This is a genomic window from Salsuginibacillus kocurii DSM 18087, assembly GCF_000377705.1.
GTDB classification, from domain to species: Bacteria; Bacillota; Bacilli; order Bacillales; family Marinococcaceae; genus Salsuginibacillus; species Salsuginibacillus kocurii.
In genome coordinates, this window is sequence record NZ_KB898624.1 from 1 (window position 1) to 57,671 (window position 57,671).

Consider the following 57,671-nt stretch of genomic DNA (forward strand, 5'->3'; position numbering starts at 1 on the left):
GTGGATTTTGTTTTAGAAACGTTGCGCGAGGCATGTAATGGGAGAGATACGTATGGGGTCATATTGCACAGTGATCAAGGAGCTCAATATACGTCCTATGCCTTTCAGGCATTAGCAAAAGAAAACGGCATCATCACAAGCATGTCCCGCAAAGGCAATTGCTTTGATAATGCCGTCATAGAATCCTTCCATTCCTCGCTAAAGTCGGAAGAATTCGCCACTCAATTAAGAGCGACCCTTACATCTACTATTGTAATAGAAAAAGTAGTAAATTACATGTATTATTACAATTATATACGACCGTTTTCCAAATTAAACTGCCACACCCCTGTGGAGTACAGGACCGTGGCAGCATAGGTGTTTTTTCTTGTCTCATTTCCCTGGGCCAGTTCATGTTTGCTTACGGGCTTTTTTTGTTCGTTACCAGAGCCATTTTAATAGTGACGACCTTTTTAAGAGAAGCGGTATTTAAAAGCTTGGATAGACGTAAGGGACGTCTGGTTCCTCGGCTGGTTCAAGGTTGGTTACCTTTAATACAGGCATGTCATGACCGTTATATTCTGTTTCCTCGATTACACCGGTGGCTTGCACCCAGTCGTCTACTTCAAATTGTTCTGCTTCCTCTGACTCAATTAAAAGGCCCTGAACAGAAGCGTCAGCAATACAGCATGTCATCGAAAACCGAGCAACAACAAGTTGATCTTCTGTGAATCCTTCTTCGCGATAGACAAATCCTTTGATTTCGGCTTCTTTGCCTTCAAAAGGGCCAATATTTTGGTCGAGCATCGTCATCATATCTAAGAAGATGTCTTCATCAATATCGAGAAAATCCACATCTTCATATTCTTCAGCCATCTCGGCGTAATAACTATCAAATTGTTCATCTTCATAGTATTCTTCGACTGTGTAATGTTCCTCTGCACCCGCATCAGCTGAGCCTTCGCCTACATTCTCCATGTACCCGTCCGGGTCTTCCATATACTCTTCAGCTCGTGAGGTGTCTTCACCAAAGTTTTCGCCTTCTTCAGCCTGAATAACACCTGTATCATCCGGTTCTCCCTGGGGTTCGCTTGCTTCAGCTGCGCCGAATTGAACGCCGCGGTTTTCAGCAACTGAACTGTTCAAGGTTTGGTCTGGCAACACAAACCCAAGCGCAATAGGGAGTAAGAAAATGCTGTAGATTCCTATTTGTACGTACCTAGGCCCTGACATTCCATGATCAGCACCACAATCACAAGCAGCTTCATCAGTATCATCGCCAGCTGTGCTGCGCAAGATCTGAATTACACCTAACAAAAAAAGAATGGCAGTGGAACCATATATAAATGGCATCATGGTTGGGGCGATATAGAGCTGAATGCTGCCGGATATAATCATTCCGAGTTTAAGCAAAGCAAATCCTAACAAAATAATGCCACGTAAATAAGCGTGAAAGCTGTAGTCTTTTCTTTCTTCCATCATTACGCCTCCTTAGAGAAATACAATGAATTGCGTGATCATCACGGCTGCATAGACAATTACGGTTACAGAGATCATAAAATAAATAACAAACTTTGCTTTGAAGAATGCAAAAAGCATGATTGTGTTCTTCAAATCGAGCATAGGCCCGTAGACAAGAAAACCTACCAGTGATCCGGAACTGAATGTGTTGCTAAAGGAAGAAGCAACAAAGGCATCCGCCTCGGAACAAAGAGAAAGTATGTAGGCAAATACCATCATAACCGCTGTGGAAGTCCAGGCATCAGTACCGATCGCAAGGAGAGTGCTTCGGTCTAGGAAGGTCTGAAACATAGCGGCAATTAAAGCACCTGCAATTAAATACTTACCCATTAAGAAAAACTCATCAGAAGCGTGATAAAAGGTTTGCTTTAAGCGGTTTTGTTTATTTACTGGCACTTGCGCCAAATTATTGCTTTCTTTTCCTCGCAGTTCTTCGGTACGCCACTTCAATTGATCGCTGTTTTTAAAGAGAATATACATTAGCCCACCGATTATGATAGCAAGGACAAAGGCTAGCCCAAATCTAGTATAAAAAATAGATAAGTCATTACGGAACGCAAAATAGGTAGAACCGGCAACCACAGGATTTAAAATCGGCGCCCCAACTAGAAAGACAACTCCTACATGAAGCGGCATCCCTTTTTTAATCAAGCGTCGCACTACTGGTACAATGGCGCATTCGCAAATCGGAAAAATAGCGCCCAGAACAGCTGCAGGAAATAACGCGGCATATGCATTTTTTGGCAGGAAACGCTGAAGCGTATCTTCTGCCACAAATACTTGGATAAGTGAGGAGACAAATACCCCAAGCAATAAGAAGGGGATTGCTTCGATTACAATTCCAAGAAAAATTGTGTTAACCGTCAACCATTCCGGTGAAAGTGAGAAAAACTCATCTTCTTGTAACGTATCAATATTAAAAAAAGCAAGAATAAACAAAAGGAGTAATACAATACCAAATCCATCTTTTAACCAAGAAGGTAGCTTAGAACTTCTAGACATTTAAATGCCTCTTTCCTATGATAAAATATATACGGGAGAAACTACTACTATTAGAAAAAAGTAAATGCATAATCTACCCTCAATTTTCCTGTTGGCTACAGGTATTCTATCATAGAACGTCTCTTTGGGAAGCGGTAAATTCAATAGGAAAAAGCAGTGTAAACGCTTCATCTCAATAGTGAGGCAATCATTGCGTTCAGAGTGAAATATATTTTTAAAACCATTAATATAATTGTAATAATAGGAGGTCTATGATGACAGATTTACGTATTCCTGCTCATATTGTTACCGGCTTTTTAGGGAGCGGTAAAACAACATTTTTGAAAACTTGGCTCCGTGAAATGAAACAGGAAGGGAAGACACCTGGTGTAGTTATGAATGAATGGGGAGACCTTAATATTGACCGCGAGGACTTCGCTGATGAACCACTTTTGGAAATGCTTGATGGCTGTATTTGTTGTACGATTCAAGATGATTTAAAAGAAGATCTCAGCCGCTTTCTTAATCAAACAAAAGAGCGTCCAGATGTGCTGTTCATTGAAGCTACAGGGATAGCTGACCCTTATGAAATTGTAGCAGCCGTTTCAGATATTGAACTGATTGACCGCTTAAAACCAGAGTCAGTGATAGGGGTAATTGACGCAAAACATTTTTTGTCCTACCTCAGCCTTTTTCAAAGCTCCAAAGAAGTGCGAACAACACTTAAACATCAAATTCAGGCGAGTTCGTTAGTAGTTCTTAATAAAATAGACCTTATTGATGAGAAAACGAAAGAAAAAGTTCATAAAAAAATAGCAGCTGAAAAATCAGTATCTGTTCCAGTTATCGAAGCGGAACACGGGGACATTTCATTTGCTCAGGTGCTAGCCACTCAGCGCCAGTCAGTAAATAGTGATTTCCCGACTACTGACGAGCTGCAGTCGGAGCACCACCACGATCATGACCATTCCTTTCATGTCGTTTCAATTGATATTGACCATAAAGTCTCTGCTGCTGAAATAACAAAGTGGATTAAGCAGCTTCCTGCCGAAGTCATTCGCATGAAAGGGGTCGTTCAATTAGAAGATGGTTCCTTTACAAGAATTCAATGGGCAGGCGAGAAAATAGAATATAAACAAACAGAACTAGAAAAATCGCGAGTTATTTTGATTGGCTACCATGTATCCCCAGAATTAATGCGCAAATCTTTACTGCAAGGTATGAATTATTCGTAGCGCAAATATACATCAATAACTTCTTGCCCGGAAAAACCAAAAAGAACAATTAGAGCTAAGATAAAACAGTAAACAGAAAAAATGGTCAAGCGGAATGAACGAATCCAGTAGAGTAACCAGTGTATGCATATTAAGGAGCAGAAAAAGGCCATTATCATGGCTGCCAATAAGGAGACTTCAAAAAAGTGATACCAGGAGAGACCCTGTAATTCATCAAAAGCTAACACGGATGTGCCCAGCATAATGGGGATAGCTAATAAAAATGAAAATTTCACGGCTGTTTCTCGATCGATCCCGAGCGAAAGCCCAGCTAATAGGGTTGCACCGGAGCGTGAGATGCCGGGAATGACTGCTAACGCTTGAGCAAAGCCGACACATATAGCATCTTTCATATTCATCGTTTCAATCGTTCTGGTGCCAGCGGCAAAACGTTCAATAACCCAAAGAGCAATAGCTGTAACTAAAAGGGCCCCTCCAATAAATTCGGGAGTCTTCATCGACGTCTCCACATATGGCTTTACGGAGAAACCAACAACTGCGGTTACTAGCGTAGCTGCAAACAAGTATAGTAAATAAATGAAACTAGACTTATCCTGTCGTTGGCTCAAGAGCAGGTAACGAACCCCGCCGCTCACTAGTTGGATGAGCTCTTTCCGAAAATAAAATATGATCGCTAAACAAGAGGCAAAATGCAGCATAAGTTCAAAGCTCAGCCCCGGCAAGGTATAGCCAAAAGCCATTTGCAAAAGAATGAGGTGTGCCGTGCTTGAAATAGGAAGAAATTCAGTGAAACCTTGAACGATTCCATAGATTAGTGCTTCAAACCAGCCCATAACTATTTCATCTCCTTGTGGTTGGTGGTTGAACTCATTCATATAATAGATAAAAAGCATGGATAAAAGAGGGGAGATTGAAACCGCAAATGAAAAAAGTACAAGTTACAACTCTTGTATTAGCACTTGCTGCTATTGCAGTGGCGTATGTTTTATACACCAACTTAAGTAATGTGGAGCCAGGCGTAAACGAAGGCGACCGAGCACTCGACTTTACGCTCCCGATGAGAGAACAAGAAGCTCAAAGTTTATCTGGTTATGAAGGCGATGTCGTCATTTTGAATATGTGGGCGTCATGGTGTGAGCCTTGTAAAGATGAAATGCCGGAATTAAATGATTTGCACGATGATTACCAAGATGAAGGGCTAACAGTAATAGCTCTAAACATGGCTTCGTATGAACGTTCCACTGATGACGCCATTGAATTTTTAGACGAATTTGATATTGATCTGCCTGTCATGTTTGATGAAGAGGGAGAAGTAGCAGACAACTATAGAGCTCAGCGTTTCCCTACCACCTATGTGATTAATCGCGACCAAGTTATTGAACAAGTAATCATAGGAGAAGTTACGTATGAGCAGTTGGACCGCCTGATTGCTCCGCTTTTATAATACGGATGAGTGGCTTCGTGTAGTGTAACGAGGCAACTCTCATCTTTTTTAATCTATGAGACAAGCAATGGCTGATATGATAAAAGGAGTAGAGATTTTATGAATTTAGAGGAAAAAACTAAACATACCACTTCTATTTATGAAGGGAAAATTATTGATTTGGATGTCGTTGATGTAGAGCTTCCAGATGGGCGGGCCGGCAAAAGAGAAGTGGTGCGCCATCCTGGAGCGGTTGCCATCATAGCAGTAACCGAAGAAGAAAAACTTGTTTTAGTCAAACAATATCGCAAACCTTTAGGTAAAGAAATTTATGAAATACCGGCAGGGAAAAAAGAAGCTGGTGAGGAGCCCAAGCTAACTGCTTCACGAGAATTGGCAGAAGAAACAGGTTATGTTGCTAACGAGATGGAGCTGTTATTTTCTACCTATACTTCTCCAGGCTTTGCCGATGAATTGATTGAATTGTACGAAGCAAAAGGGTTATCTCAAGGGGAGCGTTCCTTGGATGAGGATGAGTTTGTAGAAGTTATCGAGGTAAGCTTGGCAGAAGCTGAAGGTTTAATTAAAGAAGGGCTTATCCACGATGCAAAAACCGTACTGGCAGTTCAGCATTTGCGGCTGCAGACATTTAGGTGAAAAACGTACAGAACCAAGGGTTTTTTAAGGGATTTACACAGGCATTAAGATGCCGTTCTATCTGCAATTTTTATTTCATAGATTTCAAAGGAGGTGTTGTTTGAACAGGAGGGGTGGCTGTTGAAAGAGGATTTATTGGAAGCGGTACGAGCCCATATTGGAGCGAATAGAACGACTTATGTATTTACAACCGTCCTTTTCTTAATGGGAGTGGTATTTGGGAGTGTAATGGTTAACAGCTTAGGCTTGTCCCATAAACATGATCTATTAATGTATGTACAGCAATTTTTTACACAAATGTCTGAACAACGGGTAGCAAGCAGTACTGATATCTTCTATCAAAGCCTCTCACAGAATGTCATATATACTGGCTTCATGGCTTTATTAGGCTTATCAGTTGTCGGAGCCCCTTTTATATTGCTTATATTATTTATTAAAGGAATGGTAATTGGATTTACGGTAGGTTTTCTCGTGCAGCAAATGGAAGTAGATGGATTTTTGCTGGCTATGGTTTCAATTTTCCCGCAGAATATGATTACCGTTCCTTTCTTCTTATTCATTTCAGTCTGGTCGTTATCGTTGTCGATTAAATTAGTCAAACGCCTGTTTTATAATGATCAATCGGACATGCTCGGTTCTTTTATAAAAAAATATGTAGCAGCGGTGTTGGTAACATGGATAATGATTGCAGTAGCTGCCTTGGTGGAAGCTAACTTGGCGCCGATCATGATCAGGGTTGTCTCTTAATAATAATTATCATATAATAATAATTATTATTAATTATTGATAACTATTATTATTTGACACACCTGACACACAAATTTATAATTAAAAAAGCGTGAAAGGTGCAAGGAGGGTGCGGTATGGAACAGTGGATTGATCGGATAAAGAACCAGCTCCATGCCCAAAGCTACAAGCTGACACCACAGCGGGAAGCCACAGTTCGGGTACTTATCGAGCATGAAGAAGATCATTTGAGTGCCGAAGATGTATATTTGCTTGTAAAGGAAAAAGCTCCTGAAATTGGGTTAGCTACGGTTTACCGAACGCTTGAGCTTTTAAACGAACTTGAAGTTGTTGATAAAATTAACTTTGGGGATGGCGTTTCCAGGTATGACCTTCGAAAAGAGGGCGCTGATCATTTTCACCATCATTTAGTTTGCATGGAATGCGGGTCGGTTGATGAGATACAGGAAGACCTGCTAGGAGATGTGGAACGCATTGTAGAGAAAGATTTTTCGTTTCAGATCAAAGATCACCGCCTGACGTTTCATGGGGTATGCCACCGCTGTCAAGCCAATGATACACAACAAGAGGATGAGAACGTGGGGCAAGAGCTCGAACAAAAAGCTAAAAATGCGTAACCTGACCTTTTCAGTACTAGTCTGAAAAGGTTTTTTGGTATAGGGAAGGGGGGGATGGAGTCAGGGACCAATTCTTACATATCCAAGCTCGCAGGTATATTCTTTTCAAAGCTTGTCATATGATAGATGTATGTTTTCTTATATTTCTTTTTACCTTCATTGACAAGTGAGTAAAGGAGTTCATGCAATGATAAAAAAAGCTTGGGAGACTTTAAAAGTGATTGTTATCTTTACGTGTTCCACCCTTTTCTTTTATTATGGTATCCTATGGTTACATGAAGAATATAGAGGAGATGAACGACTAGAACATCCCGAAGAAGTGTGGGTAGAAGTTTCTGAGTCAGATGATTCCATGCTTGCAGGGTGGGACCGTTTTCTATATTTGTTACGCCATGGAGAATGAGGGAGACGTTTGAGATGAGAGAGACGTTGGAAGACTTTATCCATTATATTCATGTGGAGCGTGGTTTAAGTGAGGAGACTGTACGTTCCTATGAGAGAGACTTAAAAAAATACCTTGCCTATTTAAAAACCAAACAAATCACCAACTGGGAAGAAGTAAAACGAGCCGAGATTTTATCTTATTTACATACTTTAAAAGATGAAGGGAAGTCACAAGCTACTTTAGCGCGCACGACCTCCTCGATTCGCGCTTTTCATCAGTTTCTTACACGGGAAAACCTTTCTTCTTTTGACCCTAGTCATTTGATAGAGCAGCCGAAAACGACGAAAAAACTTCCCCAAGTCCTTACCCCATTAGAAGTAGAAACGCTATTAATGGCTGCTGACGGCACTACTCCACTCTCAAAACGGAATAAGGCCATGCTTGAACTGATGTATGCGACGGGGCTGCGTGTCTCTGAACTTTGCAATTTAAAAGTAGAAGATATTCATGGGCGAATGGGCTTTGTTCGTTGTATCGGCAAAGGAGATAAAGAACGGATTATCCCAATTGGTAAAACAGCTATTGATGCGGTTGAGCGCTACGTGGCTCAAGCTCGGCCAAAATTGTTAAAAGGAAAAAAACAGCAGGTGTTATTTGTGAATCGCTTGGGAAACTCCTTAAGTAGACAAGGGTTTTTCAAGATTATACGTCAGATTGCCGTGGAAGCAGGTATTGAAAAAGAGCTGACGCCTCATACGCTTCGGCATTCCTTTGCTACTCATTTATTAGAAAATGGGGCAGACTTAAGAGCAGTTCAGGAAATGCTGGGACATGCTGATATCTCTACGACCCAACTCTATACTCATCTTTCTACCTCACGGCTGCGAGATATTTATAGCGACCATCATCCACGCGCATAAACGTAATCTTCATTGTAACCCTTTACCTACTCTTAGAAAGGATGATCCAGATGAAACGCTACCCGTATGAACGCATTTTTCTCGTTGTCATGGATTCAGTGGGAATTGGCGAAGCCAAAGATGCTGAAGCTTATGGTGATAAAGGAGCGGATACGTTAGGTCATATTGCTGAGCATGTCGGAGGCCTGCATTTGCCAACGCTAGAACGTCTCGGGCTTGGCTGGATAAAGCAAGCGCCCGGCATTGAGAAAGTTGGCAAACCTGAAGCTTATACAGGTATTATGCATGAAAAATCGAGAAGTAAAGATACGATGACAGGCCACTGGGAGTTAATGGGCCTTTATATTGACGAGCCATTTCGGACGTTCCCAGATGGCTTCCCAGATGAACTCATTAACAAGCTGGAAGAAATTTCAGGCCGTTCGATTATTGGCAACAAAGTAGCTTCCGGAACAGAAATCATTGAGGAATTGGGCGAACAGCATATGAAAGATGGAAGCTTGATTGTGTATACCTCTGCAGACTCTGTTCTACAAATTGCTGCCCATGAAGAGGTCGTACCAATAGCTGAACTGCATGATATTTGTGAAAAAGCACGAGCCTTAACGTATGAAGCCCCTTATATGATCGGTAGAGTAATTGCCAGGCCTTTTGTAGGAAGTGGAGCAGGTCAATTTGAGCGGACTGCGAACCGTCATGACTATGCACTTAAGCCGTTTGGCCGTACGGTTATGAATGATTTAGAAGATGAAGGCTTTGATTCCTTGGCCATTGGAAAAATTACTGACATATATGATGGCGAAGGGGTGACTAATGCGATACGCACTTCCTCCAATAAAGATGGAATGGACAAGCTTTTAGAAACCGTAAAACATTCTTTTACCGGCCTCAGTTTCCTTAATCTTGTCGATTTCGATGCGAAATTCGGGCACCGTCGCGACCCGGAAGGCTATGCAAAAGCACTAGAAGAATTCGATCAGCAGCTGCCAAGTGTACTTGAAGAGCTTAACGATGATGACTTGCTTCTTATTACGGCTGATCACGGGAATGACCCTCTTCACCATGGTACTGACCATACGCGTGAAATTGTTCCGTTGTTAGCTTATTCGCCTGGCCATGAGCAAGGAGGAGTAATAGGAGAACGAGAGACCTTCGCAGATGTGGGGGCCACAATTGCCGACAATTTTAGACTAAGTGCTCCAGCAAATGGAACAAGTTTCTTGTCAGAAATCAGAAATCAAGGGTAAAGGAGGCGGTTGCAGTGACAACGTCTTTACAGGAAGCAGTTACTGTTATCCAGGATAAATTAACAGATCAGCCCTCGCTCGGCTTAATTCTGGGCTCAGGTCTTGGTATCTTAGCAGATGAAATAGAAGACCCGATCTATATTCAGTATAAAGATATCCCAGGCTTTTCAACCTCGACTGTAGCTGGCCATAAAGGCCAGCTTGTCTTTGGGACATTAGAAGGGAAAACAGTGATCGCTATGCAGGGCCGTTTTCATTATTACGAAGGCTACAGCATGCAAAAAGTGACCTTCCCGGTCCGGGTGATGGCGGCTCTTGGCATTGAAAAGCTTATTGTTACGAACGCTGCTGGCGGGATTAATGAAGCTTTTCAGGCTGGAGATCTAATGATTATTGAAGACCATATTAACTTTATGAACGACAATCCATTGATTGGACCGAATGATGAACAGTTAGGCCCTCGTTTTCCAGATATGTCCAGTGCATATGATCAAGAGTTGCAAACTGTAGCTGAACAGGCTGGCAAGAAGCTAGAGCTTTCTCTACAAAAAGGTGTATATGTTGGAAATACAGGACCAGCATATGAAACCCCGGCCGAAGTAAAAATGCTGCGGGAACTAGGTGGAGACGCGGTTGGCATGTCCACCGTACCTGAAGTGGTAGTGGCTAATCATATGGGACTTCAAGTCCTCGGTTTATCCTGTATTTCAAACTTGGCGGCAGGTATACTAGATCAACCGCTTAGTCACGATGAAGTTATAGAGACAACCGAACGAGTAAAAGTAGATTTTCTACGTTTGATGAAAACAATTATTCAAGAACTGTGAACGGAGGAGAAACATGGATCATTTACATTCAAAAGTTAAAGAAGCAGCTTCATCTTTACAAGATAAACTAGAGCAAAAACCTGAAATTGGTTTAATCTTAGGCTCAGGCCTGGGCGACCTTGCGGAAGAAATTGAAGGCGATGTACGGATCAAGTATGAAAACGTTCCTCATTTTCCGGTGTCTACAGTGGAAGGCCATGCCGGCCAGTTAGTAACCGGCTCATTGCAAGGAAAACAAGTCATTGCGATGCAAGGGCGTTTCCACTTTTATGAAGGCTATTCAATGCAAGATGTTACATTCCCAGTCCGGGTAATGAAAGAACTAGGGGTAAGTAAGCTGATCGTAACTAATGCTTGTGGTGGTATGAACCCTTCCTTTAATCCTGGAGATTTAATGGTCATAACTGATCATTTAAATATGACTGGAGCTAACCCGCTTATTGGCCCAAATGATGAAGAGCTAGGACCTCGCTTTCCAGATATGAGCCAGGCATATTCTCGACAATTGCAAGACGTAGCCCATGCTGCCGGCAAAAAGCTTGATCTTTCATTACAAGAAGGTGTGTATGCCGGGATTTCTGGTCCTAATTTTATGTCTGCGGCTGAATTAAAAATGCTGCGAAAATTAGGCGGTGACGTGGTTGGTATGTCTACGGTGCCTGAAGTAATTGTTGCAAATCATGCCGGCTTGGAAGTGTTAGGAATTTCCTGTGTGACAGATATGGCTGTTGGTGAAGAAATCGAAGGTGTCAGTCATGATGAAGTAATTGAGGTAGCTACCAAGACGAAGCCTCGTTTCATTCAACTCGTAAAAGAAATTCTGACTGAAATGTAAAGGTCTTTAGGGCCCATATGTTCTTATTAAAAAGTTGTCTAATAGAAAGGAGGATACAAGATGCGAATGGTAGATTTGATTGAAAAAAAACGAGATGGCGCTGCCCTTACAAGTGAAGAAATCAATTGGTTTGTAGCAGAATACAGCCAGGATTTAATCCCTGATTATCAAGCCTCTGCATTAGCAATGGCTGTTTATTTTCAAGGGATGAGCCAAGAAGAAGCAGCTTCTCTTACCTTTGCAATGGCTGAATCGGGTGACCAATTAGATCTTTCCGACATAGCCGGGGTAAAAGTAGATAAACATTCAACCGGCGGGGTCGGGGACAAAACCACCTTCGTGCTTGGCCCGCTCGTCGCTGCCCTGGGAGCACCGGTTGCTAAAATGAGCGGACGCGGCCTTGGGCATACAGGGGGAACGATCGATAAGCTTGAAGCTTTTTCAGGCTTTGAGACTGAAGTATCACAAGCCGAATTTATACGTTTGGTCAATAAAAATAAACTGGCGGTAGCAGGCCAATCTGGGAATTTAACCCCGGCTGACAAAAAACTTTATGCTTTACGGGATGTAACGGCCACTGTAAATTCAATTCCATTAATTGCAAGTTCGGTTATGAGTAAGAAAATTGCAGCCGGTGCAGATGCGATCGTATTAGATGTAAAATGTGGCAGTGGGGCATTTATGACTGATGTGGAGTCTGCCAGGGAGCTTGCAGATGCCATGGTCCGTATTGGTAAATCTCTAGATCGTAATACCATTGCTGTGTTATCAGATATGAATCAGCCACTTGGCCAAATGGTTGGAAATGCGTTAGAAGTTAAAGAAGCCATTGATATATTAAGTGGGAATGGCCCTGAAGACGTACATGAGTTAAGTGTCACCTTAGCCTCTCATATGGCAGTATTAGCTGGGGTAGCAAAGAACCTTGATGAAGCGAAGGTAAAAATAGAAGAGGTTATCCAAAACGGTCAAGCACTTGAAGTCATGAAGACTTTTATTGCTGACCAAGGCGGGGATCCTCAAAGTGTGGATGACCCAGAACGGTTTGCCTCAGCCTCTTACCGCCATCAAGTTGTCTCCACTGAAGGAGGCTGGGTGCAGGGTATGCACGCAGCCAAAATCGGACAAGCAGCGATGATGCTAGGGGCAGGAAGAGCTACACTGGAGGATACAATTGATCATGCAGTTGGTATAGAGTTAGTGAAAAAAATTGGCGATCCAGTTGAGCCAGGAGAACCTGTTGCTATTCTCCATGCCAATAAAGAAGAAACTGCCTCGGTGAAAGAAATGGTCAAGAATGCGTACCAAATTGGAACTGAAGCAGTTGCTTCTCCTCCATTAATCTATAATGTCATTCAATAGAGGAAATGTTTCCTTATTATTGTAAACTTCGTTCAAAAGCACGTAAGTCTTAAAAGACTTGCGTGCTTTTTGTATGGTTTAGGCAAAGCTTGGCGATACTGGTGCTAAAAACTGGAGGTTTACAAATATGCTTAAGACACTGCTTTCCTTTATTGTATTACTTGCAAGTATTCTCTCATCAGACTATGCATCGGCAGAGACAGATGAGGTTTCTTATATCTTGATGGAAAAAGATACAGGAATGATCTTAAATGCTGAGAATGAAGATGAACAGCGGGCTCCCGCTTCAATGACAAAAATGATGACGATGCTGTTACTGATGGAAGCGATTGAAGAGGAAGAAGTTTCGTTTGATGATAAAGTTACAACAAGTGAACAAGCCGCTTCTATGGGTGGTTCACAAATTTTTTTGGAACCTGGTGAAGAAATGACTGTTCGCGATCTGTTAAAAGCTATAGCCGTTGCATCTGGTAATGATGCTTCAGTTGCAATCAGTGAGCATCTAGAAGGCAGTGAAGAGGCCTTTGTGGAAAGAATGAATGAACGCGCCGAGGAATTAGGCATGAAGAACACTCATTTTAAAAATTCAAATGGCTTGCCTGCAGATGGTCATTATTCTACGGCAAAGGACCTTGCAATGTTAGCGAGTAAACTGTTGGATCATGAAGAGATTACGTCATTCACAAATATTTACGAAGATTATTTGCGCCAGGGAACTGATGACGAGTTTTGGCTCGTAAATACGAACCGGCTTGTCAAAACATATGAAGGAATGGACGGGTTGAAAACAGGATTTACACGTGAATCAATGTATGGTTTAACAGCCACCGCCAAACGTGAAGATATGCGGTTAATTGCTGTAGTGATGGGTGCTGAGACCCCAAATGACCGCAATGATCAAATCACAGGCTTATTGGATGAAGGATTTGGGGCCTATAAAGTTGAAAATCTATTTGACCGTGGCCAAGTCATCACATCTTCGCCAGTTGAAAAAGGGATGAAAGAAAATATTCCGGTCAGAACAAGCGATAGAACGAGCCTCTTGCTTCAAAAAGATGAATCTCGAGAAGGCATAGAAGAAAAGATTCAATTAAAAACCAATCTTGAAGCCCCGATTGAAGAGGGAGAAATTATTGGAGAATTACGTTTAGAACGTGAGGGAGAAGTGCTCTCAAGTACTGAATTAGAAGCAGCTGAATCTGTTGAAAGTGCCAGCTGGTTGCGTTTATTTGCACGCTCACTGTTAAAACTTGGCGGGAAGTCACCATCTGAATCACCAGAACAGCTTGTAGAATAACAAAGAAATAAGGCTAATTATTACTACTTTTGTAAAACGTGAAGGGGAAAGGCAGGAACTCTCGAATCCTAAAGAGGCAAGCTACTGTAAAAAAGGGAGGGTGAGGTTTACGTGGAACTACTATCTGAACTCACTAAGGAAAAAAACGTATTATGTGTTCGGCTGACTGGAGAACTCGACCACCATACGGCGTTAGAACTTCGCACTGAACTAGACGAAGCGTTAAAAGATGAAGACGTTCATCATATGTTATTAAACCTTGAAGATCTACGGTTTATGGACAGTTCTGGGATTGGCGTGATTTTAGGACGTTATAAAACCATTGCTGCCCGTGAAGGAGAAGTTGTCGTTTGTGCGATTTCGGAAGAAGTCAATCGTATTTTTGAGATGGCTGGAATGTATAAGGTCTTGCGTTTAGAAGAAGGAGAAAAATCGGCGTTACGCACGTTGGGGGTGGCATAAGTGAAAAATGAAATGGAATTAAGCATTGCTGCATTGAGCCAGAATGAATCCTTTGCCAGAAGTACAGTGGCCGCTTTTGTTAGCCAAATAGATCCAACCATGGAAGAGCTAACTGAATTAAAAACAGTGGTTTCTGAAGCAGTAACCAATGCCATAATTCATGGTTATGACGAGAATCCAAATGGCAGAATCTTTATTCAAACAAGCATTGAAGAAGATGTGGTGACTCTCACAATAACGGACCAAGGGAAAGGGATACCAAACATTCAAACTGCTATGGAACCTCTCTATACATCCAAACCTGAGCTTGAACGTTCCGGGATGGGCTTTACGATAATGGAGAATTTTATGGATGAAGTCTCAATTCAATCAACCGAAACCACCGGTACCACCGTCTTCTTAAAAAAGTGGCTCACTAAAAGTACGTTGCCAAGCAATTAGAAGGGGAGATCTTATGAATAACAATACGAAATCACCTCCTTCTCAAGCTAAAGTGAGACAATGGATCGAAGAATCACAAGCTGGCAGAACAGAAGCTAGAGAAGCATTAGTACATGCGAATACAAGGTTGGTCTGGTCAGTTGTGCAACGGTTTATCAACCGAGGATATGACCCTGAAGATTTGTTTCAGATCGGTTGTATTGGGTTAATGAAATCTATAGACAAATTTGACCTTACCTATGAGGTGAAATTTTCTACGTATGCCGTACCTATGATCATCGGTGAAATCCAGCGCTTTATCCGAGATGATGGCACGATGAAAGTTAGTCGTTCGCTGAAAGAATTAAATCAGCGTGTGCGCAAAGAAAAAGATGAACAAACAAAAGCGCTCGGACGTGAACCGACGATTAAAGAATTAGCTGAAGCGTTGGATATACCTGCTGAAGACATTGTTTTTGCTAGTGAAGCTGGCCGCCACTTATCTTCGCTTCATGAAACAGTTTATGAAAATGACGGAGACCCGATTACGTTAATGGATCAGCTCTCAGACCAAGAAGAAGCAAAGTGGTTTGACCAACTGGCAATCCGAGAAGCTATTCAAAAACTGGAAAAACGAGAGCGTCTTATTGTCTATCTCAGATATTTTCGAGATCAAACCCAGGATGAAGTAGCTGAAAGACTGGGAATTTCTCAAGTCCAAGTATCAAGACTTGAAAAGAAAATATTAACTAAAATGAAAACCCGGATGGCCGAATGAAGGTCACTTCCGGGTTTTTTAGTGAGGCGCTTTCCCCGAAGAATCTAAATTCCTTGCCGCAGGCAAGAAGACACCCCGAGGGCAAACAAAGTAACGAACAAGCCGCCATTGCCTTGTAAATGTGATGAAAGCGACCGTCTGCAGCAGTTTCCAAGAAGATCATCTTCTGTTGAAAATGTTCCGGTTATAGCTGATGGAAGTTTCCCGAGTAAATCTCATGTGTTGATGCATGATAATAAGAGAGCACGCACACGCTAACTTTAAAGTGACAACGAGTCAGTTCCAGCTTGTAAAAGAGAAAGGGGGTCTTCACGATAAATAAGCAGCTGATCTTTGTAACGGATGGTGACTCAAAAGCCATTCAAGCGGTAAAAAATGCAGCGCGCCACCTTCAACTAGGAGTGGTGGTTTCCAGTCCGCCGTTAGCTAAGATGACCGGCCAGATAAACCGCCAGCCATTTTCTCGCGTTGTTGTATTGTTTGACGATTATGGATCACACGAAATCGGTGTCGGGGAAGAACTCATGCAACAGTTAAGTGAAGACCCTCGCTATGAAATTATTGGAGCGCTGGCGGTTGCGTCTACAGCACACCAATACGATTGGACGCATGTGGATGTTTCTATAGACCGTTTTGGCGAAATCACGCAGTACGGGGTAGATAAAGAAGGATGGACAGAACTTGAAGTTCAGCGCATTAAAGGGGATACAACTTCCGTTTTAGACCAACTATCCATTCCTCTAATCGTTGGCATCGGAGATTTAGGCAAAATGGGGCGACGGGATGACCCAGTCTTTGGCTCCGAGATTACATTAAAAGCATTGCAATTCGTTTTGGAACGGGAGGGTATAAGAAGTGAGCAATCAGGAAGATAAACAACCACTCTATTCCGACATAAAAAAGAACGAAGAAGAATTTAAAAAAAGACTAGGAATGGATAAAAGTTTTGATGTAGGGATCCGTAAGCTGGAAGTGTTCGATAAAGAAATCCAATTATACTTTGTTCAAGGTTTAAGCGAAGACCAGCCCGTCATGGAACTATTAAAAGAGATTATGAAGCTTGAATCGCGCGGCCGCAAAGTACCCAATGTCCGGAAAGCAGTCGAAAATCATCTGGTAAATTTGCAAGTTGAATATAAGGATACATTTGAAGATTGTATTACGGAAATGTTGTCTGGTCTTATTTTCATTCTTATGGAAGGTGAGAGCGAAGCGTTTATCGTAGACGTTCGTTTTTACCCGGGAAGAGGGCCAGAAGAGCCGGACACAGAAAAAGTAGTGCGTGGGGCAAGGGATGGCTATACGGAAAATATCATTGAAAACACCGCTTTAACCAGGCGGCGTATACGTGATGAACGACTGCGCCATGAAATTATCAAAGTTGGAAAACGTTCGAAGACAGATATTTGTATTTCCTATATTGAAGATGTGGCCGATCATGATTTGGTGGAAATTATAAAAAAGGAATTAGAAACTGTAAATATTGACGGTTTTCCTATGGGTGATAAATCGATAGAAGAGTATTTAGTAAAACAAGGGTATAATCCATTTCCGCTCGTTAGATATACAGAACGCCCCGATGTTGCTGCTACCCATTTATTCGAGGGTCATGTCATCATTCTCGTGGACGCTTCACCAAGTGTGATCATTACACCGACCACTTTTTTCCATCATGTCCAACATGCTGAGGAACACCGGCAAGCTCCTTCAATAGGTACCTTTTTGCGTTGGATCCGCTTTTTCGGCATGGTAGCCGGTTTGTTCATTGCACCGTTATGGCTTCTATTCGTGTTATCCCCGGATATGCTGCCGCCTTGGCTGGATTACATTGGCCCACAAGACGAGCATAATATACCGATATTCACACAAATATTTCTAGCAGAAATCGGAATTGAACTGTTGAGGATGGCTGCCATACACACCCCTGATCCATTAGCTACAGCATTAGGTTTAGTAGCTGCGCTCCTTATCGGGGAGATTGCGATGGAAGTCGGCTTATTCAGCGCTGAAGTTATTCTTTATGTAGCTGTGGGGGCAGTCGGTAGTTTTGCCACGCCAAGCTATGAACTGAGTTTAGCTTTAAAAATGATGAGGCTGTTATTTATTTTAGCGATAGGTTTTTGGGGCGCGCTCGGATTTGTCGTTTCTGCGATGTGCATCTTTCTTTTCATGTGCGGTATCAGATCGTTAAATAAACCATATATGTGGCCGCTTTTGCCATTTGACCCTCTTGCTTTATGGCAGATCTTTGTCCGACAAACGGTGCCAGCTATGAAAGTACGCTTGCGGATTGTTAATCCAAAAGATGAGATTCGCCAAACGAAAGGGTAAGCAAATACCTGTTCTATGGAATCGCTCATTCTTTTCCTTTGCTCTCACGACTCGACGTGTTAAAATATGAGCTATGATTGAAGGAAGAAAGGGCGTAAGTGAAATGAAATTGCAAGGCTCAAGCCACATAAATGAACAGGGGCGTTTGGAAATCGGAGGCGTAGACACGATCGCGTTAACGAAACAATATGGAACGCCTGTTTATGCCTATGATCTGGCACTGATTCGTGAACGAGCAGCTGCCTTTCATGAGGCTTTTCAAGAAGCAGAAGTCTCTTACCAAATCGCCTATGCTTCGAAAGCATTTAGTTGCATAGCAATGGTGCAATTAGCTCAGGAACTAGACCTCAGCCTGGACGTTGTCTCTGGCGGGGAGTTATATACAGCTAAAAAAGCAGGATTTCCCATGGAGCGCGTTCATATGCATGGCAATAATAAAAGCCCGGAAGAGATAAAAATGGGCGTGGAATATGGAGTGGGCTGCTTTGTCGTTGATAACTTTTATGAATTAGAACTATTGCAGCAGGAAGCACAAAAGTTGCAAAAGGAAGTGCGTATTTTATTACGTACGACCCCTGGAATTGAAGCTCACACACATGATTACATTTCTACAGGTCAGGAAGATTCTAAGTTTGGTTTTGATTTAGCCAGCGGTCAAGGAGCAGAAGCGGTAAACGCTGCGATAAGCATGGATCACCTCCATTTATTAGGGGTCCATTGCCATATAGGCTCACAAATTTTTGAAACGATTGGCTTTGTAATGGCTGTTGAAAAATTATACGAATCGCTCCGCAGCTGGAAAGAAAGCTTTGGTTTTGTCCCTGAAGTAGTTAACGTTGGGGGAGGTTTTGGGATCCGTTACACAGAAGAGGATCAGCCTTTGCACCCTGGCACGTATGTAGATGGGTTAGTACAAGCTATTAAGGAAGAAGCTAAAGCGAGCGGAATGCCTGTTCCAGAGGTATGGATAGAACCAGGACGGTCATTAGTCGGTGAAGCAGGTACCACGCTATATACGGTCGGTTCTTCAAAAGATGTCCCGGAAGTTAGAAGATATATCGCAGTGGATGGGGGCATGACCGATAACATCCGTCCTGCTCTTTATCAAGCAGAGTATGAGGGCATTCTTGCTAATCGGCCAAATGAAGAAAAGAGTGAACAATTCTCAGTAGCTGGTAAGTGTTGTGAAAGTGGAGATATGCTAATTTGGGACCTGCCCCTGCCTGAGGTGAAATCAGGCGATGTATTAGCCGTATTTTCCACGGGGGCATATGGCTATTCGATGGCAAACAATTACAACCGCATCACGCGCCCGCCCGTTATTTTTCTAGAAAATGGAGAAGCAAATGTGGTCGTGCGCGGCGAAACTTATGATGACATCATCATGCATGATGAACCATTATATAAAACTGAAAAAGTATAGAGCTGAGGAGCCTGTAGAGCAGGCTTCTTTTTTATGGACAAAAGAAGAGAGCTTTTCTAGAAACGGTAAATAAATTATTCGGCAAAGGTCGTTTTCTTTCACGTCCATTTACGTTTTGTGATATAATGTGAACAATCATTCAAAGTTGAATAGGAATGACGGTGACCTTCGGGGCTGGGTGAAAATCCCGACCGGCGGTGATGAAGTGTATACTTCTTAGTCCGTGACCCGAGCGAATGACTCGTTCGGTGGATCTGGTGCAACTCCAGAGCCGACAGTGAAAGTCTGGATGGGAGAAGGCAGGCCGTGTTCATAGAAATAGCATGCCTGGGATAAGTATGTCTTTTTAGCATAAACGGGAAGCAGGCGAGAATGGTGCAAATGCCTCCAGGGCAGTGAGACGATTTCTGCTAGTACACATTGGTTTCATTTTTGTGTTGTTTGTGTTTAAATGTACATTCAAACATTCCTATGCTGCTATAACAAGACTATTCATGTGGAGCTGTAGGCCCCACGTGTATTTCTTAAATGGTTTTTTTCCTATGACCACGATCTTCTCCCAGATCCTTCATTTTACGAAGGTCTGGGTTTTTTATATGTATAAGAACTTAACTGAATCGTTGAGCTCGTTACTGTAACAACTGAATTAATGCCGTTGATCAAGGGGGATAGGTAATGAATGATTCTATGTATATGACTAATGCCTTAGAACTAGCAGAAACAGTAGCAGGGCAGCAATCCCCTAATCCCGCAGTGGGAGCGGTTGTAGTGAAAGATGGTGAGGTGGTAGGCATTGGGGCTCATTTAAAAGTTGGAGAAGCTCATGCTGAAGTCCACGCTTTACAAATGGCAGGCAAGAAAGCAAAAGGGGCAACCATATATGTCACGTTAGAGCCTTGTAGTCACTACGGGAAGACACCTCCCTGCGCTGATTTAATTATTGAGTATGAAATTGCCCGTTGCGTGATCGCCACCCAAGACCCAGACGCCCGTGTTTCTGGGAAAGGTATTGCAAAACTTCAACACGCGGGGATAGAAGTGGAAACGGGCCTCCATCAAGTGCGGGCAGCTACTCTCTATCGTAAATTTTTTCGGTATGTGCGATCAAACCGGCCATACGTGACGATAAAATCTGCTTCTTCCTTGGATGGTAAAACAGCTACTGCCGCTGGTGAAAGCAAATGGATCACGTCTGCAGAAGCAAGAGAGGATGGTCATCAGTTACGGGCTGATCATGATGCCATTCTCACTGGTATTCAAACCGTCTTAGCCGATGATCCGTCACTAACTGTACGTTTGCCGGGGATCAATAGACAACCGAAACGAATTATTTTAGATTCAGGACTGCAAATGCGGCCCAATGCAAAAATGCTGACAGATAACTCAGCTCCGGTTTTCATTTATACAGGGGCTGATGCTTCTCATGAAAAACAAGCAGCATTGGAAAAGGCTGGTGCCAAGGTAGTCCGTTTAAAGAAAGGTCCCTATGATGTAACAAGTGTCTTAAAGGACCTGGCTTCGTTAGAAGTAACCTCTCTCCTCATTGAAGGAGGATCCACCGTAATTGGTTCGTTTATTCAATATGGATACGTGGATGAATGGGTGAGTTATACCGCACCGCTTCTGCTGGCTGGAAAAGAGGCAGTTCCTTCCGCCGGGGGAGAAGGGATTTCACAATTGGCCGATGCTTTACCAATGGAAGTGGTACACACAGGCATGGCAGGTCCTGATATAAAGATCGTAGCAAGACGAACGGAGGAGATATAATGTTTACTGGCATCATTGAAGAGATGGGAACCGTGAAAGCCTTAGAACGTACAGGGGAATCGTTTGTATTTGAAGTGTCAGCCCCTAAAATTCTTGAAGATGCAGCGATTGGAGATAGTATAGCGGTTAACGGTGTTTGCTTAACGGTGACATCGTTTAATGAGAACTCTTTTACGGTGGATGTAATGCCTGAGACGGTAAGAGCAACCAGTCTTGAACAATTACAAGCGGGGTCAGTTGTCAATTTAGAGCGTGCTATGTCAGCAGGAGATCGCTTTGGCGGTCATTTTGTCAGTGGACATGTGGACGCAAGAGCCAAGATCCAATCATTAAAAGAAGATGAAAATGCAGTTTACTTTTTAATTGACGTACCGCAGGAACTAACACCTTACTTAGTTGAAAAAGGGTCAGTTGCCGTGGATGGAATAAGTTTGACTGTGTTCGGCATTGAGCAGACGACACTGACGCTATCTATTATTCCACACACGATGAGTGAAACAGTGTTAGGACAAAAAGGTGCCGGTGATACTGTGAATCTAGAAGCGGATATGCTCTCAAAATATGTAGAGCGCCTGCTTGAAACGAGATTCGCTAATCAAGCTTAGTGAACGTATACCATAACCAAGGAGCGGGGGAGGAGACTAGAATGAATGAGAACATGTTTGACCCGATTGAAGAGGCGATTTATGAGTTAATGCAAGGCGAGGCAGTTATCGTGTGTGATGATGAGGACCGGGAGAATGAAGGAGATTTAGTGGCTTTAGCCGATAAGGTAACGCCAGAAACGATCAACTTTATGATTACAAGAGGCCGGGGATTGGTATGTGTGCCAATGGAGGAAAAACGAGCAAAAGAGCTTGAATTGACTCCCATGGTTGATCATAATACTGATCCTCATGGAACAGCCTTTACAGTGAGTGTGGACCATAAGACAAATCAAACCGGTATTTCAGCCCCTGAACGAGCTGACACTGTGCGCGCTTTAATCTCAGAAGAGGCTAAAAGTCAGGATTTTAAACGCCCGGGTCACATCTTCCCTTTAATTGCAAAAGAAGGGGGGGTTTTGCGCAGAGCAGGGCACACCGAGGCTGCGGTGGATTTGGCGCGTCTTTCAGGAGCGAAGCCGGCCGGGGTTATTTGTGAAATTATTAAAGACGATGGCACGATGGCTCGTGTACCAGATTTAAGACAAATCGCAGATGATTATGATTTAAAAATGATTACGATCAAAGATTTAATACAGTACCGCCATCGTAAGGATAAATTAGTCACTAGAGAAACGGAAATTACAATGCCAACCGACTTTGGGGACTTTAAAGCATTTGGCTTTACGTCCAATATCGATGGAAAAGAGCATGTAGCTCTAGTTAAAGGCCATATCACACCTGAAGAGCCCACTCTTGTAAGAGTTCACTCCGAATGTTTAACTGGAGATGTATTTGGCTCCCACCGGTGTGATTGTGGACCTCAGCTTCATGCGGCTCTGCAGCAGATCGAAAAAGAAGGCAAGGGCGTGCTTTTATATATGCGCCAAGAAGGCAGGGGCATCGGCTTAATTAACAAAATGCGGGCTTACAAATTACAAGAAGAAGGTTATGACACCGTAGAAGCGAATGAAAAATTAGGATTTGGTCCCGATTTACGGGATTATGGAATTGGAGCGCAAATTTTAAGGGATTTAGATGTGGCTCAAATGAAACTGTTAACGAATAACCCTCGTAAAATAACAGGTTTAAAAGGGTATGGCCTTGAAGTTACGGACCGTGTGCCACTGCAGCTTCCTTATAACCCGGACAATGAAAAATATATGCGCACAAAGCATGCAAAACTCGGACATATGCTGCATTTTTAAAATAAAGGCACTGTTAAAGGTGAAGGTTGATATTTTAGAATGATGTTGCTTGTAGAAAAGCGCGAGACGCCTTCGGGAATAGCATTAGCTGAAGATCCCACAGGGTGGTTTTCCCGAGGAAGCCAAAGCAATGCCCGAGGCAAGCGAGTGTCTTTTAGTGAAAATCAACAGCAAAATTTAACAAAGCCAAAATAAAAACGTGTAGTCTTCGTATAGATAAAGTTTAAATTTTAAGGATTGGAGTTAGTAATATGGGTAATACATTTGAAGGTAACTTGGTAGGTACAGATTTAAAAGTAGGAATTGTCGTGGCCCGCTTTAACGATTTCATTACCGAACGCTTGCTTGAAGGGGCGAAAGGGGCCTTAAGACAACATGGTGTGGCTTCAGAAAATATAGATGTCGCTTGGGTGCCGGGCGCGTTTGAAATTCCTTTTGCTGCTAAGAAGATGGCAGATACAGAAAAGTATGATACAATCATAACGCTCGGTACCGTAATTCGTGGTTCCACCCCGCATTTTGATTATGTATGTAATGAAGTAGCTAAGGGAGTAGGTAACCTGTCTTTAACTTCTGGAATTCCAGTTATTTTCGGTGTGCTTACGACTGAAACGATTGAGCAGGCTATTGAACGGGCCGGCACGAAAGCTGGCAATAAAGGAGCAGAAGTTTCTGTTGCTGCTATTGAGATGGCTAATTTAAACCGCAGCTTCTAGCTGAAATGAGTTATTAAGAAGTGAGATATTGAGGCAACCAGTTCTCATAAATTTTTTCTTTTACCTGCTTCCAGTAAACGGTATAATATTACCAGTACCGAGTTATCCTTGCAATAGAACAAGATGCTGGGAATGAGGGATTAGAGCATGTTAGCGAAGTATAAACCATCTCATCGTAAAATTGCGATGGGCCTCCTCTCCTACATGCCGGAGGAGAAGGACGTTAAAGTGTTACTTGAAACGATCCGGCGGTATGAAGAGGATGAAAGCTGGCGCTTGTATTTATGGAAACAAGACGATGATATTGTGGCCGTGGCTGGTCTCTTCTTTAAGGATGAGCAGCACGCAGAACTTCAACATTTATGCGTGAATCCTTCGTATCGGGAGGAAGGCATTGGCGGGCAACTTATTAATACGCTGTTAGAACGATTAGATGTAAAAATAACAGGAACGGATAATACGCAGACCTTTTTAGAACAATGTTTGTCCGACGGGACGAAGTCAGCTGATACTTCTTCTCAAGAAAATGAACAATAAAAAACGACAGGCTCAAGTGCTTACACGTACTGAGCCTGTCGTTCTTTTGCTTTTCGTTCTTTTTGATATTGACGCTCTTCAATGACTTCTTGTCGATCGGGGCGGAGAGTGTGTTTATGAATAAGCATTGGCTCTTCCATGTTACTAGAGCCTAACCAAGTAAAACCACTACGTTTAGCCTTTTGCTTGACGGCGTGCAGCAATTCAGGGTCAATTATGGGTAAATCGATATCTTGATAACTGGCACCAGCTTGGATACGCTTAATTTGTTCATCTAATAACTCAAATAAATGATCAGCGTTTAAGCCAAGTTTTTCTACCGTAAGTGAATGCTTGTGTAGAATTTGATAGCTGCTGCGGAGCATGCGCACGGCTCCGTCTTTATTTTCACGTCGCTCGTGATAAAGACCGACAGCAAGTTGTATAAGGCCGACCCAGTGGTGACCTTGTTTATTTTGAGATTTCCAGTGTTCTTCTAAAATCTCATGGCATTCGAAAAAGTCACGATCGCCATGGAAATGAATTAAATATTGCAAGTAAGCTTCAGGGTACATTGGCGATCCTCCTTAATCGATCAATAAACATTTTCAAGATCCAATTATAACACAGCGTACCCGTTAGGTGAAATTCCAACACATGATCGCCTTTTTTTATGGTATAATTCCCGGTGTTTCAACCATACCTTCAATGATTTAAACCTGGAGGCTCCTATATAACATGAACACTTATAATGTTAAAATTGATGCGTTCGAAGGGCCGCTAGACTTGTTACTCCATTTAATTCAACAAGCAGAAGTGGATATTTATGATATCCCGGTTGCTGAAATTACTGAACAATATGTTCATTATATTCATGCAATGCAGGAGCTTGAACTGGACATAGCAAGTGAGTATTTAGTGATGGCGGCTACACTACTCGAACTTAAAAGTAAAATGCTTCTGCCCGATCCGCAAGTGGAAATTGAAGATGAAGAAGAATTTTATTACGAAGAAGACCCGCGGCAAGAATTAATTGAACGACTAGAGGAATACAAGCAATTTAAAGAAGCAGCAGCTGTTCTTTCTGAACGTGAAAAGTCCAGAGCTGTGCTATTTACGAAGCCTCCTACAGCTGATGAATCTTTTGAGCCTTCGAGCGAAAACGAAACGGTGCCTGATATAGGAGAAGTTACTGTTTATGATATGTTACAAGCATTTGAACGTGCTAGGCACCGAGTTGACGTTAAGCGGCCGATCACAGCACGTGTTCAGAAAGAAGAAGTTACCATTGAAGAACGGATGGGAGAAGTTAAACATGTACTTAAAGAAAGAAAAACACCACTATCTTTTTTATCGTGGGTAGAACATGAAGAAAGAACTTCTCAAGTACTTACGTTCTTAGCCATACTAGAATTGATGAAAACACGAGCTGTTTACTGTGAGCAATCAAATAACTTTGAGGACATTTTAATTTATACGAATGAAGAAGGTGTCTCCCATGATTTCCATTAATTCAACGTTAGAAAGCCTTCTATTTGTATGTGGTGATGAAGGAGTATCTGTGCAAGAAGCAGCCCGGGTATTAGAGATTGAAAGCGAAGAAGCAAAAGATAGACTGGATTCTCTTGCTAGGCAGTATCGTGATCGAGACGCAGGCATTCAAATACGAAAATTCGGTGATGTTTACCAATTTACAACGATAAAAGAAGCAGCCCCATATATTACTGCGATGCTGCATCCTCCTGAACGGAAAACGTTGTCTCAAGCTGCTTTAGAAACATTGGCTATTGTTGCCTACCGCCAACCCATTACCCGGATTGCGATTGAAGAAGTACGGGGCGTAAAATCTGATCGTCCAATTCAAACGCTGGTCGGAAAAGGGCTTATTCAAGAGATGGGCCGGTCAGAAGGGGTTGGGAGACCGATTCTTTATGGAACAACCACGCAATTTTTGGATGCCTTTGAACTCAGTTCGTTAGAAGAGCTGCCGCCATTGCCAGAGCATGCAAAGACAGAATCAAGCAATGAAGCTGACTTGTTTTTTAAAGAGGTCGGTGTTGATGAAATAACAGAAACGTAAAGGTTTACGCTTTATCATCGTAGGGTTGAACATACAGGCCGTCATAGGGGTCCCAGTCCGCAAACAGAACATCCTCATGAGAATAAATATGCAAGTCTGCTAGCTCTTCATTTAATGCAGTCAAAGTGAGTCCTGCTTCTTTTATGTTATCACCAAGCAGCTCGCCGTCTGCAATCAAGGTGATCGGCAAGCTGGGCGGTGTTTGACTTACGACCTGTAAATCAGAAGCCGTGGGTGTTTTGGTTTCGTTGGTTTTAATGATGTTTAGTTTTCCATTAGCCTCGAGGATTCCATAGGCCACTTCACGCACAGAAAACACATCGTTATCCCGTAAGAGGTGTTGCATTTGATTAATATCGAGCCGCTGTTTTTTCATGGCCTGAAAATCTAATTCTCCGTTGCGGATAATGACTGTCGGTTCACCTTCTAATAGGAACCGACTTTTTTTAAATTTTTGTGTAACCCACTCTACGGTAGCAATTAACATCGTCCAGAGCGCGAGAGCATATAAAACATAATTGACTCCAATTTCTTTATCGTAAATAGCGTTACCTACTAATTCCCCTAACACAAGGGCTGAAATAAAGTCAAAGGGTGTTAGTTGAGTAATTTGCGTTTTCCCGAGCCATTTGGTCATTAAAAGCAAGGCAAAAAAACCGACAATTAACTCTACCGTTAAGGAGAGAACGTTCGTATCCACACAGATGACCCCCTTACTTCATGTAGGGTGGTTTTTTTGTGTGGAATTATCCGGTAATTAAGCGGAAAACTTAGACATTTGCGCATCAAGTTGAGCTAACGTTTGTTTGGAAGCTTGGACAACTTGATTCCATTCACTTTGAGGGTCATGCGGCTGTCCGGTAAAGACTGTTTTGTAACTACGGTCTTTAGTAAGCCAGTAAGTCTGAAGGTAGGATTGATACATATCCCAAAACTGTTCGATGGCGATCAGTTCATTTGCGTGAAAGCACTTGGCGAGCGTTTCTTTTTGAAAGCCGGGTTCAATAGGTGTTTGTTCAAAAGCAGTAGGAGTAAGTGTGTTTGTTTGTTTTTTAACAGCCCTTCGTACGGTTAAGGCGCGCTCTAATACAACCTCTCTTGTTTCCTCGCACAAGTTCTCACTTTTTAAGTGGTCTAATTGTTCTAAAGATTGTAACAGCTCAGACATCTTTTCTTGTGTAGAATGCAATTCTGTTCCGACGGTTTTAAACTGTTTTATTATCCTGGAAAGAAGCCATAGTACCAACATGATCAATAGCAGTAAAACACTGATCGCGCTCCATATAACAGGTTCCAAAGGTTACACCCTTTCATCTTTAATTAGTTGATAAGGTAATGGTGGCAAAGCCAAGGATATTAACCTGTCTGCACATGCTTCCTCTCTCTCGGTTCAGCTCAATAGAACAAAGCAGTGGTAAAGCGTGAAGCTTCGCGCATTTAATGCGACTTTCCACTTTCCTACTCATATCTTTTTTTGGTTTGGTCAAACTACAGTCAGGTTTGACTTTAATGGAGGTGAGGGTTAAGGATGTCTACCTGGAAAACATTAGTACCATTTTTCATTATCTTTTTGATAGTGGCGGGGTGTAATACGGATGACACGGGAGCAGCTCAAAAAAAGGGCACCCCGGATAACCCGTGTCAACAAGATGAAGCTGTAGAAGCAAAAGTCGTATTAAATCAAATGGATGCTTTCATTGAACCTCGAGCTGTCAGCTGTGATGAGGAAGTATTTGCGACTGCAAAAGTTAAGCAGATGAACCGATTGAAGATACCAGAACATACGAAAGAAGCTTTAGTCGAGTTAGATGAAAAACTGCCTCACTCAGAACTACATTTTTCCACAGATCAAAAAGTGTGGCAACTATTAGATGACTTAGAAACTGATACAGGCAGCGAAGAAATGCAAAAATCAGAAATTCGTACACGCCTTTTAGAAGTGGAAGACCATATAAGAGTGAAAGGATAGATTGGATGTCTCAGAATAACAAAACCCATTATCAACAATTATCCAGCCAAATGGAACCAAAGCGCCCGCTATTAATAAATTGCTTTAATGCTTTTTGGATAGGTGGGTTAATTTGTGTGGTGGGACAATGTTTGCAATGGTTTTTCATTCATTATTTTGATTTTAATGAGCAGACAGCTGGAGATCCCACTGTGGCTGTTTTAATCATCCTCGCTATATTGTTAACGGGGTTAGGTGTATATGATAAATTTGCTCAATTCGCAGGGGCCGGTACAGCGGTTCCGGTTACGGGGTTTGCCAATGCCATGTCTAGTGCGGCGATTGAACACCGGACGGAAGGATTCGTGTTAGGCGTAGGCGGTAATATGTTCAAACTCGCAGGTTCTGTTATTGTTTACGGGACCGTAGCTGCTTTCGTAATTGCCTTAATTCGTACGCTGTTAGCGCAAGGAGGGATTGCGCCTTGAAGCTAGGTAAACAAAGTTGGAGATTTGAAAATAGTCCGGTTATTTCCTCTGCTGGCACGTCAGCTGGTCCTTTTGAAGCCCAAGGTCCGTTGGCAACAGACTTTGATGTTTTATACGATGAGCTTTGGCTGGGCGAAACGTCATTTGAAAAAGCACAACAAATGTTGTTCGAGACGGCTTGTAATCAAGCAATGGAAAAAGGCCAACTGACAGAAGAAGATATTGATTTTATATTAGCAGGAGATTTATCAAACCAAATGACGTCAACAAATTTTGGCTGCCGGTCATTTACTCTTCCGTACATCGGTGTGTTTGGTGCTTGTTCCACCTCTATGGAAGCACTTGCTTTAGGAGCTTTTTTAGTAAATGGTGGAGGGGCGCAGCACGTTCTTGCTGGAACAACGAGCCATAACGCTGCGGTCGAAAAAATCTTCCGCTATCCGACAGAATATGGATCTCAAAAACCACCTACTGCTCAATGGACAGCAACGGCTGGCGGGGCAGCTATCGTTAGTGCACAAGGGAACGGTCCGCTCATCACTCATGCGACGATTGGTCGCGTAATCGATGAAGGCCTGACTGATCCTTTCAATATGGGAGCTGCGATGGCTCCAGCAGCGGTTGATACTCTTAAAGCTCACGTTAATGATACAGGCAGCGATCTTACTCAATATGATTTAGTGGTAACGGGAGACTTGGGGCGAGTAGGACGCCCGCTTGCATTGGAGCTTTTAAAAGAGGAAGGAATAGACATTCAGCCCCAGCAATTCGTTGACACAGGAATTCTAATGTATTCTGAACAGCAAAATGTAAGAGCGGGAGGAAGTGGGTGCGGCTGTGCTGCCGCTGTCACCTTTGGTCATTTATTGAAGCGACTCGAGAACGGAGAATGGAATCGAATTTTTGTTATTGCTACAGGGGCACTTCTCTCTCCCATTTCTTATCAACAGCATGAGACCATTCCTTGTATTGCCCATGGAGTAGTGATTGAGAGAGGGGGTAAGCAGTCATGATTTTTCTCTGGGCTTTTATCGTAGGGGGGCTGATTTGTGTCATTGGCCAATTGCTGATGGATGTCGGTAAATTAACACCAGCTCACACATTGGCAGCTTTGGTGGTATCTGGAGCTGTACTTGATGGCTTGGGTATTTATGAACGGTTAATTGATTTTGCCGGAGCAGGGGCTACTGTGCCAATTACTAGCTTCGGTAATCACCTCGTTCATGGAGCGATGCAAGAAGCAGAGGAGAACGGGATTATTGGTATATTAACTGGTATCTTTGAAGTGACCAGTTCTGGTATATCTGCAGCTATTATATTCAGCTTTATTGCTGCACTGATTTTTAAACCAAAAGGCTGATTTAAGCTAAGGTGTTGATGAATCCTTCCCGCATAATGGGGAGGATTTTCTATTAGAGAGACAAAACTGTCCACAAGTTCTTTGCCACCAATGGCATTTACCGGCTCCAGGGGGCCTTTACCCTACATCATTGGTTTTCACTTCGTTTGAACTCACTGTGTCTTCTATGCCGCGGTCTGTTTGGGCCCTCATCGAAGCTCTGGTCTGCGGATATTCAGTTGTGCCGTATTGCCCACAGGGGAGTCTTGCCTCTTTCGTTATTTTCTACACAGAGCAATTATTTAGGGGTTGGAAGTTCAGGGAGGCGTCCTTTTTCGGAAACGTAAAGGTTTTTCTGTTCATCCATCCAAACATAAAATGCTTGCGCGATTGTCGTTTGAAAGTTTCCCTCCAATTGTTCGGTAATGTCTTGTTCGGTCAATTGAAAAGAATCCAGTGTTTCTTGAACAAACTGACCGTCTTTATACACTGGAAAGGTTAGGAGCGTATGCTGGGGAAGTTGCCCCATATCTTCGGCAGTTAACGGACGTTTTTCATCAAAAGGATAAATAGATAACTTGCCGCTGCCTTCGATGAGGGCAAGTCGAATGTCACTTGGTTGAAAATATCCTTGTTCTCGCAGTAATTCGGTGACATCATCTATTGAATATTTTATCTTTTTCATATTTTCCGGCAGTAGTTTCCCGTATTCAATGACTGGTGTAGGAGGCAGGCTCAATTTTCTTCTGAAAGCTGGGTATTTAAGCATAAGAATAGTCGCTGTTTTTTGTAATAATCCAATCATGAGAATGGCAAAAGCCGTAAGCGTGTTTGAGACATTGGGGTCTGCTATATCTGCGCCAGTTACAGAAGCTAGGGTTATAATAATTAAAAAATCAAAAACAGGCATTTCTGCGACTGGTCTTTTTCCCATAAATAGAGTAACCATAGCTAACAAAGGAAGAATTGTAAGAATCCTCCCTAAGACGATTGCCATTTCACCCACCATTTAGATACCTCCTATTAACTCTCTCTTTCTTAAGTAACAAGGTCATGATATGTGTATTTGCTTAGAAAATGTTATCCTCCAAATCTTTACTAAGTAGTATAACCATGTTCTCTTTCTTTACCATGCTGCATAGCTTAGAAGGACATGCATACAGATTATTATAGACCAGTGGAGGGAGGAGCAAGGGGTGAAGGCAACCATTGTGCGAATCGTTCTCTGTCTTCTCTTTTTTGGGGTTGTAGCTATTAGCCCAGCAAATGCTGAGACGATTGAGGCAGAAATATCAGCAGAGACAGCCATATTAATTGATGAGGAAAGCGGGCGAATATTGTTTGAAAAAAATAAAGATCAGCCGATGAGAATTGCAAGTATTACAAAAATCATGACTGCAGTGCTTGCTCTAGAGCATGGGGATTTAGAAGAAGAGGTTAAGGTCAGTGAAGAAGCGGTAAGAGCAGAAGGGTCCTCTTTATATTTACAAGCAGGTACTAAAATACCGCTCGAAGATTTAGTGTATGGTTTAATGCTTCGTTCTGGAAATGATTCTGCTGTAGCTATCGCAGAACACGTGGGCGGCAGCTTAGAAGGTTTTTCTATTATGATGAATGAAAAAGCTGAACAGCTGGGGATGAATAATTCCTATTTTAATAATCCGCATGGGTTAGATGACCACGAACAGCATTATTCTAGTGCTCATGATATGGCCAGGCTCATGCAATACGCCATGAAAGATGAGCAGTTCCGGGCAATTTCAGCTACAGAGACCTATAAAACGGACAATCCAGCAGAAGACTGGAATTATGAGTGGAGAAATAAAAATAAGCTGTTAACTAGCTTGTACAGCTACACAACAGGTGGGAAAACAGGGTATACCAAACGGGCTAAACGTACATTAGTAACCACTGCCGAAAAAGAAGGTGACCGTTTCATTGCGGTTACCTTGAATGCTCCATCAGATTGGAATGACCATATCCGCATGTATGAAGAGGGTTTTGAAGCATTTGATACGATTACATTGGCTGAAGAGGGCAAACAGCCGCTTGTACAAGCGCCAGAAGGCAAAGACGTCTATTTGCATGAAGCGATTCGGTATCCGCTGACAGAAGAAGAAAGAAAAAGGGTAAGGCAAGCAGCTACGTTTCATTCTCCACGTGAACGGCGAAGTGAACATGAGGAGCGCGTAACACAGGAAGTGGGTCATTTAACGTTCGAATTGGATGACAGAACAATTGCAAGGTCTCCATTATTTGAAGAAAAGCAGCTAGACCAACAAGAAGGCTGGCGGGATCGGATTTGGCGTATGATTCGTTCGTTTATGGAGTGAGGAGCTATGATTAATGTTATTTGGGCAGGGCTACTCATTACAGGCATTCTATATGCAGCAATCAATGGAACGATGGATCAGGTAAATGAGGCAATTTTTACAGGGGCTGAGCAAGCGGTAACGTTGTGTCTTGGGTTGATTAGTATCTTAGTTTTCTGGCTGGGCATCATGAAAATCGCTGAGCGTGGGGGGCTTCTAGCTTTAATTAGAAAAGCACTCTCCCCGCTCGCAGCCAAGTTGTATCCAGAAGTACCCAGAGACCACCCCGCCTTAGGTTATATGATTTCAAACATGAGCGCGAATATGCTCGGGCTTGGTAATGCGGCTACACCACTTGGCATTAAAGCAATGGAAGAACTAAAGAAACTAAATGGAAACAAAGATGAACCAAGCCGAACGATGATTACATTTTTGGCTATGAACACAGCAGGTTTAACATTAGTTCCTACCACGGTAATTGCCATAAGAATGAATTATGGCTCGGTGAACCCAGGGGAGATTATTGGCACGACTTTAATTGCAACAGCCCTTTCTGCCTGTGCCGCGATAATGATTGACCGCTTTTTTTATCATTTACGAAGGCGAAAGGAACGAAGGACTAATGGTTGAAGTAGTAAATTTGATATCTGTCTGGCTCATTCCTGTTATGTTGTTGCTGATTATATCTACAGCCGTTTTTCGCAAAGTCCCGGTGTACGAGACCTTTGTAGATGGGGCTAAGGAAGGGTTTGGACTGGCCGTCTCTATTATTCCCTATTTAACAGCAATGATGGTAGCTATCGCTGTATTTCGTGCCTCTGGTGCTATGGAGGCCTTAATTGGTCTGATCCAGCCTCTATTAGCTATCTGGAATGTTCCTGGAGAAATTGTGCCTTTAGCTGTGATGCGGCCATTGTCAGGGACGGGGGCGCTCGGATTAACGAGTGATATTATTCAAACTCACGGTCCGGATTCATTTATAGGCCGTTTAGTCTCTACGATGCAAGGGAGTACAGACACTACTCTTTATGTACTGACTGTTTATTTTGGCGCTGTAGGGATCAAAAAAGCAGGGGATGCGTTGAAGGTAGGATTACTTGCTGACCTTTGTGGCATTATTGCAGCCATCGTTATTGTTATGATCGTATTTGGATAAAAAGTATAGGTGAGATGTCGGAATTTTCGGGCGAGATCCTAAAGAAAAAGCCTGAAGGTTTATCTTAAACCGTTCAGACGTTATAAAACGTATAGTAATTCGAAGCAGCTTTTTTCTGAATTAGTAGTAACCGTTCAGCAAGACTCATCTCTTTCCATTCTCGGACCGTAACAAGCATAGAAGAACCTCCTTTATAATGGGGTAAAACAGTGAGCTTGATTACGAATGGAACTGACGTGTTGTATTATCATAATTACCCCGAAAGCAACAAAGAGAAACGGATAATTCAAAATTTTAGAAAACATTAGTAATAAAGTAGGTATTTTACACGGAGGCAAGAGGGTTTTGTCCCGCTGTCATTTTAATGCAAAGTTTAAGCGAAGTATCGGCTACTAGCAGGTGTGAAAATAAAAACCTCGCTAGAAAAGCGAGGTTTTAATACTTATACACGTATATTTTGGTAAGAAACAGAAGAGTGTCGTTAAGCAACACCTACGTTAGCCATTAGCTGAGTGTAACTTTTTCTTTTCTTACCACAATTCGTTCATGGTCATCATCGTCTACAGGAACAAAATGTACATATTCAAGCACAAGTGTGCGTTCAAGCTCATTAATAACTGTCATTTCTTCTCCTTGATAATAGACAGTTTGACCAATTTCAAATTTCGATTCTTCTTCTTCAAAGTTCTCATCAACCATCAACTTACACCCCATCTTGAGTCGAATTGCTTTTTAATATACCGTTTGAACCCTTTGCTTGTCAACTGTATTCCCCTATTGAATAGTTCATCATCTATTCACGTCTTCTGTGTGTAAAAAAGCATATGCTACTCATACCTTACCGGAAGGCTGCTTGATTTATTAAGACGGAAGAAGGTCCAACTGCTTTTCAAAGGTAGCAAACGTTGCTGCTTCCCTTTTTTTTATACGTGAATGGCCATTGAACCATTGATATAAGCGTTCGCATTCTTCGCGCATTTGTTTTTTTCCCAGAGGATGTTTGAACCACTCAGCTTTACTAGTTTCGGTCGTGCTTTCCAACGGCAAAACATCAATGACATTTTTCTGCTGGAAAGGCAAGTAGGTATTGCTATACTCATACAAGCGGCGTAAGCGCATTGCTTCAGACACAAGCAATATGTTAAGTGGGGAGTGGATCCGCTGAAAAGAGGAAAACGCTTGGGAGGTGAGACTAAAAAGAGGGTCATCTTCTCCCGCTCCAAGTGCGATAGGGTAAAGCTGTTCTTTTGCAAAGTAACTTGCCAAGTGCTGTACTTGATTAGGGTCATGATTGTTTTCTCTATAGTAAATAAGCGGTTCATTTTTATCCAGTAAATAGTAGTATAGTTGTTCAACCAGAAGAGCGTCTTCTACACTGTCAAAAATGATAACATCAGGCATTAGAAAGCGATCAAACCGTTCCATAAACATATATTCACTCAACCAATCGACTGCTGTTTGTTTCATGGTATTCCTCCTTCTATTAGCCAACTGGAACCCCATACTACATAGCCTTAAAGGAAGAAGTTGAAACATGTTTTTTTATATCTGCTCTATGGGATAGCGTATTTTTTTAGCAGATGGTCTTTTGGTGCTGTTAGAGCAATGTTAATTAACTGACTAATGGCTCATTAAGAAGAAGTGATACGTAAAGCTGGAACGAACAAGCTATATTGAATAGGCTAGGGCGTGTCCTGGGCATGAAACGTTTGCCATAAGAAAAGCTACCCCGATTAGAGGCAGCTTCGCTCAAGAGTCAGCTCAGTTAGAAAATCATATGAGCAACTAAAACAATGACTGGCAGCGTAATGATTGTACGTTGGAGGAAAATAATAACCAAGTCAATAAAGCGTACTGGCAGTTTGGAAGCAAGCAATACGCCCCCGACTTCTGAAAGATAAATCAGCTGCGAAACAGAAAGACAGCCGATGATAAAACGTGTCATCTCGCTTTCTATATCTCCACCAATGATAGCTGGAAGCAGCATATCAGCAAAGCCGATTAGCATTGTTTCCGCTGCTGCAGATGCTTCAGGCACATTCATAAGCTGTAACAGTGGAATGAATGGTGCTCCAATTATTGAAAAGAATGGAGTGAATTCAGCCACGATCACGGCCGCAGTTCCAAAAGCCATAACAATGGGCAGAACACCTAGCCACATGCCAAGTACATTTTTAACTCCACCGGTAAACACGAAAGAAACACGGGACTGACTTGCTCGTTTCAGGGCCATAGTCCAGCCCGCTTTAAGAGCAGACTGGGAGTTCTCCACTTCTGAAACTTGAGTTTCTGGAGCTTCTTCATAATATGTGTCTTCCTTTAAAGACAACGGTGGGATGCGCGGCATAATTAATGCAGCTACAAAGCCAGCAAGCACAATCGTTAAATAATACGGAATAACGAGGTGCGTTAATTCCAAGGTAGTTAAAATGTAAATACTAAACGTTATCGACACAACTGAAAACGTAGTACCAATAACTGCAGCTTCTCGTTTTGTGTAAAAGCCTTGTTCGTATTGCTGATTGGTAAGCAAAACCCCGATCGTACCATCACCCAGCCAGGATGTCAGTGAATCGATGGATGAACGGCCAGGCAGTTTAAATAAAGGCCGCATAATAGGGTTTAACAAAGTGCCAAACAACTCGAGTAACCCAAAGTTTAAAAGGAGAGGCAAGAATAAACCAGCAAATAAAAAGATTGTAAATAAGAGAGTTAGTAGGTCATGTAGCATGAGGCCACCAGTAAACTCTGCAATAACAGCTTCTGGCCCTACTTCAAATAATACAAGAACGGCGAAGATTAAACCGATCAGTCGTACTGCCAGCCAAAACGGGGAGACGACAAATAATGATTGGATCGTTTCGCTGTTTTTCGCTTTTTCCGAAAAGCTAGGGAACACTTTAACGAGGATACTTCCTGCTACAGAAACAAATATAGTAAGAGTCACTAATTCTGGCAGAATAGGTGCTAAGAATCCACCAAGCATTTCAGCTAACAACGCTACCGGAATGGTAAGGTCACCTTCTATATTGATGGGAACCATAAAGAGAAAGACACCGAGCAGTGATAAGACTATGAATTTTAATGAAGCAGTGTTTCCTGATTGTTGTCGGGAATCCACCTTTCATCACCTCTTTTAATTAATAGTAGCCAATGAATCAGTAATAATTACACCTCAGAAAGAGTACCTTGTTTTGTCTCATTTTGCAATAATAAATATTAGAATTTATACATCTTTATACATTCTCTATCTGTCACTTGCTGTTAAGCGTAAGGCAGTCAACAAATGAACAAGCATGCATGAAAACAAGGATGGTAGTTTAATTTGAACATGTCTGTGCTTTTATTATAGTTTCACCTATCTTTATTCATTCTTGTTAAATTTGTATAATTTCATAAACCGAACCATTTTCATGAGTGGTCTTTTGAATAAAAAACACGAATAGTTCGTCTTTAGCGTAAGGTAGTGACTCCAACGGGATGAGCTTAAGGAAAAGATCCCGCAGGCAGTACATGTTGCTGCCGCTGAGGCTGATGCCAAACCTGTGAAAGGCGACCGCCTAAAGCAAAAAATCGAATGAAACTAATGATTTATATATTGTTCATGATTAAAAGCAAGGAGTTGAATGATGAAATTCATTCAATCAAAAACATTTATACAGATGGCTCTCTGGCTTCGATCCACTATTTTTTCGTGAATACGTAATGCATTCCGGCTTTCTAAAATAGCAAGAAGTTGTTAAAATGAGTGAATCCTTACTAACGATAGTATAAAAAAGAAGATAAGACGTCTGAAAGCATCCAACTTGTGAAAAGCTAAGAAGGTGTTTAAGATGGTCGATGAGGTGAAATAATGGAACGTTTACAAAAAGTCATTGCACAAGCAGGTATTACATCTCGTCGTAAAGCGGAAGAATATATTACCGCAGGACGAGTGCGAGTGAACAACAAGGTTGTTAAAGAACTAGGGACGAAGGTGAATCCAGAAAAAGATAAGGTAGAAGTGGATGATATCCCAATTGACCGGGAAGAGCCTGTATATTATTTGTTATATAAACCGAAACAAATCATATCTGCTGTTCAAGATGACAAGAACCGCAAAACAATTATGGATTTCTTCCCAGAGGAAGAACGCCGGATTTTCCCGGTTGGAAGGCTTGATTACGATACTTCGGGCTTAATTTTGCTGACCAATGATGGGGAGTTCGCCAATATGCTTATGCACCCTAAAAATAAAATTCATAAAACGTATGTCGCTAAAGTAAAAGGAAAGCCGACAAATGAGAAAATAAGGCTTTTATCGACCGGGGTTGAATTAGAAGATGGGAAAACGGCACCAGGTAAGGCTAAATTTATGTCAGGCGACAAAAAGAAGGATACTTCCATTGTCGAATTGACTATTACTGAAGGCAGAAATCATCAAGTGCGAAGAATGTTGGAAGCTGTAGGACATCCAGTGCTTAAATTAAAACGCGAAAAGTACGGATTTTTAACGTTAGAGAATTTACGTCCTGGAGAAAAAAGACCGTTAAAACCGATCGAAGTACAGCGCCTTCGGGAAATTGCTGTCACATAACCTTCATAAAAATCTTAGCCGGTATTGTTCTTTAAGGCGTTATAATAGAACTGATGAAACGATAAACTAGCCTTCCCTTCAATGATTGAGGGGAAGGCGATTTTAAGAATTAAAACATTGGTGCTATGCAACAATCGCCAGAGTTGGGGTGTTAAGTATGAGCAAAGTGTCTTGCGAATGTGGTCATATAAACCCAGAAGGCACTGAAATATGTGAATCATGTGGAAAACCGCTTCAACATGAGAACAAACAAGTATTGAATATGAGGTATGAAGGGGTAGCCCGCAGATCACAAACGTACAACAAATCAATAGTAGACAAAATCTGGAACTTTTTTTCTTCGGTTAAAGTAGGCGTGTGGATTATTGTATTAACCTTGCTGGCTTCTTCTTTAGGTACAATTTTTCCACAAGAACTATTCATCCCGCCAAATGTCGATCCTGCTGCGCACTATGCACAGGAATACGGTGTGGCCGGTAAAGTTTATTACACTCTTGGCTTTCATAATCTGTATGGTTCATGGTGGTACATGGGATTAATAGCTGCTCTTGGGACGTCGCTTATTATTGCAAGTATTGACCGGGTGGTCCCCCTGTACCGGGCTCTTAAAACCCAGCGCGTGACGCGCCATACTGGTTTTATGAAGCGTCAGCGTTTATATGGTACAAGCCAGCCGGAAAACGTAGACGAAACAATGGCTGAAGCTAAGGAGCTATTAAAATCCAAACGTTACAATATTCGCGAAGAAAATGGGAATTTGGTCGCTGAAAAAAATCGCTTCTCTCGCTGGGGTCCTTATGTGAATCACTTGGGCTTGATTATTTTCTTGCTCGGGGCGATGCTGCGCTTTTTCCCTGGTATGTATGTTGATGAAAATGTTTGGGTTCGTGATGGGGAGACAGTGGTCTTACCAGGCACGGACGGAGAGTACTACTTAGAAAACGAAGAATTCGTCCTCGAATTATACGACGAAGAGGATGAAAGATTTGTAGAGTCGATGGCTAGAACATCAGACCCAGTAGTAGAAACCTTTCAGACTAATGCGGTGTTATATGAGCGTGAACAAGGAGACACGATTGGTGTTGATGGTGAATTAACACGAATTGATGAACATCCAATTGAAGTGAACGATCCGCTGACTTTTGATAATTTCTCCGTCTACCAGGTGGATTACAAATTAAATGAATTTAGCGACATGAGTTTTGAACTTACCAACCGTGAAACAGATGAAGCGGTGGGGCAAATCGATATTGATTTGTTTGATCCTGAAGATACGTATGAATTGGATGATGGATATGCCGTAGATATTCATAGTTATTTTCCCGATTTCTTCTTCACCGATGACGGCGATCCTTCCACGCGCTCCAGTGTGCCGGATAATCCTGCTTTTATTTTTGAAATGAGCGGGCCAGACTTGGAAGAACCGGAAATCAGTTTTGTTGGTATTCAACAAAACATGGATGTAAATGGTGATAACCAATACGGGATGAACTTTGCTGATTTAGATACAAATCATGTTACTGCCTTAACGGTAAGAAAAGACCTGACACTTCCATTTTTAATTGTAGGTGGATCTATTTTCATGATTGGACTTATCCAAGGCTCTTACTGGGCTCATCGTAGAATCTGGCTGCAAAGAGGCGAGGATGGGAGCGTTCATTTAGCAGGTCATACGAATAAAAACTGGCAATCATTAAAACGTGATTTTGAAGCACTATCCAACCAAACCGAGCTACAGGTTCCTGCAGATCAAATTGAAGAAAAAGAGAAAAAAGAAGAAGCAGAGAAAGAAAACGAGACATCTTCTCGTAATGAGAAAGAGTAAAAAGGAGGTTCATCGATATGGCAGCTCTAAGTGAAACGTTGCTGCTCATTGCATTTTTTTCGTATTTCGCTTCCACTATTCTTTTTGCCGTTTCTTTAACAGGGAAGAAATGGCGCAACAAAGAAGGAGACATGTCCGGCAACCGCTGGGGCACGTTCGGCTATACTGTAGCGATTATTGGTTTTCTATTTGCGATGGGTTATTTCTTTACGCGCTGGGCGGCTGCCGGCCATCCGCCGGTTAGTAATATGTTTGAATATACAGCCTTTCTGGGCATTACGCTGACACTCGGTTTCATTGTGATTTACGCGATTTATAAATCCAATGTTCTCGGTTTGTTTACAATGCCGATCGCTATGCTGATTATTGCATACGCTTCGATTTTTCCGCGCGAAGTGGAACCGTTAATTCCAGCCCTTCAGTCGTATTGGCTTCATATTCATGTTATTACGACGGCGATTGGCCAGGGAATTTTGGCGGTAAGTTTTGTCGCTGGGCTTGTGTATTTAATCCGTGTGATCGATACATCGAAAGAACAAAAGAACAAGCAAACGTTCTTCCTTGAATTTATTATGTACTGCCTGGCAAGTGTCCTTGCATTTGTGGTGGTTTCAAATGCATTCAACCTGGCCGGCTTTGAATCAGAATTCAACTATGTTAATGAACTGGGAGAAGAGGCGGAAATTACCTATAACCTCCCTCCAGTCTTCGGTCCGCATGAAGGAGAAGTCGCTGATGAGAATCAAATGGACGCTCTAATTACCATGCCGGACTGGGTGGAAAGTGAAGATCTCAACACTGTTTTCTGGTCTCTTGCTTCAGGGCTTGTACTTTACGGTCTATTGCGCCTTATTTTTAGAAAGCGGCTCAGCTACGCGTTAAAGCCGGTGCTTAAAGGCGTAAGTCCGGATAAAGCAGATGAAGTAAGCTACCGGGCCATTGCAATCGGCTTCCCAATCTTCACCCTTGGCGGCCTGATATTTGCAATGATTTGGGCACAAATCGCCTGGACGCGCTTCTGGGGCTGGGACCCTAAAGAAGTATGGGCTTTGATTACGTTCTTATTCTATGCCGCTTATTTACATTTGCGGTTGTCAAGAGGATGGCATGGCGCTCCATCCGCCTGGTTAGCCGTGATAGGTTTTGCTATCATCATGTTTAACCTTATCTTTGTTAATCTCGTTATAGCAGGTTTGCATTCTTATGCATAAGAAAAGAAAGTCAGTCGCTTGCTGCGGCTGACTTTGTTACATAGTCCATGTTAAATAAGCAACAGTTTACGCGCTAAGCGTATGTTTTCACCACAGGCAAAGCACGTCATCCGCTAATTGGCTGTGAACGTTGCTTTCAGTAAGTTATGCTCATTTTATCCATTTTCGTTGTATTGCTGCGGCCAGGATTGGTTTATCACCGCTTGCTTCTAGACGGCGGCTGACCCAGTCTCCGGGCTGGATGATAAGTATGCTGTATCGTAAGGAAACGCTCTCCACTTTTCTTGCTGTTTATTGTAGGGCTCAGTTAGAATAAATAGTGGATGCTTGTTTTGTCGAACGTAGACGTAATAAGGAGGAAACTGCTAAATGGAAAAAGAAGCTCAAGTACTTGTTGTAGATGATGAAGAAAGAATTCGCAGGCTCCTGCGGATGTATTTAGAGCGTGAAAATTATGAAGTGACAGAGGCTGAAAATGGAGAAAGTGCATTAGCTAAGGCAATGGAAGAAGATTTTGATGTGATCTTGCTGGATGTAATGATGCCTGACATGGATGGTATTGAAGTCTGTAAAGAATTACGAACGGTAAAAGCGACGCCGGTCATCATGTTAACGGCCAAAGGAGAAGAAGCCAATCGGGTACAAGGCTTTGAAGTCGGGACAGATGATTATATTGTAAAGCCATTTAGCCCAAGAGAGGTCATCCTGCGGGTAAAAGCTCTATTGCGACGTTCCTCCAGCACGAAATTTTTAACAACTGAAACCGGAGCAAAAGATGTGCTCGTTTTCTCTCAGCTTATGATAGATAATGATGCTCACCGCGTTACAGTGGATAACGAAGAGATTAGTTTAACGCCAAAAGAATATGAACTGTTACATTACCTTGCCCAGGCTCCGGATAAAGTATTTTCGCGCGAACAGCTGCTAAAAGACGTCTGGAATTATGACTTTTTTGGGGATCTTAGAACTGTAGACACTCACATTAAACGCTTGCGGGAAAAGCTTAACCACGTTTCTGAGGATGCTGGAAACATGATCTCGACTGTCTGGGGTGTCGGTTACAAATTTGAAGCAGTGAATGAAGAGTAAATGATTTATTTCTTTCGCAGTATTGTTGGCAAGCTGTGGATGACAATCATCTTATTAGTACTTGTTGTATTAGCCATTCTATCGGTCTTGCTGCTTCAGTTTTTTGAACGTTTTTACATGAATGAAGCTGAAGAAGATTTAACAAACCGTTCAGAGCTTATGGCATCTGTCCTGGAAGGTTACGATGATTCAGAGGAAGCTTTGCAGACCATGCGGTATATGGCCAATGCATTTGATACTAAAGTGAGTATTTTTTCCGAGGAAGAAATCTATTGGATGTCTGCAGATAATAACGAAGAGACGATTCATTTACCACCGAGTGTGTTTTTGGAAGAAGATTCTTTTGACGAGGTGTTTGCTGGCGAAGAAGTAGTAACCTTGTACGGGGAGTACCCGGTTGGCAATGAAGGAGAACAGACAAATGAAATGTTGATTGTGGGTGTTCCGCTGGATCCGGAAGTGCTTGAAGGAGGAACGCTCTTTCTCTATCAATCTCTTGCAGTCATTGAAGATACTACAAGCGAAACACAGCGCATTATTCTCCTTTCAGGTGGTATTGCAATCATTATGACTACTGTATTTGCTTTTTTCTTGTCCACGCGAATTACAGCTCCACTTCGAAAAATGAGACAAGTCACGCTCGAAGTGGCTGAAGGAAAATTTGATACTAAAGTTCCGATTTTAACGAAAGACGAGATCGGCCAGCTGGCTAACGCCTTTAATCGAATGCGCCGAGAGTTAAATCGAAATATCAATGCCTTGAATCAAGAGAAAGAACAATTCTCCCGCATATTAACCAGTATGGCAGATGGAGTAATTACAATTGATCGTAAAGGAAAGATTGTAGTTACAAATCCGCCAGCAGACAGATTCTTGCAGGCGTATGCGTATGAAGTGGGAATTGACCACCGTGAGCAAATGACAGAACAAATGCCAAAGGATATAAAGAAACTGTTTCAACAAGTGGTGGCGCTTGAAAAAGAACAAGCGACTGAGTTTGATGTGCAAGGCAGAAGTTATGCCATTGTGATGACTCCCCTTTATGACGGAGAATTTGTGCGCGGGGTAGTAGCAGTCATTCGAGACATGACAGAAGAAAGACAGCATGATAAGTTGCGAAAAGACTTTATAGCTAATGTCTCACATGAACTACGCACTCCGATCTCAATGTTGCAAGGCTACAGTGAAGCGATTATCGATGATATGGCGCCAACAGAAGAAGAAAAGAAAGAAATTGGCCAGATTATATACGATGAGTCTAACCGCATGGGACGGCTTGTGAATGAACTGCTTGATTTAGCCCGAATGGAAGCGGGCCATATTCAATTGCAGCCGGAGTCAGTGAATGTAGGCGAGCTATTAAAGCGTATGGAAAGAAAATTTCAAGGGATGGCCAAAGAAAACAATCTATCAATGAAAGCTGAAGAAACGAGTGAATCACACGTTGTAGAAGCTGACCCTGATCGCTTAGAACAAGTATTAACTAATTTGATTTCCAATGCTATACGCCATACTGAGGACGAGGGCGAAGTGTTAGTCCGCAGCGTACTACAGCAGGATGAAGTTGTTATCGAAGTGGAAGATACAGGAGTTGGTATTCCTGAAGAAGATTTGCCTTTTGTGTTTGAACGTTTTTATAAAGCCGATAAAGCTCGAACGAGAGGCCGATCTGGCACTGGTTTAGGACTTGCCATCGCTAAAAATATTATCGAAGCTCATGAAGGGCGTATTAGTGTTCAGAGTAAAGAAGGCGAAGGTACACTATTTCAGGTGAATCTTTCTCTTTATGCTACAGACGAGCAGGATGAAAGGAACGAATAACATTGAAACCTTGGTATCAAGAACATTTTCAAGAAGATTATTTACGCATATACAAACATCGAGATGAGCAGCGGGCAGCACGAGAACTCGAGCAGATAATGACTTATGTTCCGGTGCAGGCTGGTTTACGCGGTCTTGATTTATGCTGCGGAGATGGCAGGCATTGTCGCTGGTTAGCTCGTTCAGGCGTCGCAATGACCGGAATTGATTTATCTCCAGCCCTTTTAAAACAGGCCCTTGATATGACGGGGGATTTACCGGTTCAGTATCGCCGTGCTGATGTGAGACATTTTTCATATCAGGAAGAGATGGATTTGGTGTTTAATTTGTTTACCAGTTTTGGTTATTTCACAGAGGATGAAGAAAATGAACAAGTGTTTGCTCATGCGGCCCATGCTTTGAAAACCGGGGGTTATTTTATTTTTGATTACTTGAATCCTCCCCATGTTAAATCACACTTAGTTCCTTATAATGAAGATTGTATTGATGATTTACGCGTAAAACAAAATAGAAAAATTGAAAATGGCTATGTTATTAAAGAGATCACCATCCAGGAAGGGAATTCAAAACGAGAATATATTGAACGTGTTAAGCTGTATAACCCCGATGAAATTGAAAACATGTTGCTGCGTAATCAGCTGGAGCCACTTTATACTTTTGGGGATTATGATGCGTCAACGTTACACAGAGAGCAATCCCCTCGTCAAATCTGGGTTTGTCGGAAAGTTTGATAAAAAAGAGACGCTAGCTACAAAAAGCTACCCTCTGCAACCAGAGTAAGATATAATCGAATAGTATATTAAACTCGTTCACACTTGGGTCATTTGCTAAGTCAGGCTTTTCAACTACCGAAAGCAAAAAGTGTATAAACACGCTGTTTTCGGTAGGTTGTGTGTCTACTTCGGTGAATGATAATAGGGAAGCCGGTGCAAATCCGGCACGGTCCCGCCACTGTAAGCGACAAAAAAGCACAGATGATGCCACTGCCTCAGAAGTTAAAGAGGCGGGAAGGTGGTGCTTGTCCAATCGTCGCAAGTCAGGAGACCTGCCTGAGTGTTTCGTATGCGACACCTTCGAGGAAAGGTCGAGCAGCCGCTTTTAGCAATCTATACTGGGGAGAATAACTCGGTGAGGTTGTGTAGGCAGTTATGTTCAACCGCCCCTCCAATGAAGGAGAGGGCTTTTTCTTTTGCTTTGTCAAGGAGAAGAACTGAAAGGTATGGGCCGGCTATTGGCTTAATTGAACATTTGAGCCATGAGTATCCACTGCATTTATAAGGTGAGCGTGCGCACGAACGAGGACCAATACATAGAAGGAGAGCCGATTAGTATGCGTAAACAATGGATAACGATAAGCTTTGCTGCTACATTGCTTGTTCTTGCAGCCTGTGGAGACGAAGAAGCACAAGAAGAGAATGGAGAAGAAGTGGAAGAAACAGAAGAGGAGACAGAATTGGATGAAGACCCAGCTGACGAAGAGCTAGCTGAAGAAGAGGAGGAAGAAAGTGAAGAGGATACGGTTCAGGATGCGCTTGGAGAGGAGATTGAAGGGCCAGAAGAGCCTGAACGCATTATAAGCTTAATGCCGAGTAATACCGAGACGGCTTTTGCGCTTGGCCTAGGTGATCAGCTAGTTGGGGTTACTGACTGGTGTGATTATCCGGAAGAAGCTCAGGATATTGAAAGCGTTGGCGATATGGAATTCGATGTAGAGACAGCACTTGCTCTAGAACCTGATGTCGTTTTAGCTCATGAATCAAACGTCCATAACGTTGAAGAAGGGTTGGATACATTGGGCGAAGAGGCAGAAGTGGTTGTAGTGAACGATGCTGATTCTTTAAACGGTGCTTATGAGGCCATGGAGATGATTGGAGAAGCTGCTGGTGCGCAAGAAGCAGCAGAAGATTTAATCACTGAAGTAGAAGAAGGGTTAAACGAAGTGGCTGCCCAAGCTGAAGAGGTCCCAGAAGAAGAACGGGTTTCAGTTTGGTATGAGGTGGACCCGGGCCCTGAAATATTCACAACCGGAAGCGGTACATTCGCTCATGAAATGATTGAATTGATCAATGCAGAGAATGCTGCTGCGGATGAAGAAGGTTGGATTTCCTTAACGGAAGAGGAAGCTGTTACGCTAAATCCCGATGTAATTATTACAACGTATGGAGATCATATAGACAATCCTGAAGCAGAAGTAAGTGAACGTACAGCCTGGGATGAGGTTGAAGCAGTTGCAAATGACCGCATTTATGATGTTGATGCAGATAAGCTCAACCGCCCAGGGCCTAGACTTGTAGAGGGAGCGGAAATGCTAGGTGAAAATGTCTACCCAGAAGTTTTCGGTGCTGAGTAAACACACAGCATGGGGATATCCACTGTTTGTAATTCTTTCATTACTGACTGTTTTACTAACGGTTGCTGTTGGCAGCGTGACCATACCTTTGCAGGATACAGCTGCTATCATACTGAATGAAGGCTTTCACATCCAAACAGGTGTTTATGAAAGCATGCATGCGAATATTGTGATGGAGATCCGCTTGCCGCGTACATTGTTAGCTTTTCTAGTAGGGGGGGCGCTTGCTATTGCGGGCGCTTCCTTTCAAGGTTTTTTGAAGAATCCATTAGCAGATCCTTATACATTAGGTGTGTCTTCCGGCTCGGCATTAGGGGCAGTGACTGTGCTCTACTTGGGCCTTAGTCTCCCGCTTCTAGGGAGTTTTACTTTACCAGTCATTAGTATTATCGCTGGTTTTATTACTCTTTTACTTGTCTTATTTTTTGCCCGCTTAATTCAAAAGTCCCTATCTACACAAACTATTATTTTAACAGGCATTATCTTCAGTTCTTTCCTTGGTTCACTCATTTCTTTGCTGATTGCGCTTACAGGTGATGAATTAAGACAGATTGTTCATTGGCTGATGGGGAGCGTGGCTATGCGAGGGTGGGACCATGTGCTATTAATGATCCCTTTTTTTATCGTTGGTTCTTTTATTTTATTTGCCAACGCAAGAGAATTAAACACGTTTGTGTTTGGAGAGGAAACGGCACGGACGCTAGGAGTAAATACAGAACGCAGAAAGTATTGGATATTGGGTGGAGCCTCGTTGTTAACGGGCTCAGCTGTTGCCGTTGCGGGAACGATTGGCTTTGTTGGGCTTGTCATTCCCCACCTTGTCAGGCTTTTGGTCGGGCCAGATCATCGTCATTTGCTCCCTCTCTCCATTTTAGCAGGAGGAAGTTTTTTAGCGCTCACAGATATGGTAGCACGTACTATCATAGCGCCAACGGAGTTACCGATTGGAGTTATAACTGCTATGATCGGAGCTCCGATCTTTGGAGTGCTTTTATATAAACAACGCCGCAAAGAGTAACGAGGAAAGGAGGGGCTTTAATGCTTCGTGTTGAACAGTTAAGTGGAGGATATGGCCAGAGAGACATTGTTTCGGATCTTACATTTTCAATTGAGAAGGGAACGTTTTTTGGGGTGCTTGGTCCAAATGGCAGTGGGAAAACGACGCTGCATAAGCTGTTAGCGGGCTTAATTCCCCCTCGGACCGGGAATGTTGAGATTAATGAGGTGTCTATGTCTGCTATGAATGCAAAGGACAGGGCGAGGAAAATGGCTGTCCTTCCGCAACAGCATCTTGCCTCTTTTTCCTATACGGTGCGTGAAGTCGTAGAGCTCGGCCGTTATTCTCATCAGCGCGGTTTATTTTCGTTTCAAAGCGCTGAAGATGAGAAGGTTGTTAATCAAGCGATGAACGATACGGGAGTGAGGGCCTTTGCTGATATGTCCATAGATCGATTAAGCGGGGGAGAACAGCAGCGGGTGTTCCTCGCCAGGGCTCTCGCTCAGCAACCTGACATTTTGCTGCTTGATGAACCAACGAATCATTTGGATGTTTCGTATCAATTACAGCTTTTAGACACATTAAAAAAGTGGAATGAGACAAAACAGCTGACTGTACTGGCTATTATTCATGATTTGAATTTAGCTTCAATGTATTGTGATGAACTGCTTTTATTAAGTAAGGGAAAAATAGCAGCAAAAGGCCGACCTGCTCATGTTTTAAAGGAAGCCAAACTTCAAGCAGTGTACGGAGCTGATATTCAACAAAAATACCATCCAACTGTGCCGAGTCCGCTGCTAACTCTGTCACCTTCTGCAGAAGAAACAAACTCAGACTCCCTTTTATCACGACTTACGATTCGTCAGGACAGCGACGCCCTCCGCATTGATGCGCCTAGCTACTTTAAAACGTTCTCCTCTGCGTTAATTGGGGCAGGTTTTGGCTGGGCGAATTGCTTTTACAACTTTCAGATTGCTAAGGAATATGATAGGTCGGAGGCTGAGGAACACGTTTATAAGCAGACAGCAGACGACGGAATTGATTCAAGCGATCTTGTCGGAATGATCACTGCTACCCTTGAGAATCGATCTATGAAGCGCCTGCAGGTTGAAAATGTGGATGTGTTTATCCTCACAACTGCAGATCCGTCGAGCGCTGTCGATGCCTCAACTGGCTGGGCGACAAAACCAGGCCAACAAAGGAGCGGTACAATTAACACATTTATTTTTATAGAAGGGACATTAAGCGAACTTGCCTTTGCCCAAGCGATAGTAACGGCTACAGAAGCAAAGTCGAAAGCCTTTCAGGATGGCGAGGTGGTTGCTGCTTCCAGCCAATCTATTGCCACTGGTACTCCTATGGATGGCCTGGCGATAGCGGCCAGTCAGCAGGAACCAAACCATATATATGCTGATACGTCTACACCGCTCGGACGCTTGATTGGAAAAGGGGTTTACGAAACGTTAAGTGAAGCTTTGAAATATAGCTGTAGCCGGAACCATTCATAACTCAATTTCTTCATTTAGTTCGCGGCAGCGACAAAATACAATGATGATAAGAAGGGAAAAGGTTCACTAGTAAAGCAATACACATCAAAATTGATGAAGAATGAAGGGAGAGAAGAACATGAAGCTATATACAAAAAAAGGTGATCAAGGCAAAACATCTATTATTGGGGGTCGTCGTGATAAAGACGATATTCGTATAGAGGCCTACGGAACCTGTGATGAATTAAATGCTTTTGTTGGGCAGGCCGTTTCCTCACTTTCCGTAGAGACGTTTCCTGATCTAGTGCAAGAGCTTGTCAATATTCAGCATGAATTATTTGACTGCGGAAGCGATCTGGCTACGGTCAAAGAAAATCCCGAATATAAAGTTACTGAAGATATGACCACCTTTCTCGAAAAACGCATCGATGCGTATACGGAGGAATGTTCTGAATTAAAACGTTTTATCCTCCCAGGAGGTTCCCAGTCGGCTGCGCTTATTCATGTCTGCCGCACTGTAGCAAGAAGGGCAGAACGAGAAACAGCCCGGCTTAATAAAGAAGAGGAAATTAATCTGGAAGTACTGAAATATTTAAATCGCCTCTCTGACTATTTCTTTGCGGCGGCGCGGGTTGCGAATCACCGCTTACAGGTGGCGGATGTAGAATACGAACGTAGTGCGATTGTATTTAAACCGGATAATGAGAAATAAGGAGTTTAAAACAGCGTCTAATACTCTCTATTCATACCTTAGTCTTCACTGACTTTTGGTGTGAAAGGGAGTTTTTTTATGCCGTAATAATGTCTAAATAGTTGAATGGAACGGTATACGTGCAACTAAGGATCAGCCTACGGAGAAGGCCTTAGCCAAGTTTTCTTTATTACTTTTTTGTTGGGGAGAATGGTGAAAGGAGGGTCATAATGAAAGTGGGTGTTAACGAATCTTTTTAATACCCAGCTACATGTTCTACCGTGAATAGTTCTTTTGACGTTGTTTCATAATAACAGCAGTCAACAGTGAAAGCAGGGGGTGAGAAGGTGTTTAAGAAAAGGTACCAACAACATCAGCTAAATGACAATGAAACGATTGAAGAAATGCTCTCTAGACTTAATGAGAGCGATGATTTTGAGCGGATGGAGATACGCTCTGACACCAAGCCCTTATTTATTAGTTTTTTTGACCCTATGGTTGATATGGCGTCTATGCAAGAATATGTCATCACCCCTCTCAAACTGCGAAAGGTTACGTCAAAAGAAGATATTATTAAAACAATCTGGAATATAGAAGCTACTTGGTCGACAAATACGAATGAGGTTTATGAAAACTTAGGTCGAGGCCATGTATTTATACAACTTGAGCGCAGAGCAAATGAAGGATTACTTATTGATGTGAAAAATGTCATTAAGCGAGAAGTAACTATGCCAGAAATTGAATTTAGTGTCACGGGGCCACAAGAAGCGTTCGTTGAGACGCTAAGTGACAATATTCACCTGCTGCGCAAACGAATTCCACATTCCAATCTTATTGTGAAAGACAAAGTAGTTGGTACAGAATCGAATACAAAATTTGCTATCTTGTATATTGATGGACTGGCTGACGAGGTTAACGTGAACACGGTAATGCAGCGCATTGAAGAAATTGACTTTGATCATATCCAAGATGCAACGACAGTAGCGCAAATGATTGAAGACCATACATTTACGATTTTTCCGCAATTTATTAACACCGAACGACCTGATCGCGCAGCATCCGTATTAGTAGAAGGAAAAGTAGTCATCTTGGCTGAGGGTTCTCCAGAAGCAATTACGCTCCCTTCTACCTTAATGCAGTTCTTCTCCTCATTGGAAGATTATTATTTACCCTGGTCAATGGCTAGTTTTGTTCGTTTGCTTCGGTTTTTTGCGGTAGGTTTTTCTGTCTTAGCTACTTCAATCTATGTCGCAGTAACGACTTATCATTACGAAATGATTCCAGAGGATTTACTAGCGACATTAGTGTCGTCAAGGAGTAATATTCCGTTCCCCCCCATCGTGGAAGCATTATTTCTCGAATTTACAATTGAACTCTTGCGGGAAGCAGCAGCCAGGCTCCCGACAAAAATTGGTCAGACCATCGGTATTGTAGGTGGGATCGTAATTGGTCAAGCCTCAGTAGAAGCCGGCCTTACAAGTAATGTTCTACTTATTATTGTGGCCTTAGCAGCACTTGCTTCATTTACAACACCTGTGTATCAAATGGGTAACACGATTCGTATTATTCGCTTTCCTTTTCTTATAAGTGCGGCTGTTTTAGGAGCGATAGGGATTGCTATTGTGTTCATGTTTCTGCTCGTACATTTACTAAAATTAACATCGCTCGGGAGACCGTACTTGGAACCAATCTACCCATTCCGTATTACAGACTGGCGCGATGCCTTTGTCCGGTTTCCATTTCAGTATTTAAACAAGCGGCCAGCGTTTGCCCGTGCCCAAAAAAGAGCACGGTTTCCAAAAACGAAATCCAAACAGTACAAAGATAAAGATATTGACGAATAACAGTTGAAAGGAGAGAAGTGAAAATGAACATAAGCGAAACAAAACAAGTCTCTCCTTTCTTTGTTTTCTTTTTAATTCATGCTATGCAAGTAGGTATTGGCATTCTTACTTATCAACGAGCAGTAACGAAGTTTAGCGGAGAAGATTCATGGTTAGCAGTCCCAATAGCCACGCTCGTAGTATCCATTATTATTTGGATGATGTACCAAGTCTTGAATGCTCATAATACAGATATAACAGAGATTCATAAACGTCTGTTTGGCAAATGGATTGGTGGCTTATTAACGATATTATTTTCACTCTACCTCTTCCTTCTGGCTGTCTTTATCCTGCGGGCTTATATTGAAGTGATTCAAGTTTGGGTTTTTCAAGAGTTACAAACTTGGCATATAAGTGTGCTGGCTGCTTTATTTTTTTATTCCGTCGTAAGTGGCGGCTTCCGGACGGTAACCGGATTATGTGTGGTGGGGGTGTTGCTCCCTTCAGTTTTGTTTTTTTTTATGTTGATACCTCTCGAATATGCACACTGGGTCAATTTAACCATTTATATTGATCATTCGTTTATAGAGATTTTACAAGGAGCGCTGGAAACGACCCTTTCTTATTTAGGCGTGGAAATGCTGCTTGTCTTTTATCCGTTTATTAAACGGGCGCAAGAATCACAATTATGGGCGCAAATTGGCAATGCGTCCACCGGCTTTGTATACCTTGTCATTATGTTAGTTTCCATTGTCTTTTACAGTAAAGAACAGCTGCAGGAAACGATTTGGCCGACATTAACGATGTTAAAAATTATTCATCTTCCCATTATTGAACGCTTTGAATATATCGGGATCTCCTTATGGATAGTCGCTATTTCGCCGAACATCGGCTTAGCTATTTGGTCTGCGAGTCGCGGCTTGAAAAATGTCTTTCTAGTTAAACAAAAGTATATCCTCATGTTCTTTAGTATCTGTGTTGCCTTTCTTCCTCCTTTATTTGTTGACCGCAGAGAAATCGAACAGTATGGGGAGATAATAAGTGACGTTGGCATGTACGTTATGTTGGTTTATATTCCTTTTCTCTACGTATCGCACCTTATTTTTCAACGGATAAAGAAGGTGAAAGAAAAATGAAAAATTGTCTGCTCATGCTCGGGCTACTGCTTGTAGTAAGCGGCTGTGTAGAAACAAAAGTCATTGAAGAAAGCTCGCTCATACAAGCTTCTGCATTTGATAAAGCAGAAGATGGAAAGATCAAACATACAATTACTTATCCTTCATTTATTGATCAAGGGGAAGAAAGTCACCTTCGTGTGAAAATGTTATCAGCAGTGGCAGAAACCACGCAGAAAACGAGCTCAGATATGGAGAATAAATCACAACGGACTTTGCGAATCGGTCAGCTGCGGGTCGTATTGATTGGGAGAGAGTTGGCAGAAGATGGTATTAAAACGATTTTGGATACGTATTACCGTGATCCTATGGTTGGGAATCGGATTTATATAGCTGTAACAGATGAAGACGCGGAAGAGAGTGTTAAGATAGCTACACTAGAGCGAGGAGAGAGAGCCGGGATGTATTTTTCAGATTTAATTAAGCACAATGTTGAAAATGAGAATATGCCCGAGACCAATTTGCATTTATTTGTATTTGCAATGTTTAGTGAAGGAAAAGACCCTCATTTGCCGTATATCGGCCAAACAGGGGAGCGTGCAGAAATCGAAGGAACTGCTCTATTTAAAGGAGCAGAAAGTAAAATGGTCGGAAAGCTTGATATGGACGAATCATTTTTATTACAGAAGCTGAAAATTGGACCGGCAGAGGGGACAAAGCAGTTCCACGTAGATTGGGGAGATATAGACAGCCATGTGTTTTTAGAAGACATTCATTCCGAGACGAGAATTAGTATGGATCAAGAAGCGCCAGAACCTACATTTACCATTAAGATTACTATGCGTGGAATAATCAATGATTTTGATGAGCGACTAGACTTAGGCGTAGAAGGAAAAATGGAGAAAATGGAAAAGAGCATGTCGAAGCAACTGGAAGAGGAAATGAAACAACTACTTGTTAAACTACAAGAACTTGAAGTCGACCCGGCTGGATTCGGACAACAGTATAGACAAGCTCATAAAGGGTGGGACCGTGAGGAATTTTATGATGAGATTTACCCTAATTTGCAATTTAATTTCGATGTTGAGGTGAACGTTGTACAGTCAGGCGCGGTAGAATAAATAGTCATAACTTGTCCACTTGGTTCATAGAGTATAGTGAACGCTATTGGCCAAGGAGGAGACGATGAAAAAACAATTCTTTCTTTTTATCATAACAGGGGTAGCTTTTATGTTAATTGGTTCATTCAGTGAAACAGATACCGCTCAGGCTCATAACCACGCTAAAGTCTGGCCTGTAGCGGAAGAGGGAGAGATTACAGATACCTTTGGCACTCGCGGAGGCACACATTTCGGAATAGATATTGCTGCTCCGGCAGGGACACCAGTAATAGCGGTGGCAGAGGGGATAGTGTCACGGTCTTACTACTCCTCGACTTATGGAGAAGTCATCTTTATTGAACATCCATCGGGTAAAGAGACGGTGTATGCGCATTTACAGGCGCGCTATCTCTCAGAAAATGACCCGGTAAACCAAGGAGATTTTATTGGTGAACTGGGTATGACGGGAACAGCAAGCGGGCCTCATCTTCACTTTGAAATTCATGAGGGACCATGGACGGAAGATAAACGCTACGCGGTCGACCCTCTTGTACATATAGGTACATCCCCCACTCCAACTCACGCCGGGGCTGCACCGCATGTTGATGGGCCTCAGCATGCACAAGTGCTTTCTGAGTCAGAAGTAAGCTCATCTTCTGGTGAAAAAATTCATACCGTAGAGGAGGGGGATAGCTTATGGGAGATTTCCGAAAAGAATGATATCTCCTTAACTGAATTAAAGGATAAGAATGATGTGAAGGACCATTATATTTATCCAGGGGATGAAATTGTAGTGCCAGCTTCTTAACGTGTTGAGTTGGCTTAACAGAAGGAAAGAAAAACAAAGACTACCCGTTCGGATAGCCTTTGGTGCTCGTTTATACTTCAATTTTATCGGCAATTGTAATTTCCTCAATCGAGGTTAGATCATCAACCACTTCACGACTTGGTTCACGGTCTATTGCTAACATCATAATCGCGTCACCGCCTTCTTGCTGGCGCCCGACCTGCATGGTGGCAATATTAACTTGATGTTCACCGAGAAGCTGCCCCATTTTTCCGATTACACCTGGTTTGTCCGTGTGCTGAATGTAAATCAGGTGTCCAGTAGGGAAAAAGTCAACGTGAAAATCATTGATTCGCACGATGCGGGGCCCATATTCTTTTACGTAGGTGCCATGCAGGGTAAAGGAGCGGTCTTCTCCTTTTACAGTGGCTTGAATCAGGTTCGCATAACCAAGTGTATCCGGGGCATGCTTTTCTCCAAATGTGATGCCTCGTTCTTTAGCAATTAACGAAGCGTTGACATCGTTTACCGGCGCATCAACCCGCGGGGTCAAGAATCCAGCAATCAGGCTTCTAGTCATAATGGATGTTTCTAGTTCAGTAACATCGCCACTGTAAAAGACTTCAATGTCTTGCACAGCTGACTTCATGCATTGTGATAAAATGTTCCCCATTTTTTTAGATAATTCATAAAAAGGGCGGATTTCATTAAATAGTTCTTTGGACATCGTTGGTAAATTAATCGAATTTAACGCTGGCAGTCCATTTAAGAAATTAATGACTTCTTCAGAAACTTGTACGGCTACGTTCATTTGAGCTTCTTTTGTTGAGGCTGCGATATGTGGGGTTGCAATCACCCGATTAGAAGCGAGTAAATCATAGTTTGTAACGGGTTCTTCAACAAACACATCAAGTGCAGCACCAGCGACATGGCCGCTGTCCAAATAATGCTTTAAAGCAGCTTCATCGATGATTCCACCTCGTGCACAATTTAATAAAAAGACGCCCGGTTTAGTTTTTCCGATATTATCCATTCCGAGCAAACCTTCCGTATCTTTAGTCAGTGGGGTATGCACGGTAATAATATCAGATTGGCTGAGGACTTCATCGAGCTCTGCTGTCGTAACGCCCAATTTATCAGCGCGGTGCTTAGTTAAATACGGATCGTATACGAGCAAATCCATTTCGAATGCTTTTGCCCGTTTGGAAATCTCGCCGCCAATGCGGCCAAAGCCGACAATTCCAAGTGTTTTTCCGCGAAGTTCTCGTCCTTGAAATGCTTTCCGGTTCCATTCATGGGCTTTTACTGACGTGTTTGCCTGTGGAATATTGCGGCTTAATGAAATCATCATCGCAAAGGTGTGCTCAGCGGTAGAAATGGTATTTCCATCAGGTGCATTTACCACTACAATGCCTCGTTTTGTAGCTGCATCAATATCAATATTATCAACGCCCACCCCGGCACGAGCAATGATTTTAAGCTGTGGCATTTTATCCATTATTTCTGCTGTGACAGTGGTGCCGCTTCTGACAAGCAAAGCATCGAATGCTTCCAAGTTCGGGGCATTTTCTACATATTCCGTAGTAACTTTCACATGTTCTTCGTCAATTAATGGTTGAAGCCCTTCTTCGCTCATTGGATCTGATACTAAGACGTGATGTAATGTTTGATTTTTGAATTCTGTTCCCTCTGTAATAGGTGCCTCTGTTTGTATCATGTTCTTCACACTCCTTTATATAATTAGGATTCTCCTCTAGCTGCTTTCTAATGAAAGCGTTTTAAAAAGACGTTCACCCCCCACGAGTCAACACTCGTGAGGGGCGAACGTCTTATCCGCGGTACCACCCTCATTCCAGCCTTTCACTGGCACTTGGACGAAATGTCCCTGGGATAACGGACCAACCGGGTTACCTTACTGATGTTCTATGTTCAGGTGACCAGCTCAGAAGCGCTAAGACTAATTGTATTTATTGCTGGATCGCACCTACCTCCAGCTCTCTGGGAAATAAACACAAGCCCCTCTTCCTCAATGCTGCAGTCATTCTATTTTATGAGTTGTGTGATAATTTAACACAGTAAAGAAGAAGTGTCAATTCTATCTGTCAAGATTGTTCTGATTTTTCATAAGTTTGTGTGGAGGGGGGATAAAAGTGAAAGTGATTCGTGTTCAAGCTGGAGATACGATCGCTAAAATTGCTGCGCGTGAACAAGTACGAAAGACAACGCTTGTACATGTAAATGAGCGTTTAGCGAACACAGAGACTTACTTAGTCCCAGGAGAAGAATTAAAAATACCAGCTGAGAGTGGAGGAGCTCCTGGCCATCCGTGTGAGACAGAATTTGGCTGGCAAGAACTTGAGCAATTTAAACATGAATGGCGCAACAACGGCGAGGACTGGAAACAAATCGGAAGTTCTTGTCTTGGCAGACCTCTTTATTCATTTGGTTGGGGGAAAGGAAAGGGGAAAGTTTTGTTTAGCGGGGGCTGGCATGGAAATGAGTGGCTGACCAGCTGGTTTCTTGTTCACTTTTTAAAAACATTACAGAAGAAAACACAACAAAAAGAGACTTGGTATGGCTACCATCTTAGCAAATTGGAGAAGAATTTGTTTACAGTCTGGGTTCCTCTAGTGAATCCAGATGGGGTAGAACTGGTTCAGGAAGGTGCTGTGGAAGCGACACCTTTAAAACAGAAAGCCTTGCAAATAAACGATGGTTTAGCTTGTTTCCGTCATTGGTCAGCTAATATTCGCGGGGTGGACTTAAACCACCAATGGCCTGCCGGTTGGGAGAAGGAAGCCAGCACAAGCCCCCAGAGACCTTGGCCCCGCCATTACGGAGGAGCGCAGCCGCTCACTGAACCCGAGGCAATTGCTGTATATGAGCTTGTTAAAAGCCTTGATTTTCAAAGTGTCTACGCTTTTCATTCGCAAGGTCAGGAGATATTTTGGGGATATGATAAACAAGAGCCGCCAAAAAGCGCAGACTATGCAAAACGGTTAGCACAGGCCAGTTCATACCAGCCAATACGAAATGCTGGAAGCGGAGCAGGATTTAAAGATTGGTTTATTAATGCATATAAAAAACCCGGGTTTACGATTGAAGTCGGAAAAGGGATAAATCCGCTTCCCTTTGAAGCTTCTTCTGAAATTTGGCGGAATAATGTTCCACTAGTACT

At 42.5% G+C, this 57,671-nt stretch carries 59 protein-coding genes, 2 riboswitches and 1 other annotated feature (1 of these 62 running past the window's edge); of the genes, 48 read left to right on the top strand and 11 right to left on the bottom strand.

The annotated features are described in order from the left end of the window. The coding region (locus D469_RS0104280; protein WP_018922133.1) for a DDE-type integrase/transposase/recombinase at nucleotides 1-357 on the top strand (357 nt) is incomplete at its 5' end. Nucleotides 358-468: 111 nt separating this feature from the next. On the opposite strand, the gene D469_RS0104285 is transcribed toward D469_RS0104280, so the two are convergent. Together D469_RS0104285 and D469_RS0104290 are read right to left on the bottom strand one after the other, a co-directional pair. After that, the gene (locus D469_RS0104285) at nucleotides 469-1,461 is read right to left on the bottom strand and encodes a TIGR03943 family putative permease subunit (protein WP_240473314.1); all 993 of its coding nucleotides are present in this window, start codon (nucleotides 1,459-1,461) and stop codon (nucleotides 469-471) included. Nucleotides 1,462-1,470: 9 nt separating this feature from the next. Then, complete coding sequence (locus D469_RS0104290; RefSeq protein ID WP_018922135.1) at nucleotides 1,471-2,502, bottom strand: permease; 1,032 nt, start codon at nucleotides 2,500-2,502, stop codon at nucleotides 1,471-1,473. A 251-nt stretch (nucleotides 2,503-2,753) separates the two neighbouring features. On the opposite strand from D469_RS0104290, the gene D469_RS20960 reads away from it, so the two are divergent. Continuing rightward, entirely contained in the window at nucleotides 2,754-3,716 is a 963-nt protein-coding gene (locus D469_RS20960) for a CobW family GTP-binding protein (protein WP_083910716.1), read from the top strand. On the opposite strand, the gene D469_RS0104300 is transcribed toward D469_RS20960, so the two are convergent. Beyond that, on the bottom strand, nucleotides 3,707-4,549 hold the full coding sequence (locus tag D469_RS0104300) for an undecaprenyl-diphosphate phosphatase (RefSeq protein WP_018922137.1): 843 nt from the start codon (nucleotides 4,547-4,549) through the stop codon (nucleotides 3,707-3,709). The two genes, D469_RS20960 and D469_RS0104300, sit on opposite strands and share 10 nt — an antisense overlap. Before the next feature lie 89 nt (nucleotides 4,550-4,638). Here D469_RS0104300 and D469_RS0104305 point away from each other — a divergent pair, with 89 nt between their 5' ends. From D469_RS0104305 to D469_RS0104415, 22 genes are all read left to right on the top strand, one after another. Continuing rightward, nucleotides 4,639-5,160 carry a TlpA disulfide reductase family protein gene (locus tag D469_RS0104305; RefSeq protein ID WP_040606552.1) on the top strand — a complete coding sequence of 174 codons (522 nt, stop codon included), beginning with the start codon at nucleotides 4,639-4,641 and terminating at the stop codon, nucleotides 5,158-5,160. A 99-nt stretch (nucleotides 5,161-5,259) separates the two neighbouring features. Next, nucleotides 5,260-5,796: an NUDIX domain-containing protein gene (locus D469_RS0104310; RefSeq protein WP_018922139.1), complete on the top strand. Its 537-nt coding sequence runs from the start codon at nucleotides 5,260-5,262 to the stop codon at nucleotides 5,794-5,796. Nucleotides 5,797-5,916: 120 nt separating this feature from the next. After that, a complete protein-coding gene (spoIIM, locus tag D469_RS0104315) occupies nucleotides 5,917-6,543 on the top strand; it encodes a stage II sporulation protein M (RefSeq protein WP_018922140.1) in 627 nt (208 codons plus the stop codon). Between the two features lie 116 nt (nucleotides 6,544-6,659). Beyond that, nucleotides 6,660-7,160, top strand: a complete 501-nt coding sequence (gene fur / locus D469_RS0104320; protein WP_018922141.1) for a ferric iron uptake transcriptional regulator — start codon at nucleotides 6,660-6,662, stop codon at nucleotides 7,158-7,160. Between the two features lie 187 nt (nucleotides 7,161-7,347). Then, nucleotides 7,348-7,563, top strand: coding sequence for a DUF4227 family protein (locus D469_RS0104325; RefSeq protein WP_018922142.1), 216 nt, complete (start codon nucleotides 7,348-7,350; stop codon nucleotides 7,561-7,563). A 14-nt stretch (nucleotides 7,564-7,577) separates the two neighbouring features. Beyond that, nucleotides 7,578-8,465: a site-specific tyrosine recombinase XerD gene (xerD, locus tag D469_RS0104330; protein WP_018922143.1), complete on the top strand. Its 888-nt coding sequence runs from the start codon at nucleotides 7,578-7,580 to the stop codon at nucleotides 8,463-8,465. A gap of 50 nt (nucleotides 8,466-8,515) precedes the next feature. Continuing rightward, complete coding sequence (deoB, locus tag D469_RS0104335; protein WP_018922144.1) at nucleotides 8,516-9,712, top strand: phosphopentomutase; 1,197 nt, start codon at nucleotides 8,516-8,518, stop codon at nucleotides 9,710-9,712. Between the two features lie 14 nt (nucleotides 9,713-9,726). Continuing rightward, on the top strand, nucleotides 9,727-10,539 hold the full coding sequence (locus D469_RS0104340; protein WP_018922145.1) for a purine-nucleoside phosphorylase: 813 nt from the start codon (nucleotides 9,727-9,729) through the stop codon (nucleotides 10,537-10,539). A gap of 13 nt (nucleotides 10,540-10,552) precedes the next feature. Further along, nucleotides 10,553-11,374 carry a purine-nucleoside phosphorylase gene (locus D469_RS0104345; RefSeq protein ID WP_018922146.1) on the top strand — a complete coding sequence of 274 codons (822 nt, stop codon included), beginning with the start codon at nucleotides 10,553-10,555 and terminating at the stop codon, nucleotides 11,372-11,374. 60 nt (nucleotides 11,375-11,434) lie between these two features. Next, nucleotides 11,435-12,736, top strand: coding sequence for a pyrimidine-nucleoside phosphorylase (locus D469_RS0104350; RefSeq protein WP_018922147.1), 1,302 nt, complete (start codon nucleotides 11,435-11,437; stop codon nucleotides 12,734-12,736). Between the two features lie 127 nt (nucleotides 12,737-12,863). Then, nucleotides 12,864-14,033 carry a D-alanyl-D-alanine carboxypeptidase family protein gene (locus D469_RS19615; protein ID WP_018922148.1) on the top strand — a complete coding sequence of 390 codons (1,170 nt, stop codon included), beginning with the start codon at nucleotides 12,864-12,866 and terminating at the stop codon, nucleotides 14,031-14,033. 111 nt (nucleotides 14,034-14,144) lie between these two features. Next, nucleotides 14,145-14,495 (top strand): anti-sigma F factor antagonist, encoded by a 351-nt coding sequence (spoIIAA, locus tag D469_RS0104360; RefSeq protein WP_018922149.1) that lies wholly within the window; start codon nucleotides 14,145-14,147, stop codon nucleotides 14,493-14,495. Further along, nucleotides 14,496-14,936, top strand: a complete 441-nt coding sequence (gene spoIIAB, locus D469_RS0104365) for an anti-sigma F factor (RefSeq protein WP_018922150.1) — start codon at nucleotides 14,496-14,498, stop codon at nucleotides 14,934-14,936. Between the two features lie 13 nt (nucleotides 14,937-14,949). Next, a complete protein-coding gene (gene sigF / locus D469_RS0104370) occupies nucleotides 14,950-15,693 on the top strand; it encodes an RNA polymerase sporulation sigma factor SigF (protein ID WP_018922151.1) in 744 nt (247 codons plus the stop codon). A gap of 329 nt (nucleotides 15,694-16,022) precedes the next feature. Next, a complete protein-coding gene (locus tag D469_RS0104375; protein ID WP_276202156.1) occupies nucleotides 16,023-16,568 on the top strand; it encodes a stage V sporulation protein AE in 546 nt (181 codons plus the stop codon). Next, nucleotides 16,549-18,024 (top strand): spore germination protein, encoded by a 1,476-nt coding sequence (locus tag D469_RS0104380; protein ID WP_018922153.1) that lies wholly within the window; start codon nucleotides 16,549-16,551, stop codon nucleotides 18,022-18,024. Before D469_RS0104375 ends, D469_RS0104380 begins: the two co-directional genes overlap by 20 nt. A gap of 103 nt (nucleotides 18,025-18,127) precedes the next feature. Continuing rightward, on the top strand, nucleotides 18,128-19,447 hold the full coding sequence (gene lysA / locus D469_RS0104385) for a diaminopimelate decarboxylase (protein ID WP_018922154.1): 1,320 nt from the start codon (nucleotides 18,128-18,130) through the stop codon (nucleotides 19,445-19,447). Between the two features lie 160 nt (nucleotides 19,448-19,607). Continuing rightward, a riboswitch (FMN riboswitch) is annotated at nucleotides 19,608-19,752 on the top strand. Nucleotides 19,753-20,122: 370 nt separating this feature from the next. Further along, nucleotides 20,123-21,214, top strand: a complete 1,092-nt coding sequence (gene ribD, locus D469_RS0104390; protein WP_018922155.1) for a bifunctional diaminohydroxyphosphoribosylaminopyrimidine deaminase/5-amino-6-(5-phosphoribosylamino)uracil reductase RibD — start codon at nucleotides 20,123-20,125, stop codon at nucleotides 21,212-21,214. After that, a complete protein-coding gene (ribE, locus tag D469_RS0104395; protein WP_018922156.1) occupies nucleotides 21,214-21,819 on the top strand; it encodes a riboflavin synthase in 606 nt (201 codons plus the stop codon). The genes ribD and ribE overlap by 1 nt, the downstream gene beginning before the upstream one ends. Nucleotides 21,820-21,872: 53 nt before the next feature. After that, complete coding sequence (locus D469_RS0104400) at nucleotides 21,873-23,066, top strand: bifunctional 3,4-dihydroxy-2-butanone-4-phosphate synthase/GTP cyclohydrolase II (RefSeq protein ID WP_026286104.1); 1,194 nt, start codon at nucleotides 21,873-21,875, stop codon at nucleotides 23,064-23,066. Between the two features lie 251 nt (nucleotides 23,067-23,317). Beyond that, nucleotides 23,318-23,782, top strand: a complete 465-nt coding sequence (gene ribH / locus D469_RS0104410; RefSeq protein ID WP_018922159.1) for a 6,7-dimethyl-8-ribityllumazine synthase — start codon at nucleotides 23,318-23,320, stop codon at nucleotides 23,780-23,782. Between the two features lie 147 nt (nucleotides 23,783-23,929). After that, nucleotides 23,930-24,319 carry a GNAT family N-acetyltransferase gene (locus tag D469_RS0104415; RefSeq protein WP_018922160.1) on the top strand — a complete coding sequence of 130 codons (390 nt, stop codon included), beginning with the start codon at nucleotides 23,930-23,932 and terminating at the stop codon, nucleotides 24,317-24,319. 20 nt (nucleotides 24,320-24,339) lie between these two features. Here D469_RS0104415 and D469_RS0104420 read toward each other — a convergent pair whose 3' ends face one another. Then, nucleotides 24,340-24,873, bottom strand: coding sequence for a DUF309 domain-containing protein (locus D469_RS0104420; protein WP_018922161.1), 534 nt, complete (start codon nucleotides 24,871-24,873; stop codon nucleotides 24,340-24,342). Nucleotides 24,874-25,036: 163 nt separating this feature from the next. Here D469_RS0104420 and D469_RS0104425 point away from each other — a divergent pair, with 163 nt between their 5' ends. Continuing rightward, nucleotides 25,037-25,810 (top strand): segregation/condensation protein A, encoded by a 774-nt coding sequence (locus tag D469_RS0104425; protein WP_018922162.1) that lies wholly within the window; start codon nucleotides 25,037-25,039, stop codon nucleotides 25,808-25,810. Continuing rightward, a complete protein-coding gene (scpB, locus tag D469_RS0104430; RefSeq protein WP_018922163.1) occupies nucleotides 25,797-26,378 on the top strand; it encodes an SMC-Scp complex subunit ScpB in 582 nt (193 codons plus the stop codon). Before D469_RS0104425 ends, scpB begins: the two co-directional genes overlap by 14 nt. A gap of 4 nt (nucleotides 26,379-26,382) precedes the next feature. Here scpB and D469_RS0104435 read toward each other — a convergent pair whose 3' ends face one another. Next, nucleotides 26,383-27,078: a YetF domain-containing protein gene (locus D469_RS0104435; protein WP_018922164.1), complete on the bottom strand. Its 696-nt coding sequence runs from the start codon at nucleotides 27,076-27,078 to the stop codon at nucleotides 26,383-26,385. Nucleotides 27,079-27,135: 57 nt separating this feature from the next. Beyond that, the gene (locus tag D469_RS0104440; protein WP_018922165.1) at nucleotides 27,136-27,675 is read right to left on the bottom strand and encodes a hypothetical protein; all 540 of its coding nucleotides are present in this window, start codon (nucleotides 27,673-27,675) and stop codon (nucleotides 27,136-27,138) included. Nucleotides 27,676-27,906: 231 nt separating this feature from the next. Between D469_RS0104440 and D469_RS0104445 the strand changes: the two genes are divergently transcribed. Genes D469_RS0104445 through spoVAE form a run of 4 tightly spaced genes read left to right on the top strand, consistent with a single transcriptional unit; the run spans nucleotide 27,907 to nucleotide 30,174 of the window. Then, entirely contained in the window at nucleotides 27,907-28,347 is a 441-nt protein-coding gene (locus D469_RS0104445; RefSeq protein ID WP_018922166.1) for a hypothetical protein, read from the top strand. Nucleotides 28,348-28,352: 5 nt separating this feature from the next. After that, complete coding sequence (gene spoVAC / locus D469_RS0104450) at nucleotides 28,353-28,814, top strand: stage V sporulation protein AC (RefSeq protein ID WP_026286106.1); 462 nt, start codon at nucleotides 28,353-28,355, stop codon at nucleotides 28,812-28,814. After that, on the top strand, nucleotides 28,811-29,827 hold the full coding sequence (gene spoVAD, locus D469_RS0104455) for a stage V sporulation protein AD (RefSeq protein WP_018922168.1): 1,017 nt from the start codon (nucleotides 28,811-28,813) through the stop codon (nucleotides 29,825-29,827). Before spoVAC ends, spoVAD begins: the two co-directional genes overlap by 4 nt. Then, a complete protein-coding gene (spoVAE, locus tag D469_RS0104460; RefSeq protein WP_018922169.1) occupies nucleotides 29,824-30,174 on the top strand; it encodes a stage V sporulation protein AE in 351 nt (116 codons plus the stop codon). Before spoVAD ends, spoVAE begins: the two co-directional genes overlap by 4 nt. 277 nt (nucleotides 30,175-30,451) lie before the next feature. Here spoVAE and D469_RS0104465 read toward each other — a convergent pair whose 3' ends face one another. Next, entirely contained in the window at nucleotides 30,452-31,162 is a 711-nt protein-coding gene (locus D469_RS0104465) for a DUF421 domain-containing protein (RefSeq protein WP_018922170.1), read from the bottom strand. Nucleotides 31,163-31,349: 187 nt separating this feature from the next. Here D469_RS0104465 and D469_RS0104470 point away from each other — a divergent pair, with 187 nt between their 5' ends. Genes D469_RS0104470 through D469_RS0104480 form a run of 3 tightly spaced genes read left to right on the top strand, consistent with a single transcriptional unit; the run spans nucleotide 31,350 to nucleotide 33,621 of the window. Then, nucleotides 31,350-32,486: a D-alanyl-D-alanine carboxypeptidase family protein gene (locus D469_RS0104470; RefSeq protein WP_018922171.1), complete on the top strand. Its 1,137-nt coding sequence runs from the start codon at nucleotides 31,350-31,352 to the stop codon at nucleotides 32,484-32,486. 6 nt (nucleotides 32,487-32,492) lie between these two features. After that, nucleotides 32,493-33,095: a nucleoside recognition domain-containing protein gene (locus D469_RS0104475; RefSeq protein WP_018922172.1), complete on the top strand. Its 603-nt coding sequence runs from the start codon at nucleotides 32,493-32,495 to the stop codon at nucleotides 33,093-33,095. Next, complete coding sequence (locus D469_RS0104480) at nucleotides 33,088-33,621, top strand: spore maturation protein (RefSeq protein ID WP_018922173.1); 534 nt, start codon at nucleotides 33,088-33,090, stop codon at nucleotides 33,619-33,621. The genes D469_RS0104475 and D469_RS0104480 overlap by 8 nt, the downstream gene beginning before the upstream one ends. A 504-nt stretch (nucleotides 33,622-34,125) precedes the next feature. Here D469_RS0104480 and D469_RS0104490 read toward each other — a convergent pair. The 3 genes from D469_RS0104490 to D469_RS0104500 all read right to left on the bottom strand — a co-directional run bounded on the left by D469_RS0104490 (nucleotide 34,126) and on the right by D469_RS0104500 (nucleotide 36,742). Then, the gene (locus D469_RS0104490; RefSeq protein WP_018922175.1) at nucleotides 34,126-34,320 is read right to left on the bottom strand and encodes a hypothetical protein; all 195 of its coding nucleotides are present in this window, start codon (nucleotides 34,318-34,320) and stop codon (nucleotides 34,126-34,128) included. Nucleotides 34,321-34,482: 162 nt separating this feature from the next. Next, a complete protein-coding gene (locus tag D469_RS0104495) occupies nucleotides 34,483-35,088 on the bottom strand; it encodes a hypothetical protein (RefSeq protein WP_018922176.1) in 606 nt (201 codons plus the stop codon). Nucleotides 35,089-35,386: 298 nt separating this feature from the next. Further along, entirely contained in the window at nucleotides 35,387-36,742 is a 1,356-nt protein-coding gene (locus D469_RS0104500; RefSeq protein WP_018922177.1) for a YjiH family protein, read from the bottom strand. A gap of 732 nt (nucleotides 36,743-37,474) precedes the next feature. Between D469_RS0104500 and D469_RS0104505 the strand changes: the two genes are divergently transcribed. The 14 genes from D469_RS0104505 (at nucleotide 37,475) to D469_RS22285 (ending at nucleotide 54,514) form a co-directional block, all read left to right on the top strand. Then, nucleotides 37,475-38,197, top strand: a complete 723-nt coding sequence (locus tag D469_RS0104505; protein ID WP_018922178.1) for a pseudouridine synthase — start codon at nucleotides 37,475-37,477, stop codon at nucleotides 38,195-38,197. A gap of 157 nt (nucleotides 38,198-38,354) precedes the next feature. Beyond that, the gene (gene resB / locus D469_RS0104510) at nucleotides 38,355-40,022 is read left to right on the top strand and encodes a cytochrome c biogenesis protein ResB (protein ID WP_018922179.1); all 1,668 of its coding nucleotides are present in this window, start codon (nucleotides 38,355-38,357) and stop codon (nucleotides 40,020-40,022) included. 17 nt (nucleotides 40,023-40,039) lie between these two features. After that, nucleotides 40,040-41,233 (top strand): c-type cytochrome biogenesis protein CcsB, encoded by a 1,194-nt coding sequence (ccsB, locus tag D469_RS0104515; RefSeq protein ID WP_018922180.1) that lies wholly within the window; start codon nucleotides 40,040-40,042, stop codon nucleotides 41,231-41,233. A 369-nt stretch (nucleotides 41,234-41,602) separates the two neighbouring features. Beyond that, a complete protein-coding gene (locus tag D469_RS0104520) occupies nucleotides 41,603-42,322 on the top strand; it encodes a response regulator transcription factor (RefSeq protein WP_018922181.1) in 720 nt (239 codons plus the stop codon). Then, complete coding sequence (locus tag D469_RS0104525) at nucleotides 42,323-44,143, top strand: ATP-binding protein (RefSeq protein WP_018922182.1); 1,821 nt, start codon at nucleotides 42,323-42,325, stop codon at nucleotides 44,141-44,143. A gap of 2 nt (nucleotides 44,144-44,145) precedes the next feature. Continuing rightward, complete coding sequence (locus D469_RS19620; protein ID WP_018922183.1) at nucleotides 44,146-44,874, top strand: class I SAM-dependent methyltransferase; 729 nt, start codon at nucleotides 44,146-44,148, stop codon at nucleotides 44,872-44,874. Between the two features lie 154 nt (nucleotides 44,875-45,028). After that, nucleotides 45,029-45,210: riboswitch (cobalamin riboswitch) on the top strand. A gap of 263 nt (nucleotides 45,211-45,473) precedes the next feature. Continuing rightward, on the top strand, nucleotides 45,474-46,493 hold the full coding sequence (locus D469_RS0104535) for an ABC transporter substrate-binding protein (protein ID WP_018922184.1): 1,020 nt from the start codon (nucleotides 45,474-45,476) through the stop codon (nucleotides 46,491-46,493). Next, entirely contained in the window at nucleotides 46,462-47,511 is a 1,050-nt protein-coding gene (locus tag D469_RS0104540) for a FecCD family ABC transporter permease (protein WP_040606527.1), read from the top strand. The genes D469_RS0104535 and D469_RS0104540 overlap by 32 nt, the downstream gene beginning before the upstream one ends. A gap of 20 nt (nucleotides 47,512-47,531) precedes the next feature. Continuing rightward, nucleotides 47,532-48,998: an adenosylcobinamide amidohydrolase gene (locus D469_RS0104545; protein WP_018922186.1), complete on the top strand. Its 1,467-nt coding sequence runs from the start codon at nucleotides 47,532-47,534 to the stop codon at nucleotides 48,996-48,998. 118 nt (nucleotides 48,999-49,116) lie between these two features. Continuing rightward, nucleotides 49,117-49,689 (top strand): cob(I)yrinic acid a,c-diamide adenosyltransferase, encoded by a 573-nt coding sequence (locus tag D469_RS0104550; protein ID WP_018922187.1) that lies wholly within the window; start codon nucleotides 49,117-49,119, stop codon nucleotides 49,687-49,689. A gap of 383 nt (nucleotides 49,690-50,072) precedes the next feature. After that, nucleotides 50,073-51,512 carry a spore germination protein gene (locus D469_RS0104555; protein WP_051081167.1) on the top strand — a complete coding sequence of 480 codons (1,440 nt, stop codon included), beginning with the start codon at nucleotides 50,073-50,075 and terminating at the stop codon, nucleotides 51,510-51,512. A 23-nt stretch (nucleotides 51,513-51,535) separates the two neighbouring features. After that, nucleotides 51,536-52,627, top strand: coding sequence for a GerAB/ArcD/ProY family transporter (locus D469_RS0104560; protein WP_018922189.1), 1,092 nt, complete (start codon nucleotides 51,536-51,538; stop codon nucleotides 52,625-52,627). Beyond that, complete coding sequence (locus D469_RS0104565; RefSeq protein ID WP_018922190.1) at nucleotides 52,624-53,727, top strand: Ger(x)C family spore germination protein; 1,104 nt, start codon at nucleotides 52,624-52,626, stop codon at nucleotides 53,725-53,727. The genes D469_RS0104560 and D469_RS0104565 overlap by 4 nt, the downstream gene beginning before the upstream one ends. A 64-nt stretch (nucleotides 53,728-53,791) precedes the next feature. Continuing rightward, complete coding sequence (locus D469_RS22285; protein ID WP_018922191.1) at nucleotides 53,792-54,514, top strand: peptidoglycan DD-metalloendopeptidase family protein; 723 nt, start codon at nucleotides 53,792-53,794, stop codon at nucleotides 54,512-54,514. A 70-nt stretch (nucleotides 54,515-54,584) separates the two neighbouring features. On the opposite strand, the gene serA is transcribed toward D469_RS22285, so the two are convergent. Continuing rightward, nucleotides 54,585-56,210, bottom strand: coding sequence for a phosphoglycerate dehydrogenase (serA, locus tag D469_RS0104575; RefSeq protein ID WP_018922192.1), 1,626 nt, complete (start codon nucleotides 56,208-56,210; stop codon nucleotides 54,585-54,587). A 96-nt stretch (nucleotides 56,211-56,306) separates the two neighbouring features. Beyond that, nucleotides 56,307-56,532: a binding site (T-box leader), on the bottom strand. 111 nt (nucleotides 56,533-56,643) lie between these two features. On the opposite strand from serA, the gene D469_RS0104580 reads away from it, so the two are divergent. Further along, nucleotides 56,644-57,671, top strand: partial view of a M14 family metallopeptidase gene (locus D469_RS0104580; RefSeq protein ID WP_018922193.1) — the 5' portion only. 49 nt of this gene lie beyond the right edge of the window; the window shows 1,028 of its 1,077 coding nt (coding positions 1-1,028); it begins with the start codon at nucleotides 56,644-56,646; the stop codon falls past the right edge of the window.

Excerpts from the sequence above, each read along its gene's own strand:
- D469_RS0104285 (WP_240473314.1), bottom strand. The coding sequence starts at position 1,461 with ATGATGGAAGAAAGAAAAGACTACAGCTTTCACGCTTATTTACGTGGC.
- D469_RS0104290 (WP_018922135.1), bottom strand. The coding sequence starts at position 2,502 with ATGTCTAGAAGTTCTAAGCTACCTTCTTGGTTAAAAGATGGATTTGGT.
- D469_RS20960 (WP_083910716.1), top strand. The coding sequence starts at position 2,754 with ATGATGACAGATTTACGTATTCCTGCTCATATTGTTACCGGCTTTTTA.
- D469_RS0104300 (WP_018922137.1), bottom strand. The coding sequence starts at position 4,549 with ATGGGCTGGTTTGAAGCACTAATCTATGGAATCGTTCAAGGTTTCACT.
- D469_RS0104305 (WP_040606552.1), top strand. The coding sequence starts at position 4,639 with ATGAAAAAAGTACAAGTTACAACTCTTGTATTAGCACTTGCTGCTATT.
- D469_RS0104310 (WP_018922139.1), top strand. The coding sequence starts at position 5,260 with ATGAATTTAGAGGAAAAAACTAAACATACCACTTCTATTTATGAAGGG.
- fur (WP_018922141.1), top strand. The coding sequence starts at position 6,660 with ATGGAACAGTGGATTGATCGGATAAAGAACCAGCTCCATGCCCAAAGC.
- D469_RS0104325 (WP_018922142.1), top strand. The coding sequence starts at position 7,348 with ATGATAAAAAAAGCTTGGGAGACTTTAAAAGTGATTGTTATCTTTACG.
- xerD (WP_018922143.1), top strand. The coding sequence starts at position 7,578 with ATGAGAGAGACGTTGGAAGACTTTATCCATTATATTCATGTGGAGCGT.
- deoB (WP_018922144.1), top strand. The coding sequence starts at position 8,516 with ATGAAACGCTACCCGTATGAACGCATTTTTCTCGTTGTCATGGATTCA.
- D469_RS0104345 (WP_018922146.1), top strand. The coding sequence starts at position 10,553 with ATGGATCATTTACATTCAAAAGTTAAAGAAGCAGCTTCATCTTTACAA.
- D469_RS0104350 (WP_018922147.1), top strand. The coding sequence starts at position 11,435 with ATGCGAATGGTAGATTTGATTGAAAAAAAACGAGATGGCGCTGCCCTT.
- D469_RS19615 (WP_018922148.1), top strand. The coding sequence starts at position 12,864 with ATGCTTAAGACACTGCTTTCCTTTATTGTATTACTTGCAAGTATTCTC.
- sigF (WP_018922151.1), top strand. The coding sequence starts at position 14,950 with ATGAATAACAATACGAAATCACCTCCTTCTCAAGCTAAAGTGAGACAA.
- lysA (WP_018922154.1), top strand. The coding sequence starts at position 18,128 with ATGAAATTGCAAGGCTCAAGCCACATAAATGAACAGGGGCGTTTGGAA.
- ribD (WP_018922155.1), top strand. The coding sequence starts at position 20,123 with ATGAATGATTCTATGTATATGACTAATGCCTTAGAACTAGCAGAAACA.
- ribE (WP_018922156.1), top strand. The coding sequence starts at position 21,214 with ATGTTTACTGGCATCATTGAAGAGATGGGAACCGTGAAAGCCTTAGAA.
- D469_RS0104400 (WP_026286104.1), top strand. The coding sequence starts at position 21,873 with ATGTTTGACCCGATTGAAGAGGCGATTTATGAGTTAATGCAAGGCGAG.
- ribH (WP_018922159.1), top strand. The coding sequence starts at position 23,318 with ATGGGTAATACATTTGAAGGTAACTTGGTAGGTACAGATTTAAAAGTA.
- D469_RS0104415 (WP_018922160.1), top strand. The coding sequence starts at position 23,930 with ATGTTAGCGAAGTATAAACCATCTCATCGTAAAATTGCGATGGGCCTC.
- D469_RS0104420 (WP_018922161.1), bottom strand. The coding sequence starts at position 24,873 with ATGTACCCTGAAGCTTACTTGCAATATTTAATTCATTTCCATGGCGAT.
- D469_RS0104425 (WP_018922162.1), top strand. The coding sequence starts at position 25,037 with ATGAACACTTATAATGTTAAAATTGATGCGTTCGAAGGGCCGCTAGAC.
- scpB (WP_018922163.1), top strand. The coding sequence starts at position 25,797 with ATGATTTCCATTAATTCAACGTTAGAAAGCCTTCTATTTGTATGTGGT.
- D469_RS0104445 (WP_018922166.1), top strand. The coding sequence starts at position 27,907 with ATGTCTACCTGGAAAACATTAGTACCATTTTTCATTATCTTTTTGATA.
- spoVAC (WP_026286106.1), top strand. The coding sequence starts at position 28,353 with ATGTCTCAGAATAACAAAACCCATTATCAACAATTATCCAGCCAAATG.
- spoVAE (WP_018922169.1), top strand. The coding sequence starts at position 29,824 with ATGATTTTTCTCTGGGCTTTTATCGTAGGGGGGCTGATTTGTGTCATT.
- D469_RS0104465 (WP_018922170.1), bottom strand. The coding sequence starts at position 31,162 with ATGGTGGGTGAAATGGCAATCGTCTTAGGGAGGATTCTTACAATTCTT.
- D469_RS0104475 (WP_018922172.1), top strand. The coding sequence starts at position 32,493 with ATGATTAATGTTATTTGGGCAGGGCTACTCATTACAGGCATTCTATAT.
- D469_RS0104480 (WP_018922173.1), top strand. The coding sequence starts at position 33,088 with ATGGTTGAAGTAGTAAATTTGATATCTGTCTGGCTCATTCCTGTTATG.
- D469_RS0104490 (WP_018922175.1), bottom strand. The coding sequence starts at position 34,320 with ATGGTTGATGAGAACTTTGAAGAAGAAGAATCGAAATTTGAAATTGGT.
- D469_RS0104495 (WP_018922176.1), bottom strand. The coding sequence starts at position 35,088 with ATGAAACAAACAGCAGTCGATTGGTTGAGTGAATATATGTTTATGGAA.
- D469_RS0104505 (WP_018922178.1), top strand. The coding sequence starts at position 37,475 with ATGGAACGTTTACAAAAAGTCATTGCACAAGCAGGTATTACATCTCGT.
- resB (WP_018922179.1), top strand. The coding sequence starts at position 38,355 with ATGAGCAAAGTGTCTTGCGAATGTGGTCATATAAACCCAGAAGGCACT.
- ccsB (WP_018922180.1), top strand. The coding sequence starts at position 40,040 with ATGGCAGCTCTAAGTGAAACGTTGCTGCTCATTGCATTTTTTTCGTAT.
- D469_RS0104520 (WP_018922181.1), top strand. The coding sequence starts at position 41,603 with ATGGAAAAAGAAGCTCAAGTACTTGTTGTAGATGATGAAGAAAGAATT.
- D469_RS0104525 (WP_018922182.1), top strand. The coding sequence starts at position 42,323 with ATGATTTATTTCTTTCGCAGTATTGTTGGCAAGCTGTGGATGACAATC.
- D469_RS0104535 (WP_018922184.1), top strand. The coding sequence starts at position 45,474 with ATGCGTAAACAATGGATAACGATAAGCTTTGCTGCTACATTGCTTGTT.
- D469_RS0104540 (WP_040606527.1), top strand. The coding sequence starts at position 46,462 with ATGTCTACCCAGAAGTTTTCGGTGCTGAGTAAACACACAGCATGGGGA.
- D469_RS0104545 (WP_018922186.1), top strand. The coding sequence starts at position 47,532 with ATGCTTCGTGTTGAACAGTTAAGTGGAGGATATGGCCAGAGAGACATT.
- D469_RS0104550 (WP_018922187.1), top strand. The coding sequence starts at position 49,117 with ATGAAGCTATATACAAAAAAAGGTGATCAAGGCAAAACATCTATTATT.
- D469_RS0104555 (WP_051081167.1), top strand. The coding sequence starts at position 50,073 with ATGCTCTCTAGACTTAATGAGAGCGATGATTTTGAGCGGATGGAGATA.
- D469_RS0104560 (WP_018922189.1), top strand. The coding sequence starts at position 51,536 with ATGAACATAAGCGAAACAAAACAAGTCTCTCCTTTCTTTGTTTTCTTT.
- D469_RS0104565 (WP_018922190.1), top strand. The coding sequence starts at position 52,624 with ATGAAAAATTGTCTGCTCATGCTCGGGCTACTGCTTGTAGTAAGCGGC.
- D469_RS22285 (WP_018922191.1), top strand. The coding sequence starts at position 53,792 with ATGAAAAAACAATTCTTTCTTTTTATCATAACAGGGGTAGCTTTTATG.
- serA (WP_018922192.1), bottom strand. The coding sequence starts at position 56,210 with ATGATACAAACAGAGGCACCTATTACAGAGGGAACAGAATTCAAAAAT.